The organism is Pedobacter sp. ASV1-7, assembly GCF_040203335.1.
In the GTDB taxonomy this organism is placed as follows: Bacteria; Bacteroidota; Bacteroidia; order Sphingobacteriales; family Sphingobacteriaceae; genus Pedobacter.
On record NZ_JBEHBV010000002.1, the window covers coordinates 634,386 to 692,056 of the forward strand.

The following is a 57,671-nucleotide window of genomic DNA, read 5'->3' on the forward strand; positions in this document are numbered from 1 at the left end:
TTACTTCAAGGAACTTTTTACATGATACCATTAACAGTACCGGAATTGCTAGTATATATAGTATTTTATTGAGTTTCATATTCATCAGTTTTTTAATTAAAAATTGGTTGATAATGAAAATGTAAAGGAAGGCACTAAGGGCAATCCTCTTCTACCAGAAATAAAATCCAATGTTTCAGGATCTACATCATTTCCACTAAAAACATATTTCCCTGGATTTTGTACTTGAAATATCAGCTTTGTATTACTTAAACCGAATTTCTGAGACACCTTATCTTGCATATTATAAGTTAAAGTGATGTTTCTTAAAGCTATATAATCAAGCTTACGAACAAACTGCTGCCCATTTTCATAACCAGTTCTTGTACCAATGTACTCTGGTGTTCCATAAGCGCCACCAAATCCAGGGATATTGGTATAAGCTTCATCTCCAGCCTTTTTCCAGAAGTTTTGTGTACCATTTTGCGGTCTGCTATCAAAAATAGAAGGTGGCTTGATCAAACCTACATGTCCGCCATAATACATTAATAATGCTGAGAGACTAAAATCACCTAATCCAAACTGGTTATTAAAACCCAGCGCATATTTCGGATCATTTACTCCAGCAAATTTCATAGCGCTTAGCGGTACATCTACCTGTGGTGAAAAACTAAGTACAACTGGATTACCATTTTCATCTCTAACCATTGGTTGCCCCAATTCGTTTAAACCAATATAATCCAATGTTAATACTGAATTCATAGGATGACCTTCAATATTTTCAGCTCCTCCTGCCCTTGTAAAATTAAAGAAGCCTCTATATGTATTCTTCACCTTAAGTACTTTGCTCTTATTGAAAGATGCAGTAACCTGTGTTCTCCATGAAAATTTACCTTGTTTAACATTCAATGAAGAAATATTCAGATCGACCCCTCTGTTCTCTATACTTGCGTTATTTGTTAACAGATTGGTAAAACCTTTGGTTGGATCAGATTCAATCGGCGAGAAAATGTCCGTTCCACGTTTGATGTAATAATCTACAGCACCTGCCAATCGGCCATTAAACAAACCAAAATCTAATCCTGCATTAAAATTAAATGTTTTTTCCCATCTCAATCCATTATTCCTTGGTGCAGATATTCCGTATCCCACAACAGGATTAGGCACGTAGTTATTAATGCTTGCAGTAAGTAAATTAAATGGTCCACTTCCTTTCTTGATGTTACCATTATATCCTGCAGCTACACGTACCTTCAATTCGTCCATCCATTTTACATCTTTCAAGAAGTTTTCATTCCTGATATTCCAGGAAATACCTGATGACCACAGAGGAGTATATTTGAATTTAGGATCTTCACCAAACAAGTTCGATTGATCAATCCTTAAACTTCCAGTAAGGGTATACTTCTCATTATAGGTATAAGCTCCGTTAGCATAATATGACAAAAAGCGATCATCACCATAAATTTCATTGAAAAATTGTTCAAAAGTAGTTTGATCAAATACAAACCCTTCCAAGCCTGATACAATTACATCTGTAAACTCAGGATAATAATTAGCATTCCCCAATAACGTTAAATCTGCTGGTTTAATAGTCAAGGTATTACTATTATAACCGAATACTGTATTCAATTTAGTTGAACTGGTATTCTTACGTTGCTCTATGCCTCCTAAGAAGGATAGATCATGCTTATTACCGACCACCTTATTGTAAGAAAGCTGGGCTCTTAAAGTATAAGAAGTAATATCTGAATTTTCTATTTTATTTGTCCCACCTTGTGGAATACTAAATATTGGTTTTCCGGTTACAGGATCTTTTTTTGCAAAGTAATTAAGCATAATCCTTGTTCCATATGCCCGCTCTGATGCCGAAGAAGTCATTTTATCCTGCTCTCTTTCATACACACCGCCCAATTCCAGATTAAGCCCAGTCAAAAGATTAATTTTTAAATTACCCTGAACACGATAAACTTCACTTTTAATCTCTGAATTGCTTTCAAACATTTCCTCATAAGGATAATACGTCTGATCATACAATCCCAAAGCCATGTTTTCCTGATTTCTTGCAGCACTGATTGTACCATAGCTAGTTCCAAAACCATAGTAATTTTCATTGAATGGAGCAAAATAAGAAGAAGCAGGACTTCCATCAGCATTAAAAAATGGTTGATAAGGTTTAAACTCTGTATATGCAGGAACGCTAGCTCTCTTTAAATTACTGGTTGAATAGATTGTTTGTACATCCAGATTTATTCTTTTAGAAAACTCAAATGTACCCCTGTAATTAATATTTGTTTTATTAAAGCCTGAGCGTTTTTGTAAAAACTTGTTATCCTGGTGATTTACCCCAAAGAAATAAGTAGCATTAGTCCCACCTCCGCTTACATTCAAATCATAGGTTTGAAAAACCTGGTTTTGAAGGAATAGTTTTTTATAATCCTCTGTATTGTCATATGAAGCCAATTCATTGTACATTTTATCAGCTTCCTCTTGAGTAATTTTACCATTATAAAGGTCGTCTGTAATACTAAAAACAGGCGTATATGTACCATTTACCATATCTATATAGTCTTTAGATATGAAATTATTCTCAATATCATTTAAACCTGATGCACTTTCGAAATCAACAAACCCGCGGCCCTTCAACAAATTAAGCTTATTGTAGTTGGGTTTTGGCTTATAGGTCAAAGCAGTAGTAAAGTTAATTTTTGGCCTTCCAAACACACCTTTCCTTGTATTTATAACAACTACACCATTAGAGGCACGAACGCCATAAATTGCTGCCGAAGCCGCATCTTTGAGTATAGTTACCGATTCTATGTCGTAAGGATTAATAGATTCAATATCAACTTCAGTCGGATAACCATTTAGCACAATAAGCGGTTTTTTAATGGCCTGAAATGTGGATACTCCTCTGATAGCAAAAGGACTGGTATTATTAGGATCTTCCCAGGAACTTCTAGACTGATTGACATTCAGCATCAAACCAGCAAGTCTGCCTTCCATATTGCTGATGATATTTCCATCGGCAGGAACACTTTGCTGATAAGTACTTCTATTAATTGTCGAATAGGATCCGGTTAATTGTGATTTTTTTAAGTTTTGATAACCGGTTGAAATAATAGATACCTGATCCAGACTTTGTGATAAAGGGACTAATTTAACGAACATAAAAGATCCTGCATTTACGGCTACTTCCTTTTGTTCATATCCAAGATAAGATATGGTTAAAATAGCATTGTCCTGTACATCTTTTAGTGAAAACTCGCCATTGTTATTAGTTAACACTACATTCGATGCTCCCTTTACCCTAATTGTAGCCCCAGGTAGTGGTTTATTGCTTTCATCAGTTACTTTACCTCTTACATCTATCTTTTTGAGATAATCAAGAACTTTATCAAAAACGGAAGTTTCCTTTTTCTGAATTACAATGGTTTTATCTTGAATCGCATAAGTAAGATTTGTTCCTTCCAGACATATTTCCATTACCTCCTGTAACGGAGTGTTATTAAATTCAACCTTTATAGGTACTGATCTTTTTAAAAGATCTTGTTCCCAGAAAACATTATACCCTGTCTGCTTACGTATTTCCTTAAACACCTGATTAAGTGTCGTACTTTTTTGATTAAGAGTTACTCTTTGTGCAAAGCCGATTGCACTGACCTGCATTACAGCTAGAAAAAGTAAAATGGTGGTTAATCGCATAACAAGCAGAATTTTAGGTATGCAACGCTGCATACCATTTAAGGTTCTGATATAATTTTTATACATTTGATTGGTTTGGTTAAGTTGATAATCCTGAAAATTTATTGATAACATTCCAAACTATTTCCCAGCATCAGATGGCCGTCTGATGCTGGTTTTTTATATGGAATTTCTGATAACTTAGTTAAGGGTCTCTTTTGTAGCTTTCTCTCATATGATTTGTTTTGTGAATATTTAATATTTATACAAAATGATTTTTCTTCCCTTAACAGTAAAACGGGCAGTATGGGTCAATTCAATCTTTTGTAATACCTGAGACGCATTGGTAAAACGCGAAAAACTTCCACTGTATATTTTTTGCTTTAATTCCTCATTTTCAAAATGTATATCTACATCATACCACCTTGCAATCTTTTTCATGATATACTCCAGGCTTTCCCCCTCAAACATAAAAAGACCAGATTTCCACGCAATGGCTTGTTCTGCATCTACCTGATTTACACGAATACCATTAGTAGTTAAAACTGATTGCTGATTAGGTTTTAAAATAACCTGAGCAGACTTTTCTCCTTTCAAATTTAGCATAGCGACACGAACAGACCCCTCCAATAAGGTTGTATTGTCACTCCCTTCATCATGATAGGCATTAATATTAAAGTGAGTACCTAATACTTCAACACGCTGTTTCTCTGTTTCCACTATAAAAGGCATGCTCATATGTTTTCCATCTGCTCCTTTTACAGCAACCCTAGCCACTTCAAAATACGCTTCACCACTCAACACGACTTTACGCTCTGGCATACCAGAAAATGTAGTCGGGAATTTTATTACTGAAGCAGCATTCAACCAAACTAGAGTTCCATCAGGAAGTTGAACTTGAAACTGTCCTCCTTTTGGAGTAGTCAACATATTAAAACTTACTTCAGGCTTATCTCCTTGTAATGCAGAAATATCATATATCAATTGTCCCGACTTTGTTTTTGTAATTGCAGTACCTTTTTCATCTGCGATCTTACCATCAATTCCATCTGTTAATGAAATTTGTTTACCGTTTGCAAGTGTCAAAACAGCGCTATTTTTACCAGGTTTAATATCATTTTCTGCTGCAATGTTCATTGCACTGTATTGTGATGAACGATTTACATAAAAATAAAGGCCTACACTTAAAGAAATCAATACAATTGCAGCACCTGCAAGACGATACCATAACTGATAACTTCTTGTTCCCGGTAAATTTACCCTTTCCAGTTCCTTTATCCTTTCACTAATCTTAACCCTCATTTTTTTCTCTAGTGGATCCAGCCCCAGTTCAGCTATCTTTTCCAGAACTTCAGGTTCCGTCGAAAATAATTGATAATAAGCCTCAACAACTTCAACTTCTTCTTCAGATGCTGTATTGTTCAAGTACTTATCAGTGATTTCTAGAAATTTCTCTTTTGTGGGATGTGCCATAAAACAAAAAACCTTTTATATACAGTATATCATAAAAGACTAATCTCCTATGCCTATTGAAAATATTTTTTTAATTTGCCTTTACAGCCATGATAATTGCAGATATCGTAATTATTTTACCCAATGCTGCCCTTAAACTTGCGGTAGCCGTAAGCAATTGATTTTGCACTGTTTTTTGTGATACCCCAAGGATTTCACTGATCTCACGGGTACTTAACTCTTGCATAAACCTCATTCTAAAGATTTCCCTACGTTTTTCAGGTTGTAAGGCCAACCAGCTCTCAATAGATGACTTTAGTTCTTTTTCATAAAACAATGAATCTGCCTGCAATGATTCTTGTGCCATATATTCGAGTGGTTCTTCGAAAACCGGCATAGATTTACCTTTTTTATAAAGCATATAAACCTGATAGCGAACGGCAGTAAGCAAATATGGAAACAATTCATTAATTTGTTTTTCACTGCGTTTTACCCACAAATCAGCGAATACATCCTGTATCACTTCTTCACAAAGCTCTGCATTTCTTAAGCGCTTATAAGCCTCACTATAAAGTTTCTTCCAATATCGTTTATAGGTCTCGTCAAAAGCCATCTCATCTCCCGATTTAACCAGGTTGATGAGTTGCGCATCCAAATATGAACCATATAAAACCATATCCTTTTACTCTTTAAAATAAAAACTGCTAATAAAATCCAATATTAAGCAATGTTTTTAATTAATTACATGATAAGACTCATCTCTTGTAGGAGGTAATCAATAACAAAAAGTTAAATCTATCAGCCTTCTCTGTGGTCTTAAAACTAAATGAATTCTCTACAATTGCATAATTAGTAAATCCCGTCTTAGAACTATCTCAAAATAAAATTTGTTTTAAGCATTTTTTATTAGCTTTAGCTATTAAATAAGGGGTTAAAGTGCACATCATAAAATTAAAAAATGAAGATATTCTTTTAGAGGAGATCTCAAAAGGAAATGAAATCGCTTTCAAAACTATTTATGACAACTACTTTAATAAGCTATCGACTTACATTTATAAATTATGTAAATCTAAAGATGCTACAGAAGAAATTGTAAATGATGTATTTTTAAAAATATGGACTAGTAAATCTGATCTTAGTATAGTCTATTCTTTTGAAGCATATCTTTTTACTATGGCTCGAAATAAAGCCATTGATTATCTTAGAAAACTGGCAAAAAACACACACCTGATTTCTGAACTAACGGATCAGATTAAAAACGTTCATAACGATGTGGAGGAAAAATTAGATGCAGAAGCACTTAGAATGTTGATTGATCAAGCATTATCTCAACTATCCGATCAGAAGAAAAAGATTTTTAAAATGAGTAAAGAAGATGGGTATAGCCATGATGAAATAGCCGCAAACATGCAGCTTTCGAAAAGCACAGTCAAAAACCACCTTTCTGAAACCCTGAAACATTTAAAGAAACAAATAGATCCGGAATCTGACAAAGGTCTCTTACTTCTGGTCCTACTGGTTAATCTGCTCGATTAAAAAATTTATTTTCACAGGCAGTACGTTTTTAATTTACATTCGTCATGTATTAAAACGGACTAACCAAATGTATTTTTCGAGATTACAATATTTAATAGATCAGTATGCTGCTAATCGCTGCTCCAAAACAGAACTTTTGGAACTGCTCAATATGATTGCAACAGAAAACACTACAGAAGAACTCGAAATCGTGCTCAAAAATATTTGGGATGATTTAAATGATCTGGATGAGCTGCCTGAAATTGATCAGGAAAAAATGTATGCCGCCATCATAGCGACGAAAAAACCAGAAACCAATAAACAAAGCAAAATTTGGTGGAGAATAGCAGCAGCAGCAATTGCCACGATATTGTTCGGCACAGTCTTATTCAACTTTAACAATGATACCTTTTTAAAACTATTCAAATCTTCAGATTATATTGCCAGCCAACATATAGTACCCGGAACAAATAAAGCCGTACTTACCTTGGCAGATGGTTCTAAAATTGACCTGAACAATTCTGTTGGTCAAACACTGGGTCACTTTGGCAATATTAAAATCATAAAGAATGGCAATGCCCAGATTACTTATCAGGTTAATACCGACAAAACTGATGCAGTAGCGCAGACTACTTATAACGTGCTAGCTACCCCCAAAGGTGGTCAATATGAAATTATCTTATCAGATGGCAGTAAAGTAATTTTAAATGCAAATTCATCACTCAGGTTCCCAAGTGTATTTAGCCCTGATCATAGAACTATAGAACTTAGTGGTGAAGCTTATTTTGAGATTGCAAAAAACAAGCGTAGTCCATTTAAAGTTAAGGCAAACGGTTCTGAAATAAAAGTTCTGGGCACACATTTTAATGTCATGGCCTATCATGATGAAGCTTGTGTAAAAACAACCTTGGTTGAGGGTTCTGTTCAAGTTAGTAAAAACATGGTGAACAAAATCATTGTACCTGGACAACAGGCTCGTGTGAGTAATATTGATCATACCATAAACATTACCGAATCTAACGTAGACGAAGCTTTGGCATGGAAAAATGGCTATTTTCTATTCCAGGATGAAAGTATTGAGAGTGTAATGCGAAAAATAGCACGTTGGTATGATGTAGAGATAATATTTAAGGATGATATTCAGGCTGAGGAATTTGGCGGAAAAATATCACGCTACGAGCGCATTCAAGATGTTTTAAAACCGCTCGAACTTACAGGATCAGTTCATTTTAAAATAGAAGGAAGGAGGATTATAGTGACTAAGTAATTTTACGTATCATCAAAATCCTATAGAAAGTCAGAAGCACTCTCACATGCTCCTGACCGAAGCTTTTTAATAAAAGCTATAGGTTAAAAAACGACAATTCTTCAAAAAACCGAATATTCATTAACCACTAACCAAATGTATAAAATTTATGCTGCATTAATGTGCAGGAGGAATTTCTGTATTCCATCCAAATTCGTTTTAATTATGAAACTCACGTTTGTTTTACTAACAGCCGTATTTTTACAAGTTGGAGCCAGTACCAAAGCCCAACTGATCAGCATTAACAAGAAAAACACCCCTTTAAAAGAGATATTCCAACTGATAGAAAAGCAGTCCAGCTTTACAGTGGTCTATGATTCAAAAGCAATTAAGATTGCAAAACCGATCAGTCTGACCGTTAAAGATGTGGCTGTTGAAACCGTATTACAACAATGCCTTGAAGGCCAAAATCTGGACTATATCATATCTATGAACACGATCGTGATCCGAAAAAAATCGACCGGAACTTTAGAAACCATGGTTTCCAAAGTTACCGGAAAGGTTATGGATGCTAAAGGTTCTGCAATTCCGGGTGTAAACATACGAGTTAAGGGCACTAATAAAGGAACAACAACTGATGCGGAGGGCAAGTATAGTATTGAGGTTGCGGAACCTACCAATGTACTTATTTTTACTTCTATTGGTTATACCGTAAAGGAAATTACTGTTGGTAATCTGAGAATCATTGATGTGACGCTGACTGAAGAAGTGAAATCTTTGGACGAGCAGGTTATCATAGGGTATGGAAGCGTGAATAAAAGAGATTTAACAGGCTCGGTTTCCAGCATTAAATCTGACGAGATTTCTAAAAGCAAAGTCACATCGTTCCAGGAAGCGATACAAGGTAAAATGGCTGGTGTACAAATCTCTTCTAACTCTGGCGAACCTGGCTCTGGTATGAATATATCTATCCGTGGAGCAAATACCATTTATGGTAGTACCAGCCCCCTATTTGTGATAGATGGTGTTCCTTACGATGCAAATGCAAATGAAGTGGGTACATCAAGCATTGGAACTAAGACCGCTTCAAATCCCCTGGCCAGTTTAAACCCAAATGACATTGAATCCATCGACGTACTGAAAGATGCCTCCTCTACCGCAATTTATGGGTCAAGAGGTGCCAATGGTGTGGTGATCATTACCACAAAGTCTGGTAAACTTGGTGCACCAAAAATAGATTATGATGGATTTACAAGTTTCTCTACAGCCAGCAAAAAGCTAAGGGTACTCACACCAGATGAATATCTTGATTACCGTCGTATCGTGATGCCTAATAGTATTCTATTTTATACAGACTCTAATAAAGACGGGCTATATAATGAGTTGGATGAACCTGTAGACCTCAATACTTTGGAGAAACACAATTGGCAGGATGAAACCTTAAAAACCGGGGTTTCACAAAATCACAATGTATCTTTCAGTGCAAAAAAAGACAATACTTCTTATGCAGGTGGAATTGGATACCTGGATCAGGGTGCTATTGTAAGAAATAATGATTACAAAAGATATTCTGCACGACTACGCGTAGATCAGGATTTTAGCGATAAACTTAAAATCGGATTCAATCTGAGTTTATCACACACAGGATTAACCGGCGCAAGTCAAAGTGGCGGTGGCGACGGCTTATTTAATGGGATTGTTCAGAATCTTGTAATTTCCAAACCTATAGAATTTTACGATCCTATCTGGGATAGAGCTGGTGCTTATATCTCTCCACTCACTATGATTGATGATGCCTATAAATCTGCATCAACTTTACAAAATAACCTGAGTGCTTACCTTAATTATAAATTAATCCCTGGTTTATCATTAAACATTTCGGGCGGTGGAATTCTAACCAATTCTAAAACAAAAGAGTTTTATGGCAAGAAAACCAGTTGGGGTGTAGGTGATAATGGACTGGGGATCATCCAGGATCAGAAAGCATCTTCATTATTCAACACCAATCAGTTAACCTACGAAAAATGGCTTAACAAAAATAACTATATCAATGCAATGTTAGCCACTGAGATTAACCAGTATACCTACGAATACTTCTCGGTACAAAAGTCTAATTTTGCAGATGAGTCAACCGGTATTGATGACATATCAAAAGGCACTACAGCAAAAGGTTCCAGCTCTTACAAAGACGTAAACAGACGCATCTCCTACTTCGGTCGACTCAATTATACCTTGTTTACGAAACACCTGTTTACCGGTACATTCAGAGCCGATGGTTCTGATAAGTTCGGAAAAGGAAAACGCTTCGGTTACTTCCCTTCCTTCGCTTACGGCTGGTTGATTTCAGAAGAATCTTTTTTAAAATCAGTTAAAGAAATCAGCAATTTAAAACTACGTTTAAGTTATGGTGAAACTGGTAACGAACGTATCGAATCTTATCGTTACTTAGCCAGACTTGAAAATGCATTTTATAATGGCGAATTGGGACAAGCCCCTTCTTCAAGCGCAAATCCAGATTTAAAGTGGGAAAATACTATTCAATACAATGCTGGGATAGACCTTGGACTATTTAACCAAAGAATTTCATTAACGCTTGATGTATATAGCAAACAAACCAAAAACATGCTTTTACCTGTTTATGTACCAGGAAGAACGGGATATAATCAGCAATGGCAGAATATTGGCCGTGTAGACAACAAAGGGATTGAATTCCAAATCACTACAAAAAATGTACAATCAAAAAACTTCGACTGGGAAACTGCATTTAACATCAGCAGCAATCAAAATGAGGTGAAAGACATTGGCAACATCGGCTATATTCCAGTAACAATGGGGGGCGGATGGATTACAAATGTTGGTCGTGTAACGGTTGGACAACCTATTGGAACCGCCTATGGTTATGTGTTTGATGGAGTATACCAAATCAATGAATTTACATGGCAAAACAATAATGATCCTACTATACCACATGATAAACGCGTATACAATCTAAAACCTGGCGGAGTACAGGTAAGCGGAGTTAACCTCAGACCAGGTTCTTCAAAATTTAAAGACTTAAATGGCGATGGAATGGTCGATCTGGACAATGACAGAACCACCATCAGCCGAAGTACTCCAAAGTTTTTTGGTGGTCTGAACAATACTTTCCGTTACAAAAATTTCGACTTTAATATTTTTCTGGAAGGCGCTTATGGCAATCAGATATTTAATGAATCTAAATTCCGACTAGAAGGAGGTGTATTCAGCACATGGATGAATATCAATAAAGAGTTCCTTGACAACCGTTGGACTCCAGAAAATCCAACCAATAAGCATGGTGATTTTAGTGATTGGAATAGAACGGCAACGCTAACTTCAAGCTACTATGTAGAAGATGCTTCTTACCTGAGGTTAAAAAATGTATCCATTGGTTACCGCTTCAAAGATGAATTCATCAAAAGTATAGGATTGGGAAGCGCAAGGGTTTATGTAACAGGTACCAACCTTTACACCTGGACCAAATACACAGGTTATGATCCTGAAATTGCGTCAGAAAATGCATTATTGAGTGGATTCGATAGAATCTCTTACCCTCGTGCAAGAGTATATACCATTGGCTTAAACGTTGGATTTTAATTATTAAGGACATGAAAAAAATTATATATACGGCAATAGCCGGATTGATGCTATTCAGTAATGGCTGTAAAGACTACTTAGATACCAAACCCTATTCATTTAACACGGTAGAAAACCTCTATAAAACCGCACAGGATGCTGAAATTGGTTTGACTGGTTGTTATAATATATTGAATGCAACTAATGTACAAGGAAGTGGTTTTGGCGAAAGCTTTACCGTTAAAATGCCAATTATGCTGAGTGCCGGTACAGACGAGCTGGTTACTCAGGATGGTTTTACAGACCCTAACTATGCTCCTTTTGGCACAGCAGAAGTGAGTAGCCAAAATGAGACCATCAGGAACAATTGGTTCTTTCTATTTGCGGGAATAAACCGATGCAATTACCTGTTGGAAAACATAGACAAAGCAAATGTTCCAGAACCAAGAAAACATGAAATCATTGGTGAAGCTCGCTTTTTAAAAGGCCTGCTTTATTTTTATCTGGCCTCATTTTATGGAGGTGTTCCTGTTTATAATACGGCTATTCATGATGCAAAAGCACAACGTAACAACCTCCAGGAAGTTTATGCACAGATTATCTCGGACCTTACCAATGCCTATGAAAATCTGCCAAAACGTGCAAATATTAATGGCAGAGCCAATAAATGGTCGGCCGCTGGTTTCCTGGCTAAAGTTTATACCTATCTAGGCAGCTGCAGTGAAAACCAAGTAGGTAAATCTCTGGATTTTCCACTAAATAGTTTTGATTGGGTTAACAAAACTGAAATGTATACCAAAGCGAAGTCTATTACAGATCAAATCATTGCTGAAAGTGGTTATAACTTAACTGATAATTACAGCCATCTTTTTAGAGAAACAACCAAAACGGAAATAGCTGAAGAATCGCTATTTAGTATTTTATCTAAAACCAATTCGCCAAATGGAAATTACAACTTATGGTTATTCTGGCAAATTCCAATAGGCAGTTCTGTTGCTGGCGGTGGCTACGGATGGTTTAGACCTACAGGTGAACTATTTTTTAAATACAATAATCTGGATGAACGCAGGAAGAACAACCTGACACTTCACGTCGATCCAATAGGTCAAACCGAACTGATCGATGGTATAAATTACTTTATTCCTTTCCCTTGCACAGATCCATTGAATGGCAATTATTGTGTGGGTAAATTCCGCTATCGCGATCCCAATAGTAAATCCATTTCAAATGGAACGGCATGGTCTGATGCTGATGTACCACTATTGCGCTTTGCAGATATCCTTTTGTTAAATGCTGAAGCTAAATTTTATACAGGTGATCTTCCAGGTGCAAGAGCACGTTTAAAAGAAGTTCGTGAAAGGGCAAACCCAACATCGATTGACGCATTAACGATCGCATATTACAAAGCTGACTTTATCGAAGAATTAATAGATGAACGCTCCAGAGAGTTATGCTTCGAGGGTTGGAGAAGAATTGATTTGATCCGCTTTGGAAAATATAGTTCTGCCATCAATTCGCTAAGCAATAATATGGGGGCATGGAATAGTATCGTCCCGGTATTAAAAAGCAACTTAAAAGCTCATAAAATCTGGTACCCTATTCCAAAAACTGAAATAGAACTGAGTCCATTGGAACAAAATCCTAAATACTAAACTTGAACATTATGATATCTGCAATTAAAATGAATCGCATTGCTATGTTTCTATTGTTAGCTTCTTGTGCTCTTGTAAGCTGTAAAAAACAACATTCAGCTTCTGAAGAGAAAATAAGTATCAGATCAAGACAGATGGCAAACCAAAAGGTGCTGACTTTAACCAGCCCTTTGCAATTGCTAACAGATCAGAATTTCCAAAAAGGTTTTAATGTATTGCACCCGGCTACGGGTGCAATACAAGGTGCATTGCAATATACAACAGCTAATGGTACACCTGTTTGGAACCTCGCACAATGGTATAGCCAATCTAGTATTTATGGAGCTAGTCCAACCACATTAGCTTCCGGATCGTCCCAGTTTGCAAATTCAGATAAAGCGGTAACCATGGGGCCGGCGACTTCTACAGACGGCAGCCTGATTTTCGCTATGAACGGACAAAATGAGTTTGGCAATATTTACAGAGGTGCTACAGACCCTTTTCCAGCGATGCTGGCCGATCTTAAGATTGCTGATCCTGATGGATGGCTAGGTACAACTACTCCATTTTTAAGTAGTTTAAGTAGTGTCCAGTTTAATATTGACGCAAAATTACTGTACCATGCCCGGAATCAGACTACTGGTTACAACGCTGCTATCCATGCGGTACAATTCAGCTGTACATTTTTAATTCAGAACCTTAATCCTGCAAGTACAGGCTATGGTAAGTCAATGTACTTCCTGGTAATGCTGTATGACGACCGTTATGCTGTTCCGGCACAATCTATATCTGAAGATCTTTTTACTGGCAAACTGATTTACGATGTAGGTATTACTCCATTCAGCACAACAGGGCTTAGCACTGGAGTTTGGAAAAACATCAATGGAGACCTATTGCCTTTGATCAAAAACGGCTTGACAGAAGCCTGGAGCCGGGGTTTTCTAACAGAATCTCAGAGTTATGCCGACTATAAAATCTCCCTGTTCACTATGGGAATCGAATGTCCAGGTTTGAACATATTAACCATGCAGGTTAAAAATTTAAGCCTGATAGCGAATTAGAGATGATAAAGAACAAAATACAGTACTTGGGCTTTTGTCTGATTTTCTGTTGTTCCTTACTGCTTTGTCAGCTCAACTTAAAGGGTCAGGTTAATTCAAATATTAACCCGGCCCTGCTTAACAGTAAATGGCAGGCAGAATGGATCAGCTATCCGGAGATATCCTTAAAAGATTACGGGGTATTTCATTTGAGAAAGAATTTTGAATTACAGCAAGCGCCCCAAAAGTTTATTATCCATGTTTCCGGTGATAACCGCTATCGTTTATTTGTAAATGGAACAGAAGTTTGTAGAGGCCCTGCCCGTGGTGATCTGACCCATTGGAAATATGATACTATTGATATTTCCGCTCAGCTCATCGCCGGTAACAATACCCTGGCTGCTGAAGTGTGGAACTTTGGAGAATATGCTCCTCTGGCCCAAATCAGTAATAAAACTGCACTTATAGTACAAGGTAATACCGAAACAGAAGCAATGGTAAATACCAATAGTTCCTGGAAAATATATAAGAATGAAGGATATACCAAACCATCAAAAAAACCATTAAGGAGTGTAGTTGGACAAGCTGAACACTTTACCGCAGCAAAACATCCTAAAAATTGGGAACAAAGCAATTACGACGATTCCAGCTGGATTAAGCCCAAATCATTAGGTTCTGGTGTGCCTTATGGAAAATTTGGAGATTGGGAATGGATGCTCGTGCCCAGGGATATTCCATTTATGGAACACCACTTGCAACGCATGAATAGCATCAGAAGTACCAAAAATATCACAGCTGATCCCAACTTTTTAAAAGGCAAATCTCCAATATATATCCCGGCAAACCAGAAGGTCAGCATTTTGATTGATCAAGCCACTTTAACCACAGCTTATCCGGAACTGATTGTTTCAGGAGGTAAGGATGCTCAGATTAGTATTGGATACGCTGAGGCACTCACCGATTCTGCTGGTAATAAGGGCAATAGAAACGAAATAGCTGGTAAATCAGTTGACAGTGATTATTGGGATACTTTTATCCCTGACGGTTCTGCAGATTCCCATTTTAAACCACTATGGTTCAGAACATTCAGATACCTGGAATTGAATATTGAAACTAAATCAGATCCCCTGATCCTGAATGATCTTTACGCCTATTTTACAGCTTACCCTTTTAAAGAAAACGCTTATTTTAAAAGCAGTGCTCCTGGATTACAAAAGATCTGGGATATTGGCTGGAGGACGGCAAGATTGTGCGCTGGAGAAACCTATTATGATTGCCCTTATTACGAACAACTGCAATACATTGGTGATACTAGGATTCAATCGCTGATCTCTCTTTACGTATCCGGAGATGATCGTCTGATGCGTAATGCAATTAACCAGTTTCAACAGTCCATGCTTCCTATTGGCCTGACACAAAGCAGATATCCCTCTGCACAACCTCAGGTTATCCCACCCTTTTCTTTATACTGGATTGATATGGTGTATGATTACTGGATGCACCGAGAGGACAAAGACTTTGTGAAACAACAGCTTAATGGAATTAGAAATGTACTATCCTGGTACGAAACCCAGGTAGGTGAAAATGGAATATTAGGCCCCTCTGACTGGTGGAATTTTATAGATTGGTCTTTCGAGCCCTGGAATGATCTGTATCCCATCGGAGGAAGCCCAAAAGGAATTTTAAAAGGCAATTCGGCCATCTTAACACTTCAATATGTTTACGCTTTGCAACTTGCTGCTCAGGTTTTTGAACATCATGGGTATCCAGATCAGGCCCAACTCTACATCAGGCAAAGTCGCACGTTATTACAAAAGACCAAATCATTATGCTGGAATAAACAAAAAGGCCTTATGGCCGACAATCCTGAGCAAAACAGTTACAGTCAACACGCCAACATTATGGCTATTCTAACAGATATGTTTAACCCGTCAGAAGAAAGACTATTGATGCAACGTATCCTTAATGATCGTCAATTAACTGAATGTACTTTATATTATAAATTTTATCTTTTCCGTGCTATGGATAAGTCCGGTTTCGGAAATAATTATCTATCTCAGCTAGGACCATGGCAAAAAATGATTGACTTAGGTCTAAGTACATTTGCAGAAACTCCAGATCCCAGCAGGTCAGACTGCCATGCCTGGAGTGCTAGCCCCAATTACGATTTTCTGGCATTGGTTTGTGGAATTAAACCAGCAAGCCCAGGTTTCAAAACTGTTAGCATCACACCGCATTTGGGAGACTTAAAATTCGCGGAAGGTAAAGTGCCCCATCCTGATGGAGATATTCTGGTCAGCTTTAAATCACGCAATCATAAAGAACTATTGGCAAGTATCAGCTTACCAGGAAAACTGACTGGAACGCTGGTATGGAATGGTCATTCCATCCAGCTTAAACCGGGTAAACAAACCTACACTCTTCAACAAAATAAGAACACCAACTAAAAACATAACATATGAAACTCAATATCATCTGGTTAGCTGTAATCTTTCTATGCAGCAACCAAGAAAGCTCTTACGCTCAACAACTTAATAAGAATCAAAAAGAAAAGACCATTGAAATCATAAAAGACCAAAACTTTGATAATGGTGTACAGCTTTTTGGAACAGTATCCGCCAAAGCATCTGCCATTACTCAATTATATCCTTTTGGCAAAACGAATACAGAACCTATCTGGGCATTAGCTCAATGGGGCAGTAATTTTAATTTTCTGGGCAGCCCTTCACGTGCTGTGAAAGGCGGTATTGTTTATGAGAATGAGGGTAAAAGGTTCTCTTTTATTAAAGAAGGAAAATCAAGTCTCGTGAGTTTAGAAGTATTTGGCACTAAAGAATATCCTTCAGCAAGAATTGAAGGGCAAGACTGGCCACACTTACTTTTTGGACAAAACATGACTACCAAAGTCTCCTTAAATCAGATCAGGGAGTTATTCTATACAATTGATGCAAGGTTAATGTATGATGAGAATAAGATGGGAGCTTTACTTGATCCAAAACTCCATACCTCACAAGTCTCCTTATATCTATCCATACAGAATGTAAATAAATCATCTGCTGATTATCTCGATTACTTTTGGTTCGGTTTGCCTTTGTACGATTATCGATATAAAGATATCAAAGAATATGCGGCACAAGATTTAGGTAAGGAAGATGCCACAAAAAAGTTCATATTAAATGTAGCCTCGAAAGAATTGTTTAAAGGCACACTACATGACAAAAAATGGGTTAACATAGGGAAAGACATTTACCCCCTTATCATTCGTGCGTTTAAAACAGCAAAAGAACGTGGTTTTCTTAAAAACACAGATTTAAACGATCTGGCCATTGGGAGTATGAACTTTGGTTGGGAAGTACCGGGAACCTTTGATTGTGGTTTACAGTTCAAAAATTTAAGTCTAACAGCAACCTTGAAATAAGCGAAATAACATTATGATAGCTAACATAAGAAATATCATTTTACTAATTATACTGTGTTTTACAACTGTATATGGACAACCTATTGAATCCCGGTGGAAAGACCATATTAGTTTAAAAGCATACTTGAAGCCCTTTTGGGCTGCGGACACCATTCATGATGAAATTGTCCAGGTGATAAAAAATGGCAGTGTATCCAGCGGTGCATTACTATTCAAAGCAGAAAAGATATTATCTGTGAGATCAGCCGATTTGTCGAAAACTTTTAATGAAAATCAGGATTGGGTATATAAAAATGGGAAAATCATATTGACCAATGAATCTGCTATCCCCTATTTGAAACAAGAAGATCTTGTGTTTAAGACCTTAAAGCCAGACTGGTCGATGGAGGGCAAAACAAAAGGAGATTTTGTACTTTTTAACGAAGGTACTTATTTCCGATCTATGCAGATTTCCATCACTTATATTCCAGAGCAATCTAAAAAGTGGACTGAACCAATTCCCAAATATGAAGGGAAATTGCTTAAGCATACACAGGCAAAGTTGAAAAATAAAGAAAAACTAAAGGTTGTGTTTTATGGAAACAGTATTGAAACAGGTGCAAATTCCAGTGGTTTTCAGAACCAGGCACCTTATATGCCTTCCTGGCCAGAGCTGATCATTTATAATTTAAGAAAAAGCTACGGTGATCAGATCAGTTTCAGCAATCAATCTGTAGGAGGTAAACTTGCACAATGGGGCTTAGAAAATGTAGCCACAGCAATTATTCCTCAAAATCCGGACTTAGTGATCATAGGATTCGGAATGAATGACGGAACATTTGAAGTGGTCCCTGATATTTACCGGACTCAGGTTTTAGGAATTATGAAGACTGTTCTTGCCAGCAACCCGAAAGCAGAATTTATTCTGGTTTCGCCAATGCTGGCAAATCCTTTTGCAACACAAAGCAAAATACAATCCAAATACAAAGCAGAATTGCAGAAATTAACAGGAAAAGGTGTGGTGCTAGCGGATTTAACAGGAACCCATCAGGAATTATTGAAACATAAATCCTATCAGGACATGACAGGCAACAATGTTAACCATCCAAATGATTATCTGGCCCGCTGGTATGCGCAGGTAATTTCAGCAATTCTTATCAAAGCGGATTAGAGAGTAATAAAGAGAAGGGTCCTTCTCTTTATTCTTTATTATACTTGAAAGTCTTTTTTGTTTCTTTGCGGCATATTAAAACAAGTATTTGCCGCTTTTCTATTCTTTTCCTCATTTAGCGTTCTGGCACAGGAGCAGCCTACCGCATATGTTGTAGAAACAGAGTTTAACATCTGGAACAAAAAAATAAATGATACGGCTTACGTTTTTGCAGATATTGCCTACATCCGTGATCACCCTAGTTTAAAAGGAGTTATCTTAGATTCTTTAACTGCCGGAACGAATATAATTATCAAAAGCGAAGGATATAATAAAATACTGATCAAAGACTTTTATGCGCCTGATTATTAAAGACATTATAATTGGTGAAGTCATTAATCCTGATGAAGAGAAATTAAAATATAAAGAAAAGAAAACAAGAGAAAAATATCGCTGGGACGGCAAAGTTGTTAGTCAGCTTATTGAAATGAAATAATCACATCAGGATGTTGCTGATTGCAACATCCTGATGTTGATCCAGAAAAACTTAATAACTGATTCTGCGAATACAATTGTTTAAATTATCAGCAACATAAATATTTCCAGATGCATCTGCAACGACATCATATGGATTATTGAAATTCGCTGATTTCGCTAAACCATCTAGCTTACCTGCTGTCCCGGTTCCTGCAATTGTAGTCACAATCGATCCGGTCCAATCTCCCGTTGTACTTGGCGTTACCTTTCGTATAACATGATTAGAAGCATCAGCAAGAAATAACCGCCCTTTAGTATCGAAACAAAGACCAAAAACATCTCCAAGTTGAGCAGTTAAAGGTTGTCCCTTAATTCCATCGTTGAAACCTTTAATACCATCACCTATAATCTTCGTAATCACCTTTGAAGGAGTAATTCTTTTAATCGTATTAGCATCCGAAACATACAGATTGTTCTGCAGATCTATTGCCAGTGCAATTGGATTCTTAAGTATATTGACTGTTCCATCTCCTACAAATGTGCTCACTACTCCTGAAGTAGTGATTTTTCTGATCCTTTTATTATCACGATCTACTACAAAAGTATTTCCATAACTGTCAACCACAGCATCCAAAGGATTATTAAACTTTGCTCCTGTACCATCCAAAAAACCAGGAATGCCTGTTCCTGCAATTGTACTTACACTCCCATTTGTCGCAATCTTTCTTATCCGGGCTCCATCCTTTTCTACAACAATTATATTCCCATTTGCATCTATGGCTGATTGCCATGGAAAATTAAACTGACCAGGTATACCATTCGCATATCCGGCAGTACCATTCCCCGCTAATGTTGTAACCACGCCGGCAGAAGTCATTTTTCGGATACTATGATTTGTTCTATCTGTTACAATAATATTGCCCTGATGATCCATAACTACACCGTCTGGATTTCTGAATCTTGCCGCTGTCCCTATTCCATTTACAAAACCATAAGTTGTTGCCCCTGCAACGGTACTTACCTGATAATTTGCCACAACAACCCAACCATTAGCAACTGCTCTTGCACCAGCAATATCTGATGGTCGATTGATTACTTTCAATGTATCCGCAATGGGCATCCTTATCATTTTAGTACTAGAACCTCCACCATCTAAATTAACTGCATTTTCGACCTGTAATGCTTTCATAATTGCAGAGAGCATTGAATACCTTGCTCCCATGGAATAACCAGGAGCACGCCCATCTATCACCAGCATGTAAACCAGGTTTCCAGCTGTGTAGCCAATTGCTGTCCTCGGTTCACCTGCCAGTTGCGGTAAGGAAGAATTATCAACAACCAGTCCATTCTGGATAAGCAAAACTCCAGCACCTGTAGCTTCTATTAAACTACTTTTATGTGTCAAATAGTCACTTTTACCTGCAATAAATGGAGTTCCATCAGCACGTACACCAACAAACGACAATGCCTGTTGCGGAAGTGTGGGACTACCGGTAAAACTATCTTTCCAGACTACTCCATTACGATGTACGGGGCCACGGGCAATATTATTTGAAACATCATAAAAATCGCCATTTATACCGGCAAGTACCTTCTGACTGCCATAGTGAATATGTTTACCCATACCAGTGATGACCTGGACATGATTTTTACCAGTATTGGTATTAAGACTAGGTGCACGATCATATGGAGTTGCAGTCCTTAACAACAAACCTGGTGTATTCAGATTTATTCTTGTAATAAATGCCCTGATGGTGTCGCCATCAGTGTTTTTAAAATTGATCTCTGTTTCATCTACTCCACTGGCTACCTGAGTAAAAACATCCGCATAAACTTCAGCTATCTTACCTGAATAATCAACAATCTGTCCTGTGATATCAGAATTATATGGGCCCGTCAACAATGAAGCTGATCTATTCAAGCTGGTATCCTCAGAAACCAACCCTGCCTCAATAATTTTCTCACAGCCCAGGATCGGCATCAGGCCGATCGATAACATCCATAAAAAGAAATGGTTAAACTTTTTCATAATCTCATTTTTTTAGTGTTAATATCATCGGATAATGATCGGATAACCGATCAGTTATTTCATCTTTAATAATGTTTGCCACTGCAATTCTCTTTGCGAGTCGCTTACTGGCCCAGATATAATCGATCCTCACATATTGATCCCGATCTGCTTTCATAATTGGCGTGGGCGCACTTTTTTCAAAAGAACTGGGATTCATGAGTTTCCAGGAATCAACAAAACCCGCAGATAATAAGGACTGAATTACAGAATAATCAAATTTCCCATTGTTAACATTTTTAATATTTGGTCTTGATGCTTCATGCCTAACCAACATCTCAAGCTTTCTGCGGTTATAATTGTAGTTCAAACTATCCTGGGGTGACAAGCTATTGAAATCTCCCATTATCAATATCTTCGAACTTTTAGGTAAAGCATTGATTTGTTCAAATACATGACTAAGCTCATCATTTCTTTTCCGGTAATCAAAAGGATTTAAATGAAGAACAATAAAATGGTAGCCTTTAATTTCCCCGTAAAGATATCCGTGCAACATTTGATCGGCAACTCGTTTTATATTGCGAATTGGATACCTGGAAATCAAAGCGACAGGATATCCCCTTTCTTTTAATAAAGCAGTATAAGGATAGTTCATTTCCTTTCCTAACTTTTCCAGATCAGCATTAGTATAATGGTTTACCTCCTGTAAGGCAATAACATCTGCATCAACTTTATCAGCCCATCTGATAAAAGTATTTCTCTTAACAGAATCTTTCTTCAGTCCTTCCTGAATATTATAAGACAATACTTTAAACCAAGGCTTATTAGTCTGAGCATATGCTGCTGATAATAACAATACGCCAGACAGCAGCAAGCATAGCAATTTGTTTCGCATAAATTTTGGGTTAAAACAACACCGGGAACCAATAATCTGGTTCCCGGTGTTAAAAAGTTATTACCTGTAGGTTATTTTCCGAATGCTATTATTGAGATTGTCAGCAACATATATATCCCCTTTTGTGTCAACTACAACATCATAGGGATTATTAAATGCTGCAACATTGCCTAAACCATCTTGCTTACCTGCAATCCCATTTCCTGCAATTGTAGATACTGTTGCGGTATTCCAATCATTACCTGATCCAGGCTTTACCATTCTGATTCTGTGATTGGAAGCATCGGCTAAAATCAGATTTCCAACCTTATCAAAATTAAGCCCAAAAATATCACCCAACTTTGCTGTCAATGGTTGTCCTGCAATACCTTCGTCATAACCTTTCACACTTCCAACTATATCACTCATGCTACCTGCCGGCGTAATTCTCTTGATGATATTAGCATCAGAAAGAAAGATGTTATCATTACCATCAATGGCAAGTGCTATCGGGTTTTTAAGAATATTAGTCGTACCATCACCAATAAATGTACTTACTACTCCAGTAGGGGTAATCTTTCTGATCCTTTTATTGTCCCTGTCAACCACAAAGATATTTCCATGACTATCTACCACAGCATCAAGTGGGTTGTTAAACTTCGCTCCTGCTCCATCCTGAAAACCAACAACACCCGTACCAGCTATGGTGCTTACTGTTCCATCAACCGAAATTTTTCTAATTCTTGCACCATCTTTCTCTACCACAATAATATTTCCATCTTTATCAATAGTTGACTGCCAAGGGCTTTTAAACTGCCCGGGTTTTCCTTCTGCATACCCCGACAGTCCGTTTCCAGCCAATGTCGTAACGACACCAAGTGGTGTCATACTTCTGATACTGTGATTGGTACGATCTGTAATGATCACATTACCATTTAAATCCATTAATACACCGTCTGGATTTCTAAATCTGGCATCTAAACCATTTCCATCAATAAACCCAAAAGTAGTATTGCCTGCAACAGTACTAACAATATAAGCAGATACAGCTGAGATGAGGTTAAATGAAGGGCCTTCTACTTCCTTTCCTTTAACAGTTATACTGATTTTACCTGTAGTTGCGCCTTGAGGTACAACAACTTCTAATTTAGAACTGCTAGCTTCTAATACTATAGCTTGTATTCCATTGAACTTAACAACATTCTCTTCATTTTTACTTGAAAAGTTGCGTCCTGTAATAATAATCACATCCTTTTCTAAACCTGATGAGGGAAAGATCGAAGTGATTAGCAATTCATCTGATGTTGCCTGATAGGTATTGTCCTTTTGACAAGAGGTAAATGCTATGAATATGATTAATGCGAATAATAAAATTTTATTCTTCATGTTCTTAAAATTAAGGTGTAACAATTAAGGTGTAGCGATAATCATCCAGCCATTAGACACCGCTCTAGGGCGCCCATCAGAAGGATGGTTCTTTACATGCCATACATCTGCCAATGGATTTCTGATCATCATTGTCGCTGATCCTCCACCATCTAAATTTAAAGCAGCTTCAGTTCCCAAAGCATAGAAAATCCCCGTTAAATCTGCGTAAGTTGCTCCACTAGAATGATAAAAAACACGTCCATCGACCACAACAAAGTACATAACCTGATCGGAAGTATAACCTATTGCTATCCTCGGATCCAGTGCACCGAACTGACTATTATTAACCTTTTCACCATTTTTCATCAATAATACGCCACCTCCAGTAGCCTCTTTTAGTCGGTTTTTATAAGTATCGTATTCCTGCTTATAACCTATATATGGCTTTCCATCATCTAGAATACCAATAAAGCTAAGTGCTTGTTGAGCAAGTGCAGCAGTTCCAGTAAATGTACCTTTTAATACCACTCCATTTTTATGCAAAGGTCCTCTTGGAACGAAGTTAGCGATATCGTAGAAATCGCCGTTAGTGCCTGCTAAAACCTTATGATTTGCATCTTCAAGATATTTAGCCATTTCAGGTATGGTTTGCCCACCATATGCAGGGGAGTCATAGGGAGTTGCGACTTTAGCTGACAAACCTGGTATTTTAAGATCCACTTTTAAAATATAAGCATGAGTCGTATAACCATCCATTTTTAAAAAGTGTACTTCTGTTTCTTCTACTCCTTTTGCAATTACAATGGTCGTATCTTTATATACCTCACTCACAATTCCTGATTTTTCAAGCAGCAGTTTAGTGATTGCTGAAAAATTCTGATCTAAAACCTTTTTTGGTTCAGTGTCTTTTTTACATCCTACTGCAATCGAAAAGCTTAGAAGCAGTAAAACTATATTTCTAATTTGTTTCATTCTCTAAATATTATGTTGAAATCTATATACCTGATTAGTAACCATCATTAGGCTCGAGTAAGGTATTTAACAGCAATTCTCTGGTTGGAATTGGTAGTTTCAGCTGTGCATCCGTTAACCCAATTTCCTGTTTTGCTCTATTTAAACGCACCAGATCATACCATCTAAATCCTTCGGCAAGTAACTCTCTTCTACGCTCCAAAAGCACTGCATCCAGGTAAGCTGGTTCTCCAACAGGAGATATAGCTGTAAGCCCGCGCTTCGCTCTAAGCTCATTTAATCTGTTCAATCCAGCCAAGCCTTGCCCTTCTGCGCTGATCAGGTACATCTCTGCTAAACGTGAAACAATGATTGGATCTGTACCAGTTTGTCCGCTCGGATATTTATTAATGACATCTAAGCCAGAATAAGTATCTACAGAAATAGCCTTCCTGGTATCTGTTGCACCAAAAAGGTTCATAACTTCTGGGGTTGGTTTATAATTATAACTTCCACTTACCGGATGTGCATAAGTATAAAACAAAACACTTAAGTTGATGCCAGATTCGACAGTTTGATTCAACAAGGAAAAGATAACTTCAGAATTCTGTTGTGCACGAAAAATCTTTTCAAATCCATCCAGCTGATATCTTCCTGAGGTAATGAGCTCCTCTGCTAAAACCGCAGCTTCAGATTTTTTCCCCTGTGCTAATTTCACCCTTGACATTAATGCTTTTGCTGCATCTTTTGAAACGTAGTAGTAATTTGAAAAAGCAGGTGCATTATCAATAGCCGCTGTCAGTTCCGTTTCAATAAAACTCCATACTTCAGCCTCGCTGTTTCTCGCTTTCTTCTCAGTCGTATTCTCTTTCAATATCGGAACACCTCCCCAACGAGTAATCAGGTTATAATAAATATAAGCTCTAAAGTAATGTGAGATTCCGGTAATTTCTGCCCTACGCTGGTCATTTTCAAGCTTTGACGCTGATACTAACAGATTATTCACCTGGTATAAGGCAGAATAGTAACCATTCCATTGTGCCGCAATATTCCCATTCTCAGGCTGAAGAATGTCGTTGATCATCTCTCCGTAACCACCTAAACCAGATGCTCCACCCCTGATAAGATTACCTCCAATGATGTCAAACATTACATAGGAAGAGTTGGTTGGAGTATTTTGTACCATATTGTAAACTCCATTTAAAAAGGCTTCAATATCCTTTTCAGTAAGACTCTCTGTTGCAACCTGAGAGTGCGGATATAAGTCGAGTTGCTTATCACAGCCTGAAAATAAAACTGATGCTGCAATAATTACGTTCAATATTTTATAACGAATACTCATTTTCTAAAAATTTAAATTGACACCAAAATTGATAGTACGAGGTTGCGGAGACATTAGAAAATCTTCACCCATCGTAGTTGGAGAAAGGCTGATGTTTACTTCAGGATCTAGTAATGGATACTTAGTAACCAGGAAAAGATTATCAGCCTGAACATAAACTCTCATTTTACTTACTTTGATTTTCTTCAAAAAGCTATCCGGTAAGGTATAGCCCAATGATACTGTTCTGAACCTTAAATAAGAACCATCATGTAAAAATCGGGTTGAATAACTTGAAGATGAGTTAACGGTATTTCCCCATATTGCCCTCGGTGTAGTATTACTCGTATTCGGGCCTGTCCAGCGCTTTAATGCCTCAGACTCTAACATAGGCCATAAGCCGTTTCCTAAGCGATAACCACCTGCCCATGTCTCATATACTTCGTTCCCATAAGAAAAAGTCATAAATACACTTAAATCGAAGTTTTTATAAATGAAAGTATTGTTAAAGCCACCTGTGAAATCCGGATTTGCAGAGCCCAGTATCTGCCGGTCGCTTACATCTATCTTACCATCTCCATTCACATCTTCGTATTTAACATCACCAGCTCTGATTCCTTTATCGTACTGTGCTTTTGGCACTTCACTATCGGACTGAAAAATGCCTAGTTGTTTATAGATGTAAAAACTTCCCACCTCTTCTCCTACTTTTAATACATGAGTGCGGCCAATTAATAAAGGCTCGTCATCTAAAAGAGCTGTCAGTTTATTCTTAATGAATGAAATGTTAAAATCCGATTTCCATTTTACATTACCAAGATCAACATTCCCACTGATGGCCGCCTCAAATCCATTATTGCGCATGGAACCAATATTGCTAATGATGCTGGTAAAACCAGTTGTACCATGGGTAGGCTTGCTATACAATAAGTTATTGGTATTTTTAATAAAGTAATCTGCAGTGAAGTTTAATGCACCACCAAACAATCCTAAATCAAAACCAGCATTAAATTGATTTGCTTTTTCCCAGGTAAGTTGTCTGTTTCCAAAACTGGTAATGGCAATACCACTCTGGTTATTATAATTGTACCCGCCCCCGGTCAGAGCCTGGTAAGCAAAAGCATTTACACCTTCTATATTTCCGGTTGATCCATAGCTGGCCCTTAGCTTTAAGTCACTCTTGGAATTATTCCAGAATGGTTCATTGGAAATAGTCCAGCCTGCAGAAGCTGCCGGAAAGTATCCATATCTATTTTCAGGAGCAAATCTTGATGATCCGTCTGACCTTAATGATAAGTTTAACAGATATCGATTTTTCCAGGAGAAATTTGCACGACCAAAAAATGATTGCATGCTGGTTGCATATAAATTGGTCATGGCTTCTGTAAACTCTGCAGCTACAACATTTACATCAAATGATGGGGATGGGAACTTTATACCTTCTACCCCTATCGGTGAATTGTTAACCTTTTGGTAGGAATGTCCCAGTAGAAAATCTACATTCAGATCTGAAAATTTCCTTTTATAATTTGCTGTATTTTCCAGGATGATATTGGTCTGTAATTTTCTGTCATCATACAACTTACCTACTCCGGCACCATAAGGATGACTGTTGGTATAATACACATAATCCTGAGTATGGATCAGATCAGAACCGAATGATGTTTTAAAACTCAGATCTTTACTTAATTTGATATTAGCATAAGCATTAGCAAGCAATCTGTAATTATCCAGATATACTTTTTCTTCCCTAATAGCCTGAATAGGATTATGATTTAACAATTCATTTGTACCACCTACGTAATAAGAACCATTCGGTTTATAAGGAACATCAAAAGTCCGCTGTTCAAGCGCTCTAGGAATTAAGTTGGTACCAAGATTATACCCTGAAGGAACACGGTTATTATTAGAATAACTAAAGTTTGTATTCAATCCTACATCCAACCAGGAGTTAACCTCATTGGAAATATTCACTTTAGCATTGTATTTCTTTAAGTTATTATCTATGAATGTCCCTTGCTGATTTGTATATCCACCTGATATATAATACTTACTTTTCTCAGTCCCACCTGAAATGGAAAGGTTTAAATTACTGGAATGAGCAGTACGGGTTATCAAATCAAGCCAATCCGTGGCTGGTCTATTTGGATAAGGGTTACTAATGGAGTTTACATATTTACCATCCCCTTGTGCAAAGCCATTTTGTATATTATAATTATCTACAGCTTCGTTGATGACAGTTACATATAAATCCGGATCAGCCATTTTTAGTTTATGAAGTCTGGCTATCTCTTGTATTCCTGTATATCCGGTTACAGTAATCTGTCCTTTTCCTTTACTCCCCGACTTAGTCGTAATCAGCACTACACCATTTGTAGCTCTTGAACCATAAATAGAGGCAGATGCCGCATCTTTTAAAACATCTATAGATTCAATGTCATTAGGATTCAATTCTGATAAAGCATTCATGCTTTGTCCAAAATTACCCAAATCAGCATCTGAAGGAGTTACGGGAATCCCGTCAATTACATATAAAGGTTCATTACTGGCCGAAAGTGAACCAATCCCTCTGATGCTTACCCTGTTTTTACCTCCGGGTATCCCTGAAGAAGAGGTAACTACCACCCCGGCAATTCTTCCCTGCATCATCTCGTCGGGACCTAATACTGGCCTTGTGTTATTCTCGTTTGGTTTAAAAGTACCTATTGAGCTACTGATATCACTTCTTTTTTGAGTACCATAGCCTACTACCGTAACGCCTCCTAATAGTTGGGTATTTTCCGATAAACTGATGGAAAGTATAGTCTGCCCTTTCACTTCAATCTCGCGACTGATAAACCCGAGGTATTTTACAACAAGAATAGCATTATCTTCAATCCCAGCCAGAGTAAATTCACCATTGACATCGGTCATTGTCGCTTTTGAAGATCCTTTTACCTGTATAGATGCACCTGGTAAAGGTTGTCCGGAATCACTGTTCACACGTCCCTTAATATTAATTGGAGCAACAATAACATTGACTGGCTTATTCGCCGGAACAATGATTACAGTTTTGTTCTCAATAGAATAAGTAAAAGGCTGCTCTTCAAAGCATTTATTCAACACTTCTTTTAAGGGCCTGTTTTTTACATCAATATCTATTGATTTACCTTTTTTGAGCAATTCGTATTTATATACAAAATCATAGCCCGTTTGCTTTTTTATTTCCTTGAATATTTCTGTCAAAGATGCCTTTTTCTTCATCATTGATACCTGCTGGCCTCGTGAGGCCAATGAAATCTGCAGGAAAAATGCCATTAGAAAAATGCAAGTGAGTTTAATCCGCATAAGCCATTTTTTAAAGTCCGGATTTTTTATAAATGTGAGCCATCTTTTTTCTGAAAGTGGGTATATGGCGCTACTGGTTATGCAATAACCATTCTTAGCATAAAATTTATACATTTGTTAGGGTTTTATTTTTTGACACTATTGTTTCGACACAATGTTTATTAAAGGACCCAAAAACTTATCGGGGACGCTCCAACGTTCCCGATTATTTTTTAGTCCGCGAAAGGTATTTTTATGGCATAACCAAAACCCTCCTTCCTTCCAGTTTAAAATTTACCCCCTGCGTCATCTCCAACACTTTTAGTACTTCTGTAATATTTTTACTGCGGGAAATAGAACCTCCAAATTCTACATCCGCAATTTCTCCCTGATATACCACATCAACATTATACCATCTGCTGATTTGTCGCATGATAGTTTTCAATGCTACTCCTTCAAAAGCAAAATCCCCTTTGTGCCAAGCCATTATCTGTTCCACATCAACTGTTGTTACTTTGATATCCTTTCCACTTTGCAATGCTTGTTCACCTGGTTTTAACAGCTTTGTTAGCTGATTGGTTGTTACACGAACACTTCCTTCCAATAAAGTTGTTTTAACAGCAGGTTCATCCTGATAATTGTTCACATTGAAGCGAGTGCCCAATACCACAACTGTCTGCTCAGCAGAAACAACCTTAAAAGGTTTCTTTTGATCATGTGTTACTTCAAAATATCCTTCGCCTGTAAGTTCAACCTTACGTTCATTACCTGCAAAAAGAACCGGATACCGTAGTCTAGACCCTGCATTAAGCCATACCTTTGTTCCATCATTCAACTTCACCTGATATTGTCCACCCAACGGAGTTTCAATTGTATTGTAAACAGACTCACCTGATGTACCGGTTTTGGATGTTTCGGCAGAGACTTCGTAAACCAACTGTCCATCTGCTGTTTTATTGATGCGGATTCCTAACTGCTCAGCAAGTTCTCCATTTTCAACATCTGTAAGACTGATTTTTCTACCGTTGGCTAATGTCAGGAAAGCTTTATTACCACCAGGCTCTATTTTATTTACCGTAAGTGCTCCTACTTCCAATTCAGTTTTATTATACTTTTGATTTACAAAAAATATAATTCCCACGGTAAGTACAAGTATTGCAGCTGCGGCAATAGCAGGAACCAGAAGTCTCTTTTTAACCTGAACTGGTCTCTCAGAACTGATCTTAGCCCAAATCTCACGTTTTGCATTTTGATAATCAAGCTCATTGAGTTCATCTTCATTTTCAGAAGCAGCTTTGAGGTACCAACTTTCTAATAGCTGCTTTTCCTCAGGTGTACATGATCCTTCATTATATTTCTTTATCAGCCTTTTTGCGATCTCGTCTTCCATATATTTCAAACGCCAAATAGTGACGTATTTAAGTTAAGACAGTTTGCTTCCACGAAGGATGTAGAAAAAAATTAAATAAAAAAATAGCAGGAATTAAAAAGAGATAAACTGCATTAAAAGCATCAGACAGCTAAATTTTAAACGCAATATTTTAATGGCATTGCTGATTTGTCTTTTTACAGTTTTATCAGAGAGTTCCAGATTTGCAGCAATTTCTTTAGCTGACATATTAGCTTTACGGCTCATCTCAAAAATTTCTTTCATCTTTTTAGGTAGCATAGAAATTTCCTGCTCTATTAAAGCAGAAAGCAATCTTTCTCTTAAAAGATGATCCGTTACATTTTCGCTGTTTTTAAGAAATGAGGTCAAAGAAGCTATGTATTTTGTTTTCACCTTTTCCTTATCATACAAATTGATCACTTTATTTCTTGTGGTCGAATATAAATAAGCGCTCAAAGAGTGACTAAAATGAATCTCAGAACCTCTATCCCATAAGGAAACGAATACGTCCTGAACAATATCTTTTGCCAATTCATCATCGTTCGTCATACGTCTGGCATGACGATAAAGCAATCCCCAGTAACGGTCATAAATTTCAGAAAAAGCGTTCCTGTCTCCCCCTTTTAAAAAGGAAGTCAATTCAGTATCACTAAGACTTTTATATAACCGCATTCTGTTTAATTACGTTAAAACTACATAATCATTTTGAACTATCCATATTGAATACAAATCTAGCCTTACAACATTAAGCTAATATTAATTCTAATAATCCAAATGTTCTAAAACTAAAGACAAATCATTGCAACAAATAATAATTCCTGACAGACACCATGATTTATGATAGGAATATGATACTCCCAAGCTACTCTTCTTTTATTTAGAAGGGTTTAATGCGTATTTTTGCAGCTTTATATAAAAAAATGGAGTTAGACGAGCAGACGCAGGGGAATACAAAAAAAAGCATAGAAATGTTACTGATGGCCCTGGGCATCATTTTTATTGCAACCAATTTAAGGGCACCAATTACATCAGTTGGTCCCGTTATAAACGAAATCACCGATTACTTTAACTTATCAAATATACAAGCTGGATTAATTACGACCATCCCTTTGATGTCATTTGCCCTTTTATCAGGATTTGCCCCAGGGATTTCAAGTAAAATCGGCATGGAAAAGCTCCTTTTATTCTCATTAATACTTTTGACATCAGGTTTATTAATCAGAATAACCGGACAAGTTTATTTCCTCTTTATTGGTGCAGCTATGGTAGGTGCTGCCATCACCGTTGGTAATGTAATTATGCCAGCAGTAATCAAAAAAGAGTTTCCTAATCATACCGGAATAATGACTGGAATTTATGCAGTATCAATGAATCTGACTTCTGCCATGGCGGCAGGTTTTAGTATTGCAATCGGAACAGCTACCGGCTGGGGATGGAAAGGATCAATCGGCGTTTGGGCAATTGTCGCTATACTTTCTTTACTGGTATGGATTCCACAAGTTTTAAAACGCAGACAGCAAGTTGAAACGCCAGTAAAACCCTCATTTAAGTCGATGATGAAATCCAGATTAGCGTGGAATGTCACACTTTTCATGGGATTACAATCTTTACTATTCTATTGTGTTGCAGCATGGCTTCCTGCTGTATTACAAGATTGGGGTATGTCTAAAGGCGATGCTGGATGGGTACTTTCTTATGTTCAGCTAGCTCAATTACCAATTACTTTCGTAGGTCCTGTTATTGTGAACCGAATGAAAGATCAGGGTATACTGGTATGGATTACAGGCCTGCTTATGTTAGCTGGTATCTTATTAATTATCTTTTTCAAAAGTGAGTTTATAATTCTTGCTACCATTCTGATCGGAGTTGCGGGCGGATTAGCTTTCAGCCTGGCTATGATGTTCTTTGTATTAAGAACTAAAAACCCTGCTATGGCCGCCAGTTTATCGGGAATGGCACAATCTTTCGGTTATCTGATCGCAGCAGCCGGTCCTCCGGCATTCGGCTTAATCTACGACTTCACCGGCAACTGGAGCTATTCATTTTATTTGTTGATTATAGGTGTTGGAGCGCTAATTTATTCTGGCGTAAATGCTTCTAAAAACAAATTTGTTGAACAATAGTAAATTTAAAAAGCTGATGAATTAAGCAGAATCTTTACTCTGTTTTGCTTCTCTGGTTTTCTTTTTCATTTGGTAAATTTTAATCCAGACTGTAATTAAGGCGAGCACCCCATAAACTCCAACTAATACACACATATGTATGATTGAAGGGAATACATCTGCCAAAGATCCATGCTGAAAAAGCATCACCTTATGTGCATTTAAAAATGGTGTCAGTGGTAATATAGATGACAACCATTGAACACCAATAGGCATGGCTTCTAATGGCCAGGAATATCCACCTATAATAAATGCCGGTGTGGCCAAAAGCATCAATACTTGTGTAGCTTTCAAAGCACTGGGTAATAGCGCACTTATAAATACACCTAAAAAGCTAGTGGCCATAATGAATAATCCTGTCGTGACTGCATAATTCAAAAGCGGACTAGGTATCGGTGCTCTGAAAATATGGTGAAAGGCATAATAGATAGCTAATATAAAAACGCTAAGAATCCAAAAAGGCAAAACTTTAATTAATATTGCTGAAAAAGCGGATCCTGTCCGACCGAGAAACTCTGTTTCAAGCGTCTTGTTTTCATACTCTCTGGCAAAACTTACCGCTAATCCCAATAGTAATACTTGCTGCAACACCACAGCCAGAACACCCGGCCACATATAAGTAAAATAGTTACCTGTTTCGTTATACAAGCGGATATAGTTGACTTTAAAAGGCTCATACTGCATTGCTGCCTGTTCTGAACTCATCCCTTTTTTCTTCAAACCCTGCATATTGATCCCTGCACTAAATGTACCTAATGTAGTTTGCACCCCCTGAGATGCCATATTTGCAGTAAGCAGATTGGTGGTATTGATATAGGTATTTAATTCCGGATAGCGTTTTTGCAATACCGAAGCTTCAAACCTTTCGGGAATAACAACCGCTACAACGGCATTCAATTGTCGCATTGCATTACTTGTACCTACATTTTCTTTTCTAACGCTTACCACTTGTAGCTTTTCGTTTTCACCAAGCATATCAATTAACTGATTACTCAATGGTGTATTGTCCAGGTCAACTACCAATATCGGCAAATGCTCTACTTTTCCCTTTTGGTAAACGAAGCCAAAAAGCAAAGCGTAAACAATTGGGGCTAACAGAAATACAGAACGTAATGTGCTATCAGCAAAGAACAATCCGAATTCCCTTTTGATCAGTGTAAAGAAGTTTTTCATCTATAACCCTCCTTACAGTATAATTGTAGCATTCACCAGTAATTTTTCAGCTGCGTTCATGTCATCCGGTATAATTTTCACTTCATATACCGCTTCCTCAATCTCATAGCTGGGATAAGCTGCCGTAACATCGGCATAACGCGTTAGCTGCTTCACTGTCTGAATTTTACCTTTTAATTTTTCTTTATTATAAAGCACATTCACTTCAATATTCTCCCCTTTTTTAAAGTTGCCGATTTTACTTTCGGGAATGGTGAACCTGAAATAAGTGGTATTAGGTAAATAACCATTAAATAAAGGAAATCCTGCGGTAGCCAATTCCCCTATTCTTAAGCTGATCGTTTCCACCTGCATATCATTGGTAGCAATGATATACCTTTCAGACAAGGCTACTTCTACCTCTTGCAACACACCTAAAGCTTGTTCAGCTTGTCCCAAAGCCGCAGTACGGGTTTCCGGACGGATTCCGTTTACGGCTTCATTATATTCTGCATTTACCGCAGTAAGTTGAGCTTTAGCTCCGTTATATTTAGCAAGGGCTTCATCAAATGCCTGCGGGGTCATCATACTATCAGCAAACATCGCCTTAGCTCTGCTGAAGGATTTCTCTGCAAATTTAAACTGCTCAGTGATGCCCATTTTCTTAGCCCGTAATTGAGTTAGTTGGTTTGCTGTAGCACCATGTTTAGCCATATCACGTTGTGCTCCGGCAGCTTTTACCGCTCCTTTAGCTTGTGAGAGTTTCGCATTTACCTCAGGAACGTCAAGCATAGCCAGAGTATCGCCGCGCTTTACAAAGTCACCTTCCTTTACATAAATCTTTAAAACACGTCCTGTTACTTTTGGCGCAAATGCCAGCGTTTCGCGTTTAATTTTACCTTCCGTAATCCTTACAGGCTTAGAACAACCAGATACAGCCAAAATGAGGATAAATAATACGCTTTTAGATAAAGTATTCTTCATAGTTTTAAATTTATTGAATGGAAGTACGGTTCAGACTACCTGTCGCTTTTAGTAGTTCTATTGCATTTCTGCGCTGATTAAATACAGCTTGAAAGAAGTCCAGTGAAGCAGTCTGGTAATCGCTTTCTGCACCAATCAGATCGGCAGCTTTAATTAGCCCAGTCTTAAACTCTTTCCCAGCTTGTGTCAATGCATTTTCTGCAATTTTCATCTGTTTTTCTTTCACAACCAACTCCATATTTGAGTTGTTATAATCTGTCCGACTTTTTATCAGGTTCAGTTTTAACTTTTCTTCGGCTTCAGCCTTTTCATTTTCTGCTTTCTTTACTTCTATTTTAGCTTGCTGTACTTCCCGTTTTCCTTTATTGCCATCGAAAATATCCCATTTAAATCCCACACCTACTGTAAAATTGGGTACCACTTCAATTTTATTGGTATGACTGCTAAAGCGACCTATTACTGGCAGATCATGCTTACCTTTCATATCAATATCGAATAAATTTAAATAACCTAAAGATGCAGCAGCCTGTATTTTAGGTATCCACCAGGTTTGTGCAGCTTTAACCTGAAAGCCATGAGCGACTATAGATTCAGAGAGTGCTGTTAGTTCAGGCCTGTTTTCGATACGCTGATTTTCGCCTTTACTTAAAAGTGGTGAAAGTTCATTATCAATCTGCTCCAATCTAGTCAGATCAATCCCTGTTAAAGTTTCCAGTTGATGTAGCAATAGATTCCTTTTGCCCTCGTATTCCTGTATTTTAGATTCTAAAGTAACTTGCGCCAGCTCTATTTTCTGATGCTCATATTTAGTAATCAAGCCATAACCCAATGCCTTATCAGCTGTTTTCTTATTGATTTCATAGCGTTCACGACTTTTATCGAGTAAGTTCTTTACCTGCTTTAATAAAGCAATCTGATCGTAGGCCTTTGATATTTCTGAAATAATCTGCTGACGGTCTTTCTCTAGCATAGCCGTCTGTGCCCTGCTCTTTGCATCAACTGCACTTTTCAAAGCCCCTACTTTTCCTCCGGCATATAATACACTAGTTAAACCCAAATCTGTCTTAACCAGATTGGCTGTATTGTTTACTCCACCATTGATTTGAGGAATATCTATTAAGCCTAAAAAGGAGGTGCCTGGCAATTCTAAATTTATACCATTAGCCAGGTAAGCATATTTACCAGATAATTCTGCATGAGGCAGGAACACCTCTCCCAGTTTTTTTCTGTCAATTTTAACAGATTCTATATCCAGCCGCTTATTGGCTAGCATATGATCTTTGTTTAACGCACTATCAATTAGTTCTGTTAAACCGGGAGCTATAGGTTGCTGCGCGTATAAGAGCATCGGAGACAAGCCAATCAGGAGTACAAAAATGTGTTTTAATATAGCATTCATACACGGTGATTTTACGAATAACAAAGATCTGATTAATTAAGTTCGTTGCTTTTGATATTAATCAAAAAGTAATTTATTTCCGCCCTCTTATCCTGCTTAATGTTTCCTGAGTAATGCCCAGATAAGAAGCAATGGTTCCTAGCGGGACTCTTCTGATGATGCTAGGCTGGTTATCCATCAAAGTATCATATCTTTCTTGTGCACTTTGAAATTGAAGAGCTGTAATTCGCTCCCCTGCTTTCAACAAAAAGGTCCTCAATGTTTTGTTCTCCAATCGTTGCATTACCGGATAATCGATTAGGATCTGGTTAAAATCTGATAAAGTAATTGCGTAAAGTGTACCATCTTCCATCATCTCCATATGATATTTAGAAGGCACTTGTGTAAAGAAACTATCTGGAACAGTAATGAAATCACCTTCGGTATAATAACCATAAGTAATGTCTTTACCCGCATCATTGTGATAAAACATCCTGACTAATCCCTTTTCTATAAAGTACAAATCTTTAGCAACTTTCCCGGCCTCATGTAAACATTCCGACTTCATGTAATCACATTTCACAAACTTATCACGGATTGCTGCTTCGATTTCATTAGTAATGGGTATAATTCCTGCAATTTCAGTTAATAGGAGCATAATTTAAATAGGTCGGTAAAATATACCTGAATATATGAAAAACAGGCAATATCCCAATCGTTTTTTACGTAGTTTTGCAGCAAACATTTGAATACTTATGCCTTTTACCTCCCTGGGTTTATCAGCAGTTCTATTAAAAACACTAGCAGATCAAAATTTCACAGATCCAACTCCTATCCAGCAAAGTGCTATACCAGCCATTTTAAACAAAAAAGATGTCTTAGGTATTGCTCAAACAGGCTCCGGGAAAACTGCCAGCTATGTGTTACCACTTTTAATGAACTTGCAACAAAGCTCAGGTCCCAAAAACCGTCATGCAAATGTTCTGGTCTTAGTTCCTACACGTGAACTGGCAGAACAGGTAAAAGGTGTTTTCCATACTTTTAGCAAAGGACTTCCACAACCTATTAAAACACTAGCGGTATATGGTGGTGTTTCTATAAACCCACAAATGATGGGTTTGCAAGGGGTAAATATATTGGTTGCTACCCCAGGAAGGTTACTTGAATTAGTCGATAATAATGCTGTACATCTAAATACTATTGAAACATTGGTTCTCGATGAAGCTGATAAGATGCTTAACCTTGGTTTTAAAGAAGAACTAGACAAAATTATTGCTCTATTACCAGTAAAGCGCCAAAACATATTGTTCTCGGCCACATTAAGCAATGATCTTCAAAACATCAACCAAATCCTGCTCCACGATCCTGTTGTCATTAAAATCGAGGCTGAAGAAGAGTCACTGGACAGAATTACTCAAGTCGCTTACATTGTATCTGATGAAAAGAAAGGGCCTTTTTTACGTCAGTTGATCAAAGAACATAGGATGAAACAAGTATTGATATTTGCATCCTCTGTTCATCTGGTTGAGGCTATTGTAAATAAACTTCGTAAAAATAGAATCGAGGCAAAACCTATTCATAGTAAAAAGAGTCAGGGCAACAGATCCGATACCTTAAGATTGTTTAAAGCAGGACACGTTACAGCCTTAGTAGCCACAGATTTAATGGCCCGTGGTATTGATATTGATGCTCTTCCTTATGTAATTAACTATGACTTACCCAGATCTCCAAAAGACTATGTACACCGTATCGGAAGAACAGGTCGTGCTGGTAATGATGGAAATGCAATTTCATTAGTTAGCCATGGAGAATTACACCATTTTGAAGTCATCCAGAAAAAAATGGGGAAACAGGTTAAACTGATCGACAGCGAGAACCTTTAACCTTTTATTTAAAAATAGCTATACTCTTGTTATTTGTTTTACCAATCCTCTTTCCATTTCTAAAAGTTGCGGTATTAAGATTTATTGGATATTTTACTGTAAAAGGCTTATCGTACAAAAGCGAACTATTTTTAGGGGCTGTACCATCCAGAGTATACCTGATTTCTGTATTATAACTTGGCGTCGATAAGGTGATTAATGCCGTTGAAGAGTTTTTATTAATACTACTCGTTTTCACATAAGTATAATATATACTTTCTGCAAAAGTGATATCCTTAGATTTATAATAATCGAACTGGTATTCTATTCTTCTCGAAAAATCGTCCCATTGTCTTAAATTTTGGTTTGTCCAGGCAACTTCAGCAACAGCAGTAATTCTAGGAAATATCATATACTCGACAGATTCTCTATTGTGTAATAACTCTGTCCATACATTTGCTTGTACTCCTTTAATAAGCTTTCCTTCGGGTTCAGTAAATTCTTCTGAAACAGGATTATAGGAATATACTTTTTCTATAGGAAGAAATCTGGTTCTCCCATAGGCAGGCTCCAAATCTGCAGCGCCTTGAGCATAATCAAGATATAGAAATGTATTTGGACTCATCACTACTTCATGACCTTGTTTTGCAGCTGCAATTCCTCCTTTGGTTCCACGCCAGGACATTACTTTTGCATTAGGAGCTAATCCTCCTTCCAAAATTTCATCCCAGCCAATTATTGATTTCCCTTTAGAATTTAAGAAATTTTGAACACGTTTAATAAAATAACTCTGTAATTCATATTCATCTTTTAATCCTTCTTTTTTAATCCTATTCTGACACTTTGCACAAGTTTTCCATCTATTTTTTTTACACTCATCACCTCCTATATGTACAATTTTGCTCGGAAAAAGTTCAACCACTTCAGTTAGGACGTCTTCTACAAACTTGAAAGTATCTTCATTACCGGCACAATAAACATCCTCTACAACACCCCAATACCCAGGAACTTCAAAAGGGCCACCGGTACAAGACAAATGGGGGAAAACAGATAATGCAGCTTTACTATGTCCTGGCACTTCAATTTCTGGAATAACCTCAATGTATTTTGATTGTGCATATTTTATAACTTCTTTAATTTCTTCCTGTGTATAATATCCTCCATGAGGATTAGTATTAATCCAGTTTTTGTCTAAACCAATACCAAACTGACTTTCAGACCTCCATGCACCTTTTTGCGTTAATTCGGGATACTTTTTAATTTCTATTCTCCATCCCTGATCATCTGTTAGGTGCCAATGAAACTTGTTCAGTTTATATACAGCCATTTCGTCTAACATCTTTTTTATAAATTCTATCGAATAGAAATACCTACCTACATCCAACATCATCCCTCTCCAGGCAAAACGGGGTTTATCGCTTATTTCTATAGCAGGGATTTGTCTTTTTACTTCATTATTTCGAATCAATTGTACCAAAGTCTGCATTCCATAGAAAACACCACTTGCTTTTACTGCCTGTATACCAATTTGTTTTGAAGTCGAAACTAATTTATACCCCTCCTCTCCTAAAGCATCCGAGTTTGATATCAAGCCAACACTTACATAGTTGTCCCTAAGCCTTACATTATTTTCTGTTACTTTTAAATCCAGCCCAAGAATTAATTTGATCTCATCTGAAAGCTGGAGCGCTATGGATTGCAGATCTTTATAATTGGCATCATAAACAATTATAGTGTTTTTGTTGAACACAAAATCACCTCTTTTCAGCTCGAAAATCTGAGGCCTCGGGATAATAGTATTTAGGTCTTTATTTTGAGCATATAATCCTATCTGGATTAATCCAAGCAAAATAAAGAAAGCAATAAACTTACTTTTCATTATGTATTTTTCTAAATTTTTTAATTCGGTGAAAGGTTAAATAATTGGCATCATGTTGTCTTCCAACTCCTCCAAACTCATCATCATAAGCGGTTCTCGAAACAAAGACAATGTTATTACCCTCAAATTGCCAATCTATATATTGGAAGCCATGCTTGTACATATCTGGATGGTGCAAAATGGTTTTAGCGATCTTCCAGTTTTTAAGGTCATTAGAGTAACAAAGCGCAATTGTATTTCTTATCCTGTCAGTAGCAGCTACAGTATCATAAGGTTTTGTAATGATGTTTGATAAAGTATAATAACGTTTTGTGATTTCATCATATCTAATCGTAAACTTTTTTGATCCACCTGGAAAATTAATAAAGCCTTTTTGTTGATCAAAATTCAACTCATTTTCATTTACAGTCAGATAGGCTGCTTTTTCTGCATTTGGAGTATTAGTGTGTACGCGCAATATGTTAACGACTTTATTAGCCTGAACATCAACTACTGCATTCCCCTCTAACCAGGCTCCAAAACTCCCATCTAAATAATCTCCATTAAATGGTAAATTATTAGTCTTCTTCCAGCTGGATGCCTGTAACAGATCAGAGTTTATATCTGCATAAGCCATAGAAGCCATAAACATTTTACCCCAATTCTTATGGTTTTTATCTAATTCTTCTACTGCCCTCCATATTTTACCATCGAAGGTAATGATTGGGACTGGTGCAGTGTGGAATCTGCCTTTGAAAATTATACCGTTTTCTTCATTTTCAGGAGTAGTCCATGTATTTCCTGAATCCACAGATTTTCTAATGATAAAATCACCATACTCTTTATTTGTTCCTATGATATAAAGTTCTTTGTTGTGTTCAAATATATTCGACCAAAACTGGCCTTGTAGTGTACTTACTTTATTCCATGTTTTCCCCTTATTTTTCGATCTAAAAACTACAGTAACTCCTAATTTCCGTTCGAAAGCTTGCTTTCCAAAATAATCATGTGTAGCTATGTAGTCGCCATTACTTAAAATTATAATGGAAGGGGAACCTATATATTTTCCAGTTGAATAAGGATTATAATCGACAATAACTCCCGGAGGTCTGACTTTCTCTATCCTATTAAAGGAAAACCCTTTATTTCCGAAAAGCAAAGTAAGGGTAATTAGTATAATTTTAAAATGTCTTACCATGATAAATCTTCCCTTTTATAAAACATAAACTTTCCATTTTCTTCTCCTACAACAAGGTTTAATTCATCCTTACCACCTAAGGTTGTGGCTGATGGGGAACATGCATGAACACCTAATTCAATGAACTTCCCCTTAAACTTTAATGGCTTGGGGAATTCAAAAACCGGAGCTTCATTTGTACCCAAATTCCTCATAAAAAGAACGTTTGCCTGTTTCTTACCACCAATTTTCGACATATTAAATGGTAAGCCATTAAGCTTACCGGGAAAAGCGTGGTTAAGGTAAGTTCCTATCAATAAATCTACTTTCCCATCACCATCCCAATCTACAACATCGTATTTCCCTCTGCCCAATTTACCCTGGTAGTCGTGATAAGAAGCCCTGATTGGTGCATTACCTTTTAACATCAGTTTCCCTCTATCTTCCAGATTATAAGAGTCTAATGCATAATAAAGATGTAAGTCATCATCTTTATCTTGATTAATGAACCATAAATTGTTACCTGCTTTAGCTATACCCGGCTTTACTCTCCATGTACCAATTACATCTATACCCTCGCAATTAAGAACTTTTGGATTAGCTAATTTTGGCGAGGTTTTAGTTCCAATATTTAGATAAACCAGATAATCAGCGTTCACATCACCTGTAACTAAATCAGGCAACCCATCTCCATTCCAATCAAATACAGTAGGACACGTATATCCCCATCTAGATTCACCAGGTCCCTGAACACTTCCCCTGTAACCTGCCTGAACCTGGATAATATTATCTCCCGCTGTTAGTAACTCAGGATCTGAATATTTAGGGTTTAAGTTCGTTCCTCTATTTTTATAGAAGAAATAAAATCCCATCGAGTTTCCAGAAATGATATCCAAAAAACCATCTCCATCCCAATCTACTACATTTTGTACCGGTAAGGAACCTGCCGTTAGGAATGTATTCTCCTGAGCAATATGTATGGGGTTGGTATAAACCGGATTGTTATTTCTATCCAGTTTATTGTTATTCTTATAATAATATATACCACCTTCACCAACAGTTACTATTCCGCTAGTAATACCTGTTTGTAAGATAGCGAGAGAACTGTTTACATTTGGATTTTTTAAAATCGTACTGTTTTCGCTAACAATATGTTTTTTAGGTTTTAAACTTACATTATCTTCTTTAGTATCTAATTCATAAGCATATATCAACCCAGTCCTTGAACCTATCAGTATATATTCCCGCTTATTAATTGTTTGATGTACAAAACCATCAGCACTAAAGTATAACTGATCTGCTGAGGTTAGCTTTTCCGGGACGACTTCTGATATATTCAGATTATCTACTATTTTACCATAGAATCCTATTCGCATTAAAGGAAAAGTCCAGAAACCTTCTGAATTATAACCATAATGATTAGGGTCATCTTTTGGTTTCGAAAACACACCAGGTTCCCGAACTGCAAATAACAATAAATATTTACCATTATTTAATTGAACAATACCGTAATTAGAGAAAGGAAAGGGCAGTCCCTTCACGTCAATCTTACCCGTAAAATCCAACTTTAAGTCATCTTTGTTAAACTTACTTTTTCGTATATAATTATTTCTACCAAAGAACCCATGTATAACATTATTGTCTTTTATGACTAATGCCTTGTCTCGAATTACTTCGTCCTTTTTTTCAAAAGGTGATGCTATTAACCTTGGTTCTTTGAAAACAGGAGTACCCTTATCAAATTTCAAAAACTGATATAAAAAAAGTTCATTACCAAGTGTACTTTGCAGTATAATATCATCATTTCCATCACCATTTACATCTACTGCACCGCTTATACTTCCATTTAGAAAAGGTAAAGCCATCATGCCTTCAGTATTTGTATTTCTAATGGCCTTCCCACTTTTTATAATACTGCTATTTTGAGCAAAAGATGAAAAAAAACTGGCTATAATGATTAATAACCAGTTTATCTTTAATAAATTCATATTGTCAATGGAATTTTTAGTTTTTTAGACACCTGATTGATAAACCACCTCCCCTGGCGATAGCGCCAACTTTAGCTTCTTTAGTATTAAAGGTTAACAGATATGCATTACCTTTCGTGGCAGCCGTTTTGGTCCAGTATCTCCCGTAATGACCTATGCCGTTAATTTCCCCGGTAACAAGACTTCTATAACCTCCTGCGGTAAGTTTTAGATTAGAATCATAAGCGCTTTTTATATCTGAAATATTCTCCAGTTCAATGATCTTTCTATACTCATCAGCCGTTGGTAAACGCCAATCTTCTCCCAATGCTTCTTTACAAGGATCACAACCATTAACGGCGTTTACACCACTTAAATCTTTAGCCTCCCACTTATCATAGGTATTTCCATAAGCCCACCACCAGTTGGTAGATACATCGGTATAATAATAAGCGTTTTTAATTCCGCCTTCTTTAAATGCCTCTGGATTATTGGGATTTGCCGCACCTGACTTTAGAAACTTCCCTAAACGCAGTTCATGCCCATCACTCCACCTTCCCCAAGTGTAAAGGTCACCATACCCCAGTACATGGCTATAAGATTTTGCGACTGCAATGGATCCCAGATTTTGTTGCAACCAAATTTTTCCATCTTCAGCTCTTACGGTTGTATAAGTAACTTTTTTACCTTTTAAATTGACCAACACACTACCTGTAGCCCCTGTCGTAGTTCCAGGATCCTGCTGTGCTAATGACAGTCTATTCTCACCAAATAATAAAGCTGTAACGGCTAATACTAAAATTTTCTTCTTCATAAAACTTAATTTAAAATTATCTATTTACCAGTCTCCATTCTGTGTTAACTTTCCATTCACTCCTCTTTCATAAGCCGGTATTGGCCAGATAGTATCTCTTGCACTGTAATTACTATAATTTGTCAAAGCATTGGTTCTGAAAGTGTCTGACTTCTGGCCTGCAGCATAATTCTTAACTTCGATCATTTTTTCGTCCAGGTCTCCCCATCTGATTAAATCCCATTTTCTATGGAGTTCAAAAGCTAATTCTCTGGACCTTTCTTCTTTTATCAATTTTCTAAAATTGCTCTGCGAAGAAGTGTTTGCAGTAGGAGCATCTGCATCTTTAATATCAGTTAGCTCAATAGTGAAAATTGCTCCGGAACCAGTTCCACCACCAGAATAAGTTACACTTAATGCTGGTGCTGAATGATAACCCCAACCGGCATTGGTAATGGTCAATTTTGTAACCTTTTGACTAGAAATAGAAAACCAACCAGCTGCTTCCTGTCCACCGCCACCTGCGAAAAGACTTAGCGCTGCACTTCCTGAAACATTCGCTACATAATTACTTCCTCCATTGTCTACTCTTACCGATTTTATACTTTCGGATTTGTTCCCAATACCATTTAAATATTTACCATACCCCCTTCTTCTGATATGATTGATGTATTCAATTGATCTTGGTGTTGGTCCGTTAATTTCATTTTCGGCTTCTGCATACATTAACAGAACATCTGAGTATCGCAACAATGGAAAGTTCTGGGAAGTTCTTGTTGAAAGTCTCGGCCTGACCACCTCATAATTCCTTCTCCATTTACCTGAATTCCTATGGAACCTGTTATTCGCATTTCGATAGATACTATCCACACTATTTTTACTTTCACTCCATTCGTAATAAAACGGGGCAATTGTCCAATCGCGTCTCATATCGTAAGAATAACCATATGCACTAACTACAGGAGAATATCTTTCATAAAGAACAGGGGTTGCCCGCAGATAACCTGTATTGGCTGGTATAGTGGGATTATCCTTTGGGAAAAGTGTTCCTTTATATTCTATCCCATTATTTATTGCAACTCTACCTCCACTTGTATAAATACCAACACTATTGTTACCCCAAAACTCTACTTCCCAAATGGTTTCTTTAGGATCATATTTATCCTGTGCATAATTAATAAATACCTGTCTGAAATCTTTATTCAATTCGTGATAACCTAAATCGATTACCTTTTCCGCCCATTTTTTAGCATCTTCAAATCTAGATTTATCATTTAAAGGTCTGCCAGCCATAGCTAAATTAACCCTAGCCAGGATGCCCCAGACTGCAGATTTACTTACTCTACCCCCATGTCCAATGCTGGCTATATCAGAAACCATTCCTGCAGCAGTTTCCATATCTGATAGTATTTGTTCATAAACCTTTTTATAATTTGTTCTTGGCATCTGAGTATCTTCTACAGAAGGCGATTTTGCTGTAACTAATATTAATGGAACATCGCCAAAAGCCCTGACCAGCATAAAGTAATAATAGCCTCTTAAGAAAAGTGCCTCTCCTTTTACTCTATTTCTGATATTTTCACTCACCTCCGCATGGTCTATATGTTCAAGTAATAGGTTTGCCCTAAAAATACCAGCGTAAAAGGCTTGCCAATAATCACGAATGTAAGTATCACCAGAAGAAACACTATAGCCGGCAACACTTGTTAGCAAACCAGCATTTCCCATAAAGCCTTCATCTGCTTCTAATCCCATTTTTGATATCATATTGTCGGCATATGTCCAATCAGCTTTTAATGTTGCATATATTCCATTCAAACCGATATTCAAATCAGATTCAGTTTTATAATATTGTGAAGGCTCTACAAAATCATAAGGCTTTGTATCTAAGAATTTTTTGCAAGATGCAAATGCGCATAAAACTGTAATTATTAATATTTTATTGAGAATTTTCATAATTATAAACCTAATTTTAAACCAAACACAATAGATGTAGCCCTCGGATAAGCTAAATAATCAAAGCCAGGTGTAAGTGCACTTTGTCTTATAGAAACCTCTGGGTCAGCACCGGAATACTTTGTCCACGTAAATAAATTCTGAGCTGTAGCACTGATTTGCAAACTCTTTATTTTTAATTTATTTATGATGTGATCTGGCAAAGCATATGATGCAGAAATAGTTTTTAACCTTAAAAAAGACCCATCTTCTAATGTTCTGGACGACAACATTCCTCTTGGCCCAAAGCCACCTGTTCTAAATAACTCATTGTTAGGATTTTCCGGAGTCCATCTATTCTCATAACTTTTATATTGGTTTAGGTTAGGAACATTATAAAAGTTCCCTTCAAAAATCATTCTGTTTGCATTAAACACTTTGTTTCCATAAGACCATTGAAGGAAAACTGATAAAGAGAAATTATCGTATTGAAAAGTATTATTAAGTCCTCCAAAGTGTTTTGGCAATGCAGTACCCAACTTTACTTTATCTTCCAGGTTGACAACCTTATCTCCATTAATATCCTGATACTTAATATCTCCGGGTTGTATACTTGCCCTAGAGTTACCATTAGTAGCCACTTCTGGTTTTAATTCATACTTCCCATTTGGCAGAACATTAAAATCTTCAACCTGATAATTCCCCAGCCAGTTGTAACCGTAGAAAACTGCAGCAGGCCCTCCTATTTCTGCCAAGTATAATATCTGTCTCTCTGTATAAGTTGGGAATACAACTGCTGTTTCTATTTTCGTTTGATTCTCTGATAAGGCTAATATTTTGTTTTTATTAAAAGAGATATTAAAATCTGAATTCCATTGGAACCTGTTTGTTTTTATATTTAAGGTATTTACGGAAAATTCAAATCCTTCATTTTTTATCTGGCCAACATTCTTAAACGCAGTGCTGATACCAGTAGAATATGGTAAATTAGCACTGATTAATAAATCTTTTGTGTTCTTTTTATAATAATCAAAAGTGAAGTTTATTTTATTCCTAAATAGAGACAAATCATAGCCTATATCTAATTGGTGTGTACTTTCCCACTTTAACTTCGAGTTTCCTAGAGAGGACATAATCATACCCGGACCTGGCACCTCATCGTTAAAAGAATAATAACTTGCTATCTGGTAAGCTAAGGCAGTCATGTAGGCATAGTCGGAAACCCTGTTATTTCCAGTAATACCATAACTCATTCTTATCTTTGAATTAGAAACAGAAGAAATATTTTTCATAAAACTTTCCTCAGTCATATTCCATGCTATTGATCCTGAAGGAAAATATCCCCATCTATTTCCTGGGATAAATTTTGAAGACCCATCAGCGCGAAATGAAAAAGTTGCTAAATATTTAGATTTATAGTTATAGTTTACGCGGGATAAAAAAGAAGATAGTGCATTATCAGAAATTCGGGAAGTCATCGAGGAAATTTCACCCTGATCTAAAACACTGATTCCAAGATCTTCATTAGGGACTAATTTTGCGGCGAAGCCATTAATTTTTGCAATATTATATTGCAATGTAAAACCACCCAATAGTTCTAAGCTATGATGAATATTTATTCGGGTTCTATACTTTAATATATTCTCATTTAAGTAATTAACGCCATAGGTATTCAACAAAGAACCATTTGTTAGCCTTCCCATATTATTTGGAAAAGGATAACCTGATGATGTTTTGCTATTGGAAAAGGTCTCCAGTAAGGATATTTTATTGTTATATACACCACTTACTGTCAAATCCAATTTTGGAGTGAAATTGTAATTCAGTCTTACATTAGCCCAGATATTATCACTGGTTTCATCTCTTACTGCATTTTTTGCATTGAGATAAGGATTAACTCTTAAATCTGAACTCAAATCATCTATTAAACTTTCTTCCAGATTGTCCATTCCAGTACCAACAGGTCGGTACCCCCATATAGCAAACATTAAATTTGAAGAGTAATTACCATCTTTTACCTGTTCCCCATAATTAACCTGCCTGTTTGCATTAATATTAAATGTTGCTTTAAACTTTTTAGATATATTCTGCTCTATAAAAGCTCTGCCATGATATCTTTTATATCCGGTATTAATAATAACTCCATTTTGATCGTAAACTGCCCCGGAGAACCTGTATTTAGCATTTTGATTACCTCCTGAAATAGAGAAATCATGAATATTTATTTTAGAAGTTTCGAAAAGTAAGTTCTGCCAATTCACACCCGGGATTGATCTGTAATCTTCTAATGTTCTACCCGGTCGTTCAAAATATGTATGCTTAAGCTCCGCAGAATCCACTTCCATTTGATATTTCACAAATTCGTAGCCGCCCATGAGCTGCATTATCTTACTATTTTTTTGAAAACCTGTGGAAGCATTGTAGGTAACAGCTGACAAGCCTTCTTTTGCTTTTTTTGTTTCAATTATTACTACACCATTCGCTCCACGGGAACCATAAATTGCAGTTGCCGAAGCATCTTTTAGTACAGTTATTGATTCAATGTCATTTGGACTGACCATGTTTCCAACAGCTTCTTCAGAAGGGAAGCCATCAATTACATATAATGGTGCATTACTCTGAGTTAAAGAGTTACCACCACGGATAACAATGTTCATTTCAGAACCAGGCTGACCATCATCTGAGTTAACACTTACACCTGCAATCCTGCCTGCCAATGCATCTTCAAACTTTGACACTGGCGCTTTTTGCAATTCTTTTAGATTTACTTCTGCAACTGAACCAGTTAAATCTTTTCGTTTCTGCTCTCCGTAAGCAACTACCACTACTTCGCTCAACTCACTGCTTTTAGCTTTTAAATGTATGTCAGGGTTCTTTTTCAAGGATAAACCAGAAATTTCCTGACTGGCAAATCCTAAAAAGCTAAAAACAATAACATCTTCGGGATTAACATTGATCGTATATTCTCCTTTAACATTAGTTGCTGTTTTAACAGCAGAGTTTTTAATACTAATCAATACGCCCATTAATGGTTCCTTGTTTGAAGAATCAAAGACTTTACCGTTTATCTTTTCTCTGGTTTTTTCTTGTGAAGTTTTGTTAAGTGCTACTGGTGTCTTAATTAAGACAATTATTTTTTGGTTTTTTAGTTCATATCCTACATTCAAATCTTTCAATAACGTAGTCATTACAGCATCTAGTGAAGCATTTTTAAAGTTGTAACTAACACGCTTCTTATCGTCTAATATCTGGTTACTATAAAAGACTGATAGACCGGATATTTTTTTAACCTGATCAAAAGCTTCTCTTAAAGGCACATTTTGTCCCGAGAAACTAAATTTTGTTTGTAATGCATTTGTTTTTCCTTCTTTTGATATGAAAATCAAAAGAAAAAGCAAAACTGTTTTACATAAATTAAAACGTAAGGTACTTTCCCTTGCTAGGTGTAACATAAAAATAATTTAGGTTTGGTTTATAAAACTCGTATCAATCCATGTTTAGATTAATATTAAACCTATACAGCTAAGTGCCTAAAACGGGTGAACCATTTTAGATTATTTTTTATTTATGTTTATTGGAAGCGAATTTTACGGCCTTCTTTAGAAAGCTTGACATCACTGGCGGCTTGAATATTTTCTAAAAAATCTGGAAGATTGGATTTTTCTAACAAGCCAGTTACTTTAAAATCCTTGAACTTATCATAATCAAATACCAATTCCATATCGAACCATCGACGCATAACCTGAGCTAGTTCGTTTATTGAAGCATTTCTAAAATAATACTCACCACGTACCCATGAAATAATATTGTTATCATGAAAATGATTTGTTTTGAAACCTAGATTTCTAACATATTTAGATTCAAACCCTGGAGTTAATTTAACAGTATCAGTTTTTGAACTAACTTCTACGCTTCCCTCCAATAGAGAGGTTGTTATTTCATTATTTTTATAAGCGTTAACATTAAACTTCGTCCCTAATACTTTAATAGTTACACCACCAGAATGAACTATAAAAGGTTTCGAATTTTTAGTTACTTCTAAATAAGCTTCTCCTTCCGTATAGATTTCCCTGGTACTTCCTTCAAATCTTGTTGGGAATTTTAAGCTCGACATAGAGTTTAAATACACTAAACTACCATCAGGTAGTCTGACCTTATAATCATAAGTTGCTGGAACAACTATGGTGTTATAAACAATATCTTTTGATTGAATAGATTGAATCCCATTTTTATTGGTACTTAATGTAACTCCATTCAACTCGACAGTATTTTCTGTTTGTGTCAAACCAATTTCCTCTCCACTATTCGAAACTAATTTCACCCCCTCCAAAGTGTCTTTCAATTCAACTGGCGTATTTGTAGCAAAGTCATTTCTCTTCTCCTTTTTAAAAATAAATAAGGTTAGAAAAACTAATAAAACTGCTGCTATTGTGGGTACTAGGATTGAACGAAGTTTAAAAGATGCTTTCTTTTGCTGTTTAATTTTTTTATAAACTTTTTCTATATCATGCTCATGATTTATTGAGGAGGTGAATTTACGTACATCAACACCATGTATTTTCTGTAAATCTTGGTAAATGGCTCTGTTTTCGTCATTTTTATTAATTAAAAAATGTAGATCAGCTTTACCAGCCTCATCTATACTCCCGACTATTTCTTCTAAAAATAACTGCTCTATATATTCCTCGTCTGAGATCATCCTTTTCTAATTTACAGTATTGATATAAAAAACACTATAAAAAGGTTAAAAGTAGGAATGTTTTTCAGTTTATAACGTAAATCTTTCAATGCGATCTTAAGATGTGTTTTCAAAGAATTGATACTTATTCCCATCTCGTCAGCAGCTTCCTGATATGATCTTTTGTTATAATAAACCATATTTAATGCTTCTTTTCTCTGGAGTGGAAGGGCTGAAACCGCTTGTTCAAGACAACAATAAATTTTTGATCTAACTTCTATATCTGGCTCATATTCTGATAAAGAAAAATAAACCTTTTGATTTTTATTTTCGTTCTCTAGCTTTTTAATCTTATTTATGGCTCTATTTTTAATACTTCTAATTAAATAAGCTTTGATTTCCCTATCCTCATCTAAAGAATTATAAATTTTCTTTACCCAAAAATCTGAAAAGAAATCCTGAACCAAGTCTTTTACATTTTCTTCATCTCTCAAATAAAGGAATGCCACACCACACAATAAGCTATAGTATCTAGAAAAAAAGATATTAAAAGAATTGATGTCTCCTTCGTTTATTTTTTTGACAATCTGCTTATCCGATAATAGTTGCATAATAGATTATTAAACCTCACCCTATATCTGGCTAAGATATAAGATATATCAGGGGTTTATTCTTTAAAATATTATCTAATGTGTTCAATATTTTATCATACAAAGCGAAAAATGAATAACACCGGCTTCTGCATCTCGCTAAAAATTAAAAAACCAGTGTCTGTGAGGAGGCATTCGGCGGGGTTGCGACCAAAGGGAAGCTTCGCCGGCGCAGCCTACGAACAGATACTGGTTTTTTAATTTAATTTTAAACAGCTTGCTATATAAAGCAATAATACATAACTGTTTACTTTTTGTACAATACGAGGTACTGAACACCTTTCTCTAACTTAATCTCATACGTTCTCTTTCCTACTTCAACAGCCTCCCCGCCTTTCACAACCGGCTTAGTTATACTCTTAAACCTTAACACACCAACTCCCTCATCAGACTTCAACTTAATTTCTGATTTACTGCAATACAAAGAAATCTCCCCTGCTGGCGTAGGCACTTTACCCTCCATCCATTCCAGACCACCTAAAGAAGGCTCAACAACATATGTCTCATACCCAGGGGTCAATGGTTTCACACCTAAATAATACTTGCCCAGTAGATAAATCGGACTCGCACCCCAGGCATGACACAAACTTTTGCCAAATGGACGACCATACATAGCCAAATGCTCCACACCTTTCTTATCAGGATTGTACTCTTCCCAAAACGAAGTTGCACCTAAATCCAACATACCTCCCCAGTAATCCTTAATCTGCTTCAACACGTATGATTGCTCTCCCATTGCACAAAGCGCTTCCAACTCATAAAAACGCATATAAGGAGTCGTGATTTTCTTAACATTATCATTCATCAACACATGTTTTTTCACACCTTCCTTTTGTGCAGGACTAAAATAATCGAAGAAAATACCGAACATATTGGCATAGCGTGTTACATGATCAGTCGGCTTACCATTAACTCTACTGTGTACCAAAGCATTCTTACTATCATCCCAATACAGCTTAAAGATCTTTGCTTTCAAATCAGCAGCTAACTTTCTATACTCGGCAGCAGCATCCTTGTCTTTCGACATATCCGCACAAAGTGCCATAGTTTCTAAACTGCGGCAAAATAACAACTGTTCAAAACTAACCTCACCATCTTTGCTAAGTTTATCAGCCCAGTCAATAAAGATCCAATCGCCTGGCATCCACTCCAGTAAACCATCTTTATTCCTGCGGTTCAACACATAATCCATTAAACTCTTCATCCTCGGATAAATATCCTGCACAAACTTCTGGTCGCCAGAATATTGATAGTAGTCATAAATCCCTAAAAACCAATAAAAAGAGTAGTCCATAATGGTATTGATATGAGCCGTTACAGGATCTTTACCCCTTTGTGCCAATAAGGTTCTTTTCACTATGGGCGACTCGTTAAATGAATAGTAATTCATCAAATAGCTTTGGTAAGCATCACCAGACCAAACCCATCTGTCGCGCTTGATACCATCTATAAAAAACTCACGGGTGTTTAAATGGAAAGTGTATTTAGAGATATCATAAATCTTATTCAATTGCTCATCAGAACTTTTAAAGCTTCCTTTTTCAGTCACCGGAGCATATTCATACAGCATACTTACTTTATCTAAACCTACACTACCCTCAGGTTGTACATTTACATATCGAAAAGCCTTAGACAGCTCGATTAACGAATCCTTTTTGCCCTTCATATCAATTTCAAGCAAATCAAGCGTCTCACATTTATCGGCCGATAAAGCTTCTTCTCTTGATTCTCCATAATAGATATTCAACTTGCCCTTACCTTTTAAGCCATGCAGTTTGATAAATCCGAAGGTCTCTTTCCCAAAATCAGCAATAAAGCCTTTCTCTACTTTTTCCGTTTTAACTGCCGCCATAGGGGTAGTGGACAGTTTAAAAGATGAAGGTCTGAACAATGGATCTGTTAAATCCCATGAACCTGCCGATACATAAGTAGTTCCAGAATTATCTGAAGCCCTTCCACTCTCATCAATCCACTCTTTATCTTCGAAAGTTGCCAACCAGGTATCATCAGAAACAATGGTTTTCCCTTGTACAAAGATAGCAGGCACTTTATCCTGTCCATATACTTTTAAACTCAGTTTGTGTTTACCAGCCGGAACAGTGATTTTTTTAGGATACCCCATAAAGGCATGCCCATCTAATTTTACATTGTATTGCCCCTCTACGTACAAGTTTACTTCTTCAGCCACTGCAAGGTTAAACTCCTTATGGAATTCAACCAATACGTAGTGACTATCCATTTTCCAGAATGGCGGCAGAAAAGTGCCTCTTTCCGTTCTGCGGTTCTGCATTCTGTTAGATACCCAGATATCCAGATCACCCGGATACCAGATCCAGGCAGCTTTATTTATTGATGATCCCTGATTGTTTTTTACTGCTTTGGCCCCATCAGAGCTCTTTTTAGTCGGCTGTGCATAAGTGTCAGTAGAAATAACAAAGAGTAAAACCACAACAACAGCAAAATCTTTTAAAAGTTGTTTCATAATTATCTGCTAAAATTAATGTCCGTTGAAAAATAAGTATAAGGCAATCATAACAATTGCCAATGTGGCCCAGGAAACCCAGACGCGTTTTGTCGGTTGCTCAATCACACTTTTATCTAACTCGTTGACCTCATAAACTGTAGGGTTTGTATCAAGAAGAGAAATCAGTACAGCAATGATCATTAAACCTGCAAAAGTGTAAAATGATAGCATGAGGTAATGTGGCCAGAAATCATATTGATCTGATGGAAATACCCATAAATAAGCTACCCCTACGCTCAAACTGATTGCCGATCCGATTGAAAGACTAAAATTCACTGCTTTTCTTGTCGTTCGTTTCCAGAAAACTGTTAACAGGAACACAACCGATAATGGTGGTGCTATAAAACCCAATATCGATTGAAAGACATCGAACAGATTTAAGCCCTTGATATTATCGATAGCCAGGACAACAATCACCGCCAGAACACATCCTGCAATAACAGATATTCTCCCCATTCGTATGATTTGCTTATTAGAAGCCTGTGGATTAATGTTTTTCACATAAACATCCATAGTAAACACAGTACTCAATGAGTTTAACGAGGAACCAATGGTACCTACCAAAACGGCAATCAGCACTACAATAACCAACCCGTTCATCCCTGGTGGAAACAGATTAGTCACCATGGTCATATAGGCTTCATTAGGATCCTTTAAATCAGGAAACAACACATAACACAACAAACCTGTGATGATAAACAAGGGTAGTGAAAGGATTTTTAACCAGCCGATAAAGCTTACTCCGAGCTGTCCCTGTTCCAGGTTTTTAGCACCAAGCACCGACTGCACCATGGCCTGATCTGTGCAGAAAAAGGCAATCGCAGCAACAGGATAGCCTAATAAAATAGCATACCATGGATATTTAGGATCACTGGCAGGCTGGATCAGGTTCCAATAATGTGATGGTGTTTTACTGTATAAAATTTCAAGTCCCCCTACCTTGTGCAAACCTAAAATGGTTAATGCTAAGGATACTGCAATGAGCAGAATCATTTGAAATACGTTTACCTTAGCAATAGCCTTTAAACCACCAAAAAAAGTAAATAATCCTGCAAAAGCAACAAGTACTGTTACCGATTGCCACATGGGGATGCCTAAAATCTGACGAACAAGGAAGCCACCGGCAAATAACCCTAAGGACAACCAGGAAATCAGAATCTTAATCAAAGCATACCATGCAAGGATATTCTGAGTGGAGTCGCCATACCTTTTACCCATAAACTCAGGCATAGTACTTACTTTGGCAGCAAGGTATTTTGGTGCAAAAACAATGGCTAGTAAAAAGAGGAATACAAAGGCATACCAGTCAAAATTTACAGCAACAATACCTGTAGTATAGCCGATACTGGCAAATGCCAGTAACATAGAGGGACCAACATTGGTGCCCCACATATTAAACCCAATACTTGGCCATCCCAGAGATTTATTAGCCAGGAAAAGGGTTTCATCCTCGTTTTTCTTTTTCGAGAAACTGGCCCTGTAGCCGATAATGATTAGAATAACCAGATAAGCAATTACAATAAAGTAATCCAGGCCGGTTAAGCGTTCTACAATGTTTCCCATTGAGGTTTATAATTTGGTTAAGCTATTGATTCTAAAGTCCGAAGTCAGCTCTTGAAAGCTGGTATTCATTAAGTATATCGTTGATTTTAACTGGAAGACCTGTCTTTAATGACCTGTCCATTGCCTGTAACAAAGCGATTGTGCCTATTCCCTCTTTTAAATCGGGATAAGCGGTTGTATCGTCTTCGATACTTTCGGCAAAATATTCCAGGTAGTTCTGATACTCTCCGGCATGATGGCTTTGCCCTTCAAAACGGAAGAAGTGTTTTAATTTGGCATCTCCCCAGGTAATCAGTTTTTCTTCACCTGTATTCGTTGTTACCGCATAACGCAACTCATGATAATCGGCCTGGCTAGCCCCTTCAGTACCTCTTAACACGCAACTCATCTCGCTTTCACGATAAGCAGGCTGTATTGGCCCTGTATAAGCACCACTCACACGTGCAATACGTCCGTCGGTCGATTTGAAAATAAAGTGCATGGTATCTTCATTTTTCAATCCTGCTTTCTTACCATTAGCACTGATCATGCCATACCCCATCACCTCTTCTATCTCCGGCAGATACCAACGTATGAAATCTACAGGATGACTTAAACCACCATAAAGCCATTTAAAAGAAGCTTCTAAAGCCCATTTCTTTTCTAAAAACCAACGATGATCGGCATTATAATGACATTCAACAGTGATCAACTCCCCGATGACACCCTCCGTATAGTCTGCCCTCTGACGTTTATAAGGTTCAAAGAACCTTGAGCTTTGTCCGACGAACACTTTCCTGCCACTTTGCATAGAAACCTCTAGCAGCTCTTTAGCCCTACCCAAATCATCAATGAAGGGTTTGGTGCATACCACATGCTTTCCGTGCAACAGCGCTTGTTTAACGTGGTCTGCGTGCAAATGATCTGGGGTATATATAGCAATCACATCGATAGATGCATCATTCAGCATTTCCTGATAGCTGGTCGTATAGTGTGGGAAGTCAAACTCTTTTGCACGTTGTTTACATACTTCCTCATTGGCATCACAAATTTTCACCAACTGGTATTTATGGCTTGCCAAGGCGGCAGACATGGTGCTGCGACCTTCGCCAAGCCCTAATATTCCTAATTTTAACATGTTATATTTCTAATTATTTCTTAAAAAATACCCAAACCACTCCCGGTCTGGTTCCTTCAATCCCCTCCTGGTATTTCTTCATCAGATTATTCCAGTCATCAACCCTTGGATTATTCAAACTAGTTCGTGGATTTAATTTATCCAGATCAGCACCTTTAGGAATACTGATCACCAGCATAAGTTGTCTTCCATGCTTAAAAATTCTCAATTGCTGAAAATCCGCATTACAAAAGCCCTTAGCTACTTCAGGCCATTTTTCAAATTGTGTAGCATGATAATCCAGATATTCCTTTTGCATTTTCTCATCACTCACCAGGTTTGTACTTAAAATAATGTTATTCCATTCCTTAACCGGCTCCTGACCGCAATGCTTCTTACGCTCAAACTTGTAAAACACATCGGTATATAACTTCGTTTCGGCTCCATTAATCCGGGCTTTAATCTGCCTTATCAATCCATTGGCTTCATTAGTAGAAGCATACACCAGTAGCCGGTTATTCCATTGATAAATGGCCGATGCAGAAATACCTTTTTCTCTACAAATTTCTATCAATAAAGGCTTGTTCAATTCTGCTGAAGACGTCCCATTAGATGGAAGTATAACTTCTATTGCCAGTTCATTTCCATTACCAGACTCAACGCTATTAAGCGGCTGGTCATATTTATTTACTGAACTGTTTTTCAGCAAATAAATATAATCCTTTTGAAGCCCAGCTTTAACTTTAACACTGTCTATAACTTTAGGACCGTTGCCCGTCCAGACGTTCCCCGGGCCATTCGCATTCTGCATGTATTTTTCTGCTGGCGTCCAGTTATTCTTCACTGTAAAATACGATGAACCTTCATCTGTATACAGGTAAAACCAATGCTCCGGATCATGAGGATATGGCGCTTTATAAATGCTGTCAATATAGTTATCTGAGATCACCGATCCGGGCTGAGCCGAAAGCGTATAAATTGCCGCTGCATCGTATAAGTATTTTGCATAATGATGGATCTTATTGGCGGTAATGGTATTGTTGCGCATGGCATTTATCGTCCTGGTCCAGCCCCAGCCCATACTGATACCAGAATAGCTTACATCGCTGATTTCATTATGTGCTATAGTGATACCTCTTACAAAACCGGCACCTATCCCTACGCAACCCCAATCCTCATTAGTCACATCTGTTATCAGGTTATTGGTAATCGTTTCATTGGTACAAATTTCTCTTTCATCTTTTGGATTATAAGGTAAATGCACCTCTGTAGCTTCATCAGAAAATGTGCCCACCAATATACCACTACCACCAATATCCCTGAAAAGATTTCCTTTAATTACATTACTATAAGTACCTCTTTGATAATCCAGTCCGGTTGAAGCATGATGCTCAAATCTGCAATCTTCAAAACCTGTATGATGGGCATAACTAACCTCTACAGCCGCTGCCGGGCGACCAACCCAGGCCTGGTTTTCCAGTCCGCTTTTATCAGGCGTACCTGGTATCT

General features: G+C 37.1%; 40 protein-coding genes (2 of these 40 cut by a window edge). 12 read left to right on the forward strand and 28 right to left on the reverse strand.

Annotation, left to right across the window (positions count from 1 at the left end):
• The 4 genes from ABDJ41_RS07590 to ABDJ41_RS07605 all read right to left on the reverse strand — a co-directional run.
• Window positions 1-79, reverse strand: partial view of a RagB/SusD family nutrient uptake outer membrane protein gene (locus tag ABDJ41_RS07590; RefSeq protein ID WP_349785286.1) — the start only. 1,271 nt of this gene lie to the left of the window's left edge; the window shows 79 of its 1,350 coding nt (coding positions 1-79); the start codon lies at window positions 77-79; its stop codon lies off the left edge, out of view.
• A gap of 17 nt (window positions 80-96) precedes the next feature.
• Window positions 97-3,750, reverse strand: coding sequence for a SusC/RagA family TonB-linked outer membrane protein (locus tag ABDJ41_RS07595; protein ID WP_349785287.1), 3,654 nt, complete (start codon window positions 3,748-3,750; stop codon window positions 97-99).
• A 168-nt stretch (window positions 3,751-3,918) separates the two neighbouring features.
• Window positions 3,919-5,136 carry a FecR family protein gene (locus ABDJ41_RS07600; protein WP_349785288.1) on the reverse strand — a complete coding sequence of 406 codons (1,218 nt, stop codon included), beginning with the start codon at window positions 5,134-5,136 and terminating at the stop codon, window positions 3,919-3,921.
• Window positions 5,137-5,206: 70 nt separating this feature from the next.
• Window positions 5,207-5,791 carry an RNA polymerase sigma factor gene (locus tag ABDJ41_RS07605; protein ID WP_349785289.1) on the reverse strand — a complete coding sequence of 195 codons (585 nt, stop codon included), beginning with the start codon at window positions 5,789-5,791 and terminating at the stop codon, window positions 5,207-5,209.
• A gap of 260 nt (window positions 5,792-6,051) precedes the next feature.
• On the opposite strand from ABDJ41_RS07605, the gene ABDJ41_RS07610 reads away from it, so the two are divergent.
• From ABDJ41_RS07610 to ABDJ41_RS07655, 10 genes are all read left to right on the forward strand, one after another.
• A complete protein-coding gene (locus ABDJ41_RS07610) occupies window positions 6,052-6,651 on the forward strand; it encodes an RNA polymerase sigma factor (protein WP_349785290.1) in 600 nt (199 codons plus the stop codon).
• A 67-nt stretch (window positions 6,652-6,718) separates the two neighbouring features.
• The gene (locus ABDJ41_RS07615) at window positions 6,719-7,897 is read left to right on the forward strand and encodes a FecR family protein (RefSeq protein WP_349785291.1); all 1,179 of its coding nucleotides are present in this window, start codon (window positions 6,719-6,721) and stop codon (window positions 7,895-7,897) included.
• A 204-nt stretch (window positions 7,898-8,101) separates the two neighbouring features.
• Window positions 8,102-11,491: a TonB-dependent receptor gene (locus ABDJ41_RS07620; protein ID WP_349785292.1), complete on the forward strand. Its 3,390-nt coding sequence runs from the start codon at window positions 8,102-8,104 to the stop codon at window positions 11,489-11,491.
• An 11-nt stretch (window positions 11,492-11,502) separates the two neighbouring features.
• Window positions 11,503-13,122, forward strand: a complete 1,620-nt coding sequence (locus tag ABDJ41_RS07625) for a RagB/SusD family nutrient uptake outer membrane protein (protein ID WP_349785294.1) — start codon at window positions 11,503-11,505, stop codon at window positions 13,120-13,122.
• Window positions 13,123-13,133: 11 nt separating this feature from the next.
• Window positions 13,134-14,162: a hypothetical protein gene (locus tag ABDJ41_RS07630; protein WP_349785295.1), complete on the forward strand. Its 1,029-nt coding sequence runs from the start codon at window positions 13,134-13,136 to the stop codon at window positions 14,160-14,162.
• Window positions 14,163-14,164: 2 nt separating this feature from the next.
• On the forward strand, window positions 14,165-16,588 hold the full coding sequence (locus ABDJ41_RS07635; protein WP_349785296.1) for an alpha-L-rhamnosidase-related protein: 2,424 nt from the start codon (window positions 14,165-14,167) through the stop codon (window positions 16,586-16,588).
• Window positions 16,589-16,599: 11 nt separating this feature from the next.
• The gene (locus ABDJ41_RS07640; protein WP_349785297.1) at window positions 16,600-17,559 is read left to right on the forward strand and encodes a hypothetical protein; all 960 of its coding nucleotides are present in this window, start codon (window positions 16,600-16,602) and stop codon (window positions 17,557-17,559) included.
• A gap of 13 nt (window positions 17,560-17,572) precedes the next feature.
• The gene (locus ABDJ41_RS07645; RefSeq protein WP_349785299.1) at window positions 17,573-18,709 is read left to right on the forward strand and encodes an SGNH/GDSL hydrolase family protein; all 1,137 of its coding nucleotides are present in this window, start codon (window positions 17,573-17,575) and stop codon (window positions 18,707-18,709) included.
• Between the two features lie 57 nt (window positions 18,710-18,766).
• A complete protein-coding gene (locus tag ABDJ41_RS07650) occupies window positions 18,767-19,060 on the forward strand; it encodes a hypothetical protein (protein WP_349785300.1) in 294 nt (97 codons plus the stop codon).
• Window positions 19,044-19,184, forward strand: coding sequence for a hypothetical protein (locus tag ABDJ41_RS07655; protein ID WP_349785303.1), 141 nt, complete (start codon window positions 19,044-19,046; stop codon window positions 19,182-19,184). Before ABDJ41_RS07650 ends, ABDJ41_RS07655 begins: the two co-directional genes overlap by 17 nt.
• 51 nt (window positions 19,185-19,235) lie before the next feature.
• Here the strand turns inward: ABDJ41_RS07655 and ABDJ41_RS07660 are convergent, their stop codons facing one another.
• From ABDJ41_RS07660 to ABDJ41_RS07695, 8 genes are all read right to left on the reverse strand, one after another.
• Window positions 19,236-21,194: a phosphodiester glycosidase family protein gene (locus tag ABDJ41_RS07660; RefSeq protein WP_349785305.1), complete on the reverse strand. Its 1,959-nt coding sequence runs from the start codon at window positions 21,192-21,194 to the stop codon at window positions 19,236-19,238.
• Window positions 21,195-21,198: 4 nt separating this feature from the next.
• Window positions 21,199-22,068 (reverse strand): endonuclease/exonuclease/phosphatase family protein, encoded by an 870-nt coding sequence (locus ABDJ41_RS07665; RefSeq protein ID WP_349785306.1) that lies wholly within the window; start codon window positions 22,066-22,068, stop codon window positions 21,199-21,201.
• Between the two features lie 60 nt (window positions 22,069-22,128).
• Complete coding sequence (locus ABDJ41_RS07670; RefSeq protein ID WP_349785307.1) at window positions 22,129-23,433, reverse strand: IPT/TIG domain-containing protein; 1,305 nt, start codon at window positions 23,431-23,433, stop codon at window positions 22,129-22,131.
• Between the two features lie 24 nt (window positions 23,434-23,457).
• Window positions 23,458-24,387: a phosphodiester glycosidase family protein gene (locus tag ABDJ41_RS07675; RefSeq protein WP_349785308.1), complete on the reverse strand. Its 930-nt coding sequence runs from the start codon at window positions 24,385-24,387 to the stop codon at window positions 23,458-23,460.
• A 34-nt stretch (window positions 24,388-24,421) separates the two neighbouring features.
• On the reverse strand, window positions 24,422-25,708 hold the full coding sequence (locus ABDJ41_RS07680; protein ID WP_349785309.1) for a RagB/SusD family nutrient uptake outer membrane protein: 1,287 nt from the start codon (window positions 25,706-25,708) through the stop codon (window positions 24,422-24,424).
• 3 nt (window positions 25,709-25,711) lie between these two features.
• Complete coding sequence (locus tag ABDJ41_RS07685; protein WP_349785311.1) at window positions 25,712-29,128, reverse strand: TonB-dependent receptor; 3,417 nt, start codon at window positions 29,126-29,128, stop codon at window positions 25,712-25,714.
• Between the two features lie 118 nt (window positions 29,129-29,246).
• Window positions 29,247-30,383: a FecR family protein gene (locus ABDJ41_RS07690; protein ID WP_349785313.1), complete on the reverse strand. Its 1,137-nt coding sequence runs from the start codon at window positions 30,381-30,383 to the stop codon at window positions 29,247-29,249.
• A 93-nt stretch (window positions 30,384-30,476) separates the two neighbouring features.
• Window positions 30,477-31,055: an RNA polymerase sigma factor gene (locus tag ABDJ41_RS07695; protein ID WP_349785314.1), complete on the reverse strand. Its 579-nt coding sequence runs from the start codon at window positions 31,053-31,055 to the stop codon at window positions 30,477-30,479.
• A gap of 248 nt (window positions 31,056-31,303) precedes the next feature.
• Here ABDJ41_RS07695 and ABDJ41_RS07700 point away from each other — a divergent pair, with 248 nt between their 5' ends.
• Window positions 31,304-32,506, forward strand: a complete 1,203-nt coding sequence (locus ABDJ41_RS07700; RefSeq protein WP_349785315.1) for a CynX/NimT family MFS transporter — start codon at window positions 31,304-31,306, stop codon at window positions 32,504-32,506.
• A 21-nt stretch (window positions 32,507-32,527) separates the two neighbouring features.
• Here the strand turns inward: ABDJ41_RS07700 and ABDJ41_RS07705 are convergent, their stop codons facing one another.
• The 4 genes from ABDJ41_RS07705 to ABDJ41_RS07720 form a co-directional block, all read right to left on the reverse strand.
• Complete coding sequence (locus ABDJ41_RS07705; RefSeq protein ID WP_349785316.1) at window positions 32,528-33,718, reverse strand: ABC transporter permease; 1,191 nt, start codon at window positions 33,716-33,718, stop codon at window positions 32,528-32,530.
• Window positions 33,719-33,730: 12 nt separating this feature from the next.
• Window positions 33,731-34,681 (reverse strand): HlyD family secretion protein, encoded by a 951-nt coding sequence (locus ABDJ41_RS07710; RefSeq protein WP_349785317.1) that lies wholly within the window; start codon window positions 34,679-34,681, stop codon window positions 33,731-33,733.
• A 10-nt stretch (window positions 34,682-34,691) separates the two neighbouring features.
• Window positions 34,692-36,080 (reverse strand): TolC family protein, encoded by a 1,389-nt coding sequence (locus ABDJ41_RS07715; protein WP_349785319.1) that lies wholly within the window; start codon window positions 36,078-36,080, stop codon window positions 34,692-34,694.
• Between the two features lie 73 nt (window positions 36,081-36,153).
• Entirely contained in the window at window positions 36,154-36,717 is a 564-nt protein-coding gene (locus ABDJ41_RS07720; RefSeq protein WP_349785320.1) for a Crp/Fnr family transcriptional regulator, read from the reverse strand.
• 97 nt (window positions 36,718-36,814) lie between these two features.
• Between ABDJ41_RS07720 and ABDJ41_RS07725 the strand changes: the two genes are divergently transcribed.
• Window positions 36,815-37,942 carry a DEAD/DEAH box helicase gene (locus ABDJ41_RS07725; protein ID WP_349785321.1) on the forward strand — a complete coding sequence of 376 codons (1,128 nt, stop codon included), beginning with the start codon at window positions 36,815-36,817 and terminating at the stop codon, window positions 37,940-37,942.
• Window positions 37,943-37,946: 4 nt separating this feature from the next.
• Here the strand turns inward: ABDJ41_RS07725 and ABDJ41_RS07730 are convergent, their stop codons facing one another.
• From ABDJ41_RS07730 to ABDJ41_RS07785, 12 genes are all read right to left on the reverse strand, one after another.
• Window positions 37,947-39,800 (reverse strand): beta-N-acetylhexosaminidase, encoded by a 1,854-nt coding sequence (locus ABDJ41_RS07730; RefSeq protein WP_349785322.1) that lies wholly within the window; start codon window positions 39,798-39,800, stop codon window positions 37,947-37,949.
• Entirely contained in the window at window positions 39,790-40,977 is a 1,188-nt protein-coding gene (locus ABDJ41_RS07735) for a sialidase family protein (RefSeq protein WP_349785323.1), read from the reverse strand. Before ABDJ41_RS07735 ends, ABDJ41_RS07730 begins: the two co-directional genes overlap by 11 nt.
• Window positions 40,971-42,944: an FG-GAP repeat domain-containing protein gene (locus ABDJ41_RS07740; protein WP_349785324.1), complete on the reverse strand. Its 1,974-nt coding sequence runs from the start codon at window positions 42,942-42,944 to the stop codon at window positions 40,971-40,973. The genes ABDJ41_RS07735 and ABDJ41_RS07740 overlap by 7 nt, the downstream gene beginning before the upstream one ends.
• 16 nt (window positions 42,945-42,960) lie before the next feature.
• The gene (locus ABDJ41_RS07745; RefSeq protein ID WP_349785325.1) at window positions 42,961-43,737 is read right to left on the reverse strand and encodes a fibrobacter succinogenes major paralogous domain-containing protein; all 777 of its coding nucleotides are present in this window, start codon (window positions 43,735-43,737) and stop codon (window positions 42,961-42,963) included.
• A 24-nt stretch (window positions 43,738-43,761) separates the two neighbouring features.
• Window positions 43,762-45,672 carry a RagB/SusD family nutrient uptake outer membrane protein gene (locus tag ABDJ41_RS07750; RefSeq protein WP_349785326.1) on the reverse strand — a complete coding sequence of 637 codons (1,911 nt, stop codon included), beginning with the start codon at window positions 45,670-45,672 and terminating at the stop codon, window positions 43,762-43,764.
• Window positions 45,673-45,674: 2 nt separating this feature from the next.
• The gene (locus ABDJ41_RS07755) at window positions 45,675-49,103 is read right to left on the reverse strand and encodes a TonB-dependent receptor (protein WP_349785327.1); all 3,429 of its coding nucleotides are present in this window, start codon (window positions 49,101-49,103) and stop codon (window positions 45,675-45,677) included.
• Between the two features lie 119 nt (window positions 49,104-49,222).
• Window positions 49,223-50,350, reverse strand: a complete 1,128-nt coding sequence (locus ABDJ41_RS07760; protein ID WP_349785329.1) for a FecR family protein — start codon at window positions 50,348-50,350, stop codon at window positions 49,223-49,225.
• Window positions 50,351-50,361: 11 nt separating this feature from the next.
• Window positions 50,362-50,940, reverse strand: a complete 579-nt coding sequence (locus tag ABDJ41_RS07765; protein WP_349785330.1) for an RNA polymerase sigma factor — start codon at window positions 50,938-50,940, stop codon at window positions 50,362-50,364.
• A 286-nt stretch (window positions 50,941-51,226) separates the two neighbouring features.
• On the reverse strand, window positions 51,227-53,461 hold the full coding sequence (locus tag ABDJ41_RS07770; RefSeq protein WP_349785331.1) for an alpha-L-rhamnosidase-related protein: 2,235 nt from the start codon (window positions 53,459-53,461) through the stop codon (window positions 51,227-51,229).
• Between the two features lie 15 nt (window positions 53,462-53,476).
• Window positions 53,477-55,066, reverse strand: a complete 1,590-nt coding sequence (locus tag ABDJ41_RS07775; protein ID WP_349785333.1) for a sodium:solute symporter family transporter — start codon at window positions 55,064-55,066, stop codon at window positions 53,477-53,479.
• A 31-nt stretch (window positions 55,067-55,097) separates the two neighbouring features.
• Window positions 55,098-56,183: a Gfo/Idh/MocA family protein gene (locus ABDJ41_RS07780; protein WP_349785334.1), complete on the reverse strand. Its 1,086-nt coding sequence runs from the start codon at window positions 56,181-56,183 to the stop codon at window positions 55,098-55,100.
• Between the two features lie 13 nt (window positions 56,184-56,196).
• Window positions 56,197-57,671, reverse strand: partial view of an L-rhamnose mutarotase gene (locus ABDJ41_RS07785; RefSeq protein ID WP_349785335.1) — the 3' portion only. The gene runs 1,078 nt beyond the window's last position; only the last 1,475 of its 2,553 coding nucleotides appear in the window; its start codon lies beyond the right edge, outside the window — the gene reads right to left on this strand; its stop codon occupies window positions 56,197-56,199.

What these genes read in the sequence shown, in the direction of transcription:
- ABDJ41_RS07595 (WP_349785287.1), bottom strand. Translation starts at nt 3,750, where the DNA reads ATGTATAAAAATTATATCAGAACCTTAAATGGTATGCAGCGTTGCATA.
- ABDJ41_RS07600 (WP_349785288.1), bottom strand. Translation starts at nt 5,136, where the DNA reads ATGGCACATCCCACAAAAGAGAAATTTCTAGAAATCACTGATAAGTAC.
- ABDJ41_RS07605 (WP_349785289.1), bottom strand. Translation starts at nt 5,791, where the DNA reads ATGGTTTTATATGGTTCATATTTGGATGCGCAACTCATCAACCTGGTT.
- ABDJ41_RS07615 (WP_349785291.1), top strand. Translation starts at nt 6,719, where the DNA reads ATGTATTTTTCGAGATTACAATATTTAATAGATCAGTATGCTGCTAAT.
- ABDJ41_RS07620 (WP_349785292.1), top strand. Translation starts at nt 8,102, where the DNA reads ATGAAACTCACGTTTGTTTTACTAACAGCCGTATTTTTACAAGTTGGA.
- ABDJ41_RS07625 (WP_349785294.1), top strand. Translation starts at nt 11,503, where the DNA reads ATGAAAAAAATTATATATACGGCAATAGCCGGATTGATGCTATTCAGT.
- ABDJ41_RS07630 (WP_349785295.1), top strand. Translation starts at nt 13,134, where the DNA reads ATGATATCTGCAATTAAAATGAATCGCATTGCTATGTTTCTATTGTTA.
- ABDJ41_RS07635 (WP_349785296.1), top strand. Translation starts at nt 14,165, where the DNA reads ATGATAAAGAACAAAATACAGTACTTGGGCTTTTGTCTGATTTTCTGT.
- ABDJ41_RS07640 (WP_349785297.1), top strand. Translation starts at nt 16,600, where the DNA reads ATGAAACTCAATATCATCTGGTTAGCTGTAATCTTTCTATGCAGCAAC.
- ABDJ41_RS07645 (WP_349785299.1), top strand. Translation starts at nt 17,573, where the DNA reads ATGATAGCTAACATAAGAAATATCATTTTACTAATTATACTGTGTTTT.
- ABDJ41_RS07655 (WP_349785303.1), top strand. Translation starts at nt 19,044, where the DNA reads ATGCGCCTGATTATTAAAGACATTATAATTGGTGAAGTCATTAATCCT.
- ABDJ41_RS07660 (WP_349785305.1), bottom strand. Translation starts at nt 21,194, where the DNA reads ATGAAAAAGTTTAACCATTTCTTTTTATGGATGTTATCGATCGGCCTG.
- ABDJ41_RS07665 (WP_349785306.1), bottom strand. Translation starts at nt 22,068, where the DNA reads ATGCGAAACAAATTGCTATGCTTGCTGCTGTCTGGCGTATTGTTATTA.
- ABDJ41_RS07670 (WP_349785307.1), bottom strand. Translation starts at nt 23,433, where the DNA reads ATGAAGAATAAAATTTTATTATTCGCATTAATCATATTCATAGCATTT.
- ABDJ41_RS07675 (WP_349785308.1), bottom strand. Translation starts at nt 24,387, where the DNA reads ATGAAACAAATTAGAAATATAGTTTTACTGCTTCTAAGCTTTTCGATT.
- ABDJ41_RS07680 (WP_349785309.1), bottom strand. Translation starts at nt 25,708, where the DNA reads ATGAGTATTCGTTATAAAATATTGAACGTAATTATTGCAGCATCAGTT.
- ABDJ41_RS07685 (WP_349785311.1), bottom strand. Translation starts at nt 29,128, where the DNA reads ATGTATAAATTTTATGCTAAGAATGGTTATTGCATAACCAGTAGCGCC.
- ABDJ41_RS07690 (WP_349785313.1), bottom strand. Translation starts at nt 30,383, where the DNA reads ATGGAAGACGAGATCGCAAAAAGGCTGATAAAGAAATATAATGAAGGA.
- ABDJ41_RS07695 (WP_349785314.1), bottom strand. Translation starts at nt 31,055, where the DNA reads ATGCGGTTATATAAAAGTCTTAGTGATACTGAATTGACTTCCTTTTTA.
- ABDJ41_RS07700 (WP_349785315.1), top strand. Translation starts at nt 31,304, where the DNA reads ATGGAGTTAGACGAGCAGACGCAGGGGAATACAAAAAAAAGCATAGAA.
- ABDJ41_RS07705 (WP_349785316.1), bottom strand. Translation starts at nt 33,718, where the DNA reads ATGAAAAACTTCTTTACACTGATCAAAAGGGAATTCGGATTGTTCTTT.
- ABDJ41_RS07710 (WP_349785317.1), bottom strand. Translation starts at nt 34,681, where the DNA reads ATGAAGAATACTTTATCTAAAAGCGTATTATTTATCCTCATTTTGGCT.
- ABDJ41_RS07715 (WP_349785319.1), bottom strand. Translation starts at nt 36,080, where the DNA reads ATGAATGCTATATTAAAACACATTTTTGTACTCCTGATTGGCTTGTCT.
- ABDJ41_RS07720 (WP_349785320.1), bottom strand. Translation starts at nt 36,717, where the DNA reads ATGCTCCTATTAACTGAAATTGCAGGAATTATACCCATTACTAATGAA.
- ABDJ41_RS07725 (WP_349785321.1), top strand. Translation starts at nt 36,815, where the DNA reads ATGCCTTTTACCTCCCTGGGTTTATCAGCAGTTCTATTAAAAACACTA.
- ABDJ41_RS07730 (WP_349785322.1), bottom strand. Translation starts at nt 39,800, where the DNA reads ATGAAAAGTAAGTTTATTGCTTTCTTTATTTTGCTTGGATTAATCCAG.
- ABDJ41_RS07735 (WP_349785323.1), bottom strand. Translation starts at nt 40,977, where the DNA reads ATGGTAAGACATTTTAAAATTATACTAATTACCCTTACTTTGCTTTTC.
- ABDJ41_RS07740 (WP_349785324.1), bottom strand. Translation starts at nt 42,944, where the DNA reads ATGAATTTATTAAAGATAAACTGGTTATTAATCATTATAGCCAGTTTT.
- ABDJ41_RS07745 (WP_349785325.1), bottom strand. Translation starts at nt 43,737, where the DNA reads ATGAAGAAGAAAATTTTAGTATTAGCCGTTACAGCTTTATTATTTGGT.
- ABDJ41_RS07750 (WP_349785326.1), bottom strand. Translation starts at nt 45,672, where the DNA reads ATGAAAATTCTCAATAAAATATTAATAATTACAGTTTTATGCGCATTT.
- ABDJ41_RS07755 (WP_349785327.1), bottom strand. Translation starts at nt 49,103, where the DNA reads ATGTTACACCTAGCAAGGGAAAGTACCTTACGTTTTAATTTATGTAAA.
- ABDJ41_RS07760 (WP_349785329.1), bottom strand. Translation starts at nt 50,350, where the DNA reads ATGATCTCAGACGAGGAATATATAGAGCAGTTATTTTTAGAAGAAATA.
- ABDJ41_RS07765 (WP_349785330.1), bottom strand. Translation starts at nt 50,940, where the DNA reads ATGCAACTATTATCGGATAAGCAGATTGTCAAAAAAATAAACGAAGGA.
- ABDJ41_RS07770 (WP_349785331.1), bottom strand. Translation starts at nt 53,461, where the DNA reads ATGAAACAACTTTTAAAAGATTTTGCTGTTGTTGTGGTTTTACTCTTT.
- ABDJ41_RS07775 (WP_349785333.1), bottom strand. Translation starts at nt 55,066, where the DNA reads ATGGGAAACATTGTAGAACGCTTAACCGGCCTGGATTACTTTATTGTA.
- ABDJ41_RS07780 (WP_349785334.1), bottom strand. Translation starts at nt 56,183, where the DNA reads ATGTTAAAATTAGGAATATTAGGGCTTGGCGAAGGTCGCAGCACCATG.